We start from the raw sequence: 55,965 nt of genomic DNA, 5'->3' as shown, positions 1-55,965 counted from the left end.
AGAAAGCGGCAAAGATGGGCGGCAATATATCCAAGGTGATCCGGGATGCCCAGGCGGCCGGAGCTAACCCCATCGAGGCAGCTATTGCCGAGATCAGCCGCATCACCAAGGGTGGCGATCAGGAGCTGATAACCAAGCTGTTCGGCGACATGCAGGTGCAAAACTTTATCCGCCCCATGCTGCAGAACCTCGAAGAGTACCAAAAGATCAAGCAGAAGGTGCTTGCCTCCCAAGGCGTGGTGGAGCGTGACTGGGCAACCGTCATGGCCAGCAGCAAGGAAAAGACCGAGGGGCTATCAAACTCCGTGTGGGGTCTGACCAAGGCGATCGGCGGGGCGCTGGATCCGACCGTGGGCAAGCTGGTGGATAAATTGACGCCAGTCGTGCAAGCAACAAGGGATTTTGTTACAGCAAACCCCAAGCTGGTGGGCGGTGTAATTATGGCTGCCGGTGCCTTCACAACAATGAGACTGGCTGTTCTTGCCACCAAGTTCGCGTTCACCTTCCTGAAAGGTGGGATGCTGTCGATCGTTGGCCTGTTTTACAAGACATCAGCAGCGGCAACCGTGGCCGGTGTTGGAAGCACAGCCGCCGCTGGTGGGCTAACCGTACTTGGCAAGGCGTTCAGGTTCGTTGGTAGGGCCATCATATGGATGGGGCGCGCACTGTTGATGAACCCGATCGGGTTGGCGATCACCGCCATTGCTGGTCTTGCATACGTCGTATATGAAAACTGGGATACCTTGAAGCCATTCTTTACCGCGCTGTGGGATGACATCGTTGGCAAGTTTGATTATGCGGTTGGAAAAATCAAAGGCCTGATCGATGACATTAAAAAGCGCTGGGAGGGGCTGAAAACGCTTGTTTCTGGTGGGGTTGGTAGTGCGTGGAATTCAACTGTAAACACAGTAACAAGTGCTGGAAATAAAATTGGTGACGCATGGGAAAAGACCAAGAGCTGGGCTGGCTTCAGCTCAGGTAGCGAGCCTGGTGCAAACACCGCAGCTCCTCTTCCAAATCCATCACTTCCCCCGCTTCCTAAAATAGCCGGAAGCAAGAGATCAACAACCATCACAAATCATAACCAGTACGACCTGACTATAAACGCTCCGCCGGGGGCCGATCCAAAAGAGATAGCCAGAGAGGCGGTAAAGGAACTTAAGCGGCAGCAGGGTATTAGCGCTCGCAGCATGATGCCAGATGGCTATGTTTTTCAGGGGTAACAAGAAATGATCGGCCTTTCCCTTGGCCCCAGCGGGATGCTGCGGCCAGGGGCCTTCCAGTTCAGCACCACCGCAGCGAATACCGCTGGGCATCACCGGATCGCTTCGGCAAGCAGCCCAACCTGCAATACACCGGCCCTGCCAGAGAGGCGATCTCGCTGGTGGCCGTCATCTATCCGGATAACCCGACCAGGTGACCCCGTGGTTACCTGGTGATCGCATTATTGGGGGCTCCTTGTTTTCACATAGAATACTTGTATGAAGGAACTCGGTGTTTCATACAAGGAGCTCTGCGAGCTTTGCCGCCATCAATGACACCTGACAATCAAAAAGCATGTTTTTCGCCTCTAAATACCGAGGTCTTTCATACAAGATAGGTGGAACTCCTCAGCGCATTTGCGGATACCCCACGTGATGTGTGACATATGCCCCACCTACGCTGTTGCTTGCCGGTAGTCACCTTCTCGGTGTGGAAACTCGGCGCCAAACTCGTCAAGCCTACCCGCGAACCCTTATCTGTAGCAGGGTATAAACCTGCGCTTAATCCGCAAGGTCTACCACCCAGCCCCACAAGAACTGAAACTTCCACCAACCCTCCACAATAACCTGAGCGCCTGCCGTTATTAAGCATTTCAGGTAAAGAAGTGCCCACCCAGAAGAAAGCTGATGACGATGCTTCAATTGCGCTGATGTCCAAGCGCTTCAAAAAGGTGGCGGAAGTTATTGGTACTGAGAAGGCCGTCGCTGTGCTCAACGCCCGTTCCGCATCACGCCAGGATCCCCGTTTCGGGGAAGCAATCTTCCCTGTTTGGGGGAATGTCTCCCCGTTTTGGGGAATGTGTCTTACCGAGACTTTGCTGGTGGGCTGTCTCTCCACCCACCCCACACTGTCTTCCGCCGGAGCAGTGGGGGTAGGTTTAGTCAGTGAACGAGCCTACAACGCGCAGCAAGCTGGGCGGGTGAATTTATGGCCTACCCCATGATTTTCGGCTGGGTCCTTCCTCGGGGGGGCACCCCTGCGGGGGCATTGACCGCGCGATCTTTGATATCTGCGTGTGCGCTGGAAGTGGAATTTATGTTTATATCTGCCACTCGAGATCGAGGCCCTATCAGGGATTGAGACGGACTGAGTTATAAAGTATTGCCATGGCCATCATGATCTGTGGTGGCTCCAAGACGGGTTATGTTTTTGGTATGGGGGTTATATGGCAAAAAATGTTCAGGTGCCTGCGTTGATCCGCCGTTGCGACATTGAGCAACTGCTCGGTGGGATCGGCAGAACCACCTTTTATCGCCGCCGGCAGGAATGGGCGGCACAGGGAACCCCGTTCCCAGAGTCTCTCAACTGGATGGCAAAAGGTGGGGCTCTTTGGCGCCGGCATGAGGTGATCGCTTTTCTCGTTGAGAGAGGGCTCATGCTGCCGGAACCGAATAACGAGGAATGAAAAAGGAGGCTGCGCTTCAAAGCCATCAGCCCGCGGTGAAGCGTGGGTGTTGAGACATCGAAAATCCCCTACCAGCCCTCCAAGCAAGGGGGTACTTTCGCAAATAGTAACACCCACGGTAACACCACCGTAGAAGCAGACACCATCAAACCCATTAAAAACAATTGCTTACAGACACAATTCAGAGACCCCAGGGCACCAAATTAGAAAAGGCCGCTCATCATGAGCGGCCTTTTTGCATCTGCTGATCGGGCAATGTCCCGTGATAAGCTCGAGGAGGTCATAGAAAAGACCCGCCATGGGCGGGTCTGGGCAGGGTCCGGATCAGGCGCCTCACTCAGAGACAAGGAGCCTAATGCTGAGCCTCAGGTTTGCTCGTTGCTGCCGCTCTGGATGGACGAGCGACGCCCGATGGCAGGCAGCATCCGGGTAACCAGATTGCTGCGCTGGCGCCAGGAGGTAAAGACAATGGCCAGCAGGTGCAGACCAATCAGCCCCTGCAGCGCCACCACGCACCACTCATGCCACTCGTCAGCTCCCAGTTCAAATCCCGTCTCGGTATTTTGAAACCAGCCGCTGCCAGCGGTGGCCAGCACAACCAGCCAGAGCGCCCACACGGCCAGCTTGCCGCTACCGTGATGACCCGGTGCCGGAGGCTGCCGCTCACGCATCTCGCGCGCTTGCTGGCGAAAATCCTCACCGCTAGGGATGAGGGCACCAAGGCGAGCGTAGCCACGGGCAAAAGTGAGCCCCCAGAGCAGACGCAAGGAGACCAGCCCAATGGCGCCGTAACCCAGCCACTCGTGCCACTCCTCCCCCGCTTCGTTAACCCAGAGGTTGCCGATGCAGACTGCCGCCAAACCCCAGTGGGTCAGGCGAACCAGCGGATCCCAGCGAAAGGGCTCACCCTTTTTGCTTGGCATATTTGTGGTACTCCTTCTTCAGGTCGTTGACCTTGGCCAGATGTTCGCGCGCCTTGGCCTCATCACCCGCCTTGAGTGCGGCCAGGCTGGCGTCCAGCTCGGTCTGTACCTCATTCATCCCTTCAAGGAATTTCTCTTTCTTGGCGGCCGGCATGTTCTTCTGCTTGGCCACATCAAGCTGGGCCTTCATCTCGTTGATGTGCTTCTCCATGGTGGCTGCATCATCAGCCTTGACGGCCTGCTTGTAGTTGAAGCCAATCTTCTTCATCGGCTGTTCCAGATCACCCGCCACGGCAGGCAGGGTCATCAGGCCAAACATCAGGGGCAGCAGCAGGGGGCGGACGGTTTTCAACATGGGATTTCCTTATATAACGACATGCTCGAATTGTTAGGGGTACTTATGAATCCAAACAAGAATTCATCACCAGCATGATGCCATGACTCATGGTGAAACGTTTGTGAAAAATGCTGTTTTTTGTGGCAAATAGTGACAGATATGCCGCGCTTGTTTGCGCTTGGTAACTGACTGAACGCCGGTGACACGCACCATGAGGATGGTGGAAAGCGGTAAACAGGGACAAAAAACCCCGCCGTAGCGGGGTCTGAATCAACTAGCCATTTGCTGGCGTCAGTTACTCCTGTTCGCGAGCAATGGCGCGCCAGCCGATATCCTTGCGGTAGAAGACGCCATCCCACTTGATGCGGCCAGCGAGCTGATAGGCACGCTGCTGGGCTTCTGCCACAGTGTGGCCGAGGGCGGTGGCGCACAGTACACGACCGCCAGCGGTCAGGCTGGTATCGCCCTCCAGGCGGGTACCGGCATGGAACACCTTCTCGCCCGCCACTTCATCCACCGGCAAGCCGCTGATGGGGTGGTTGGTGCTGTAATCGCCGGGATAGCCTCCCGCCGCCAACACCACGCCGATGGCGGCGCGGGGATCATAGATGGCCTCTTTCTGATCCAGCTTGCCTGCGCAAGCCGCCAGACAGAGCTCTACCAGATCGGACTGCATCCGCAGCATGATGGGCTGGGTCTCGGGATCGCCAAAGCGGCAGTTGAACTCGATCACCTTGGGATTGCCTGCGCCGTCGATCATCAGACCGGCGTAGAGGAAACCGGTGTAGACGTTGCCTTCGGCCGCCATGCCGCGCACGGTCGGCATGATCACCTGCTCCATCACCTTCTGATGTACCTCGGCGGTCACTACCGGCGCCGGGGAGTAAGCCCCCATGCCGCCGGTGTTGAGGCCGGTATCACCGTCGCCAACCCGCTTGTGATCCTGACTGGTGGCCATCGGCAGCACGTGCTCGCCATCGACCATGACGATGAAGCTCGCCTCTTCACCCTCCAGAAACTCCTCAATCACCACCCGGGAGCCCGCTTCGCCAAAGGCATTGCCGGAGAGCATGTCGCGCACCGCGTCTTCCGCCTCCTGCAAGGTCATGGCGACAATCACCCCCTTGCCCGCCGCCAGACCATCGGCCTTGATGACGATGGGGGCGCCCTTCTCGCGCAAGTAGGCGAGTGCTGGCTCCACTTCGGTGAAGTTCTGGTACTCGGCGGTCGGGATGGCGTGACGGGCCAGGAAATCCTTGGTGAAAGCCTTGGAGCCTTCCAGCTGGGCAGCGGCAGCGGTCGGGCCAAAGATGGGCTGACCGGCAGCGCGGAAGGCATCCACCACCCCTTTCACCAGCGGCGCTTCCGGCCCGACGATGGTGAGGCCGACCTGCTTCTCTTTGGCAAAGGCCAGCAGCCCTTCGATATCGGTCGCCTCGATGGCGACGTTCTCGACACCCGGCTCAAGCTGGGTGCCCGCATTGCCCGGCGCCACAAAAACGTGACGTACCAGTGGGGAGTGTTTGGCCTTCCAGGCCAGAGCGTGTTCGCGGCCGCCGTTGCCAATGATCAGTACTTTCATCGTATCGCTCGCTTCTATTTGTGGTCACTGGACGGCCACTCGGGCCGTCAGTCAGTGGAAATAGTCAGTTGAAAAGAGACAACAAAAGGGCCGCCATCGGCAGCCCCTGACCCATCAATGACGGAAATGGCGCATGTTGGTGAAGACCATACACATACCGTGTTCGTCGGCGGCATCGATCACCTCCTGATCGCGCATCGAGCCACCCGGCTGGATCACGCAGGAGATACCGGCCTGCGCGGCAGCATCGATACCGTCGCGGAACGGGAAGAAGGCATCGGAAGCCATCACGGAGCCCGCCACGGTCAGCCCTTCGTCCGCCGCCTTGATACCGGCGATTTTGGCCGAATAAACGCGGCTCATCTGGCCTGCGCCGACGCCGATGGTCTGGCCATCTTTGGCGTAGACGATGGCGTTGGATTTGACGAACTTGGCCACTTTCCAGCAGAACAGCAGATCCTGCAGCTCGGCCTCGGTCGGCTGGCGCTTGCTGACCACGGTCAGGTCACCCAGCGTCACCATGCCGAGATCCCGCTCCTGTACCAGCAGGCCGCCGTTGACGCGCTTGAGGTCAAAACCTTGCGCCGGAGCCGTCCACTGCCCGCATTCGAGCAGACGCACGTTCTGCTTGGCGGCGACCGCATCGCGAGCCTCCTGGCTGACGCTCGGGGCGATGATCACCTCAACAAACTGGCGGGCCACGATGGCTGCCGCAGTGGCGCCATCCAGCTCACGGTTGAAGGCGATGATGCCGCCGAAGGCAGAGGTGGGGTCGGTCTGGTAAGCGCGATCGTAGGCACTCAGCAGGTCGCTACCGATGGCCACACCGCAGGGGTTGGCATGCTTGACGATGACGCAGGCCGGCTCGTCGAACTCCTTCACACACTCCAGCGCCGCATCGGTATCGGCGATGTTGTTATAGGAGAGCGCCTTGCCCTGCAGCTGGATAGCGCTGGAGACAGAACCCGGAGCGGCATGCTCTTCGGCGTAGAAGGCAGCTGCCTGATGGCTGTTCTCGCCGTAGCGCATGTCCTGCTTCTTGATGAACTGGCTGTTGAAGGTGCGCGGGAAGCGGGACTCCTCATCACCCTCCTTGTTGTCACCGTAGGAAGGAACCATGGTGCCGAAGTAGTTGGCGATCATGCCATCGTAGGCGGCGGTGTGCTCGAAGGCGGCGATGGCCAGATCGAAACGGGTCGCCAGTTTCAGGCTGTTGCCGTTGGCATCCATCTCGCGAATAACCCGATCATAGTCGGCAGCTTTGACGACGATAGCGACATCTTTATGGTTTTTGGCGGCAGAACGCACCATGGTCGGGCCGCCGATGTCGATGTTCTCGACCGCATCGGCCAGGGTGCAGCCCGCTTTGGCTACGGTGGCAGCAAAGGGGTAGAGGTTGACGACAACCATATCGATGGGGGAGATAGCGTGCTGGGCCATGATGGCATCATCCTGATCCCGACGGCCGAGGATGCCGCCATGAACCTTGGGATGCAGGGTCTTGACCCGGCCATCCATCATTTCAGGGAAACCCGTGTAGTCGGAGACCTCGGTCACCGGCAGACCCGCCTCGCCAAGCAGCTTGGCGGTACCGCCCGTGGAGAGCAGGGCAACACCACGCTCGTTGAGTGCCTTGGCAAATTCCAGAATGCCAGTTTTGTCAGACACACTCAGCAGTGCACGGCGAATGGGTCGAGCTTGTTCCATCACACTATCGTCCTCAACATAACGGGGACCGTTCCATGGGAGGCGAGGCTCAACACAGAGAGTCCCCAAATAAATGGAAGTGGGGGATTTCGCAAACCACTCTCGCCCCGACATCCGGCAAAAGCGTTTTAGGAAATGCCCGCTTGGTGCGGCGCTCTGTTATGGGCGCGTATTCTACACAAAAAATGTGACCTGTGGTGGATTTTTTGAAACAGCAAAGCCTTATTTGGCGCGGCGTCAAACGTTTTCCACCTGATTTTCTCGAAACGTTTGCACTTTCAGTGTTTTATGGGAAAAAGGGTCGCCAGGAGATGTTTATCTGCCCCTTTTATGCCCTTGGCTGGCAATCCATGGGCAAAGGGGTGATAGTGGATTCCGGTTTTTATTGCGGCATACATTCAAGGGGAGAGAGAGCATGTATCGGATCGGTGAACTGGCCAAGGCGTGCGGGGTCAAGGCAGATACCCTGCGTTTTTACGAGAAGAACGGGCTTATCTCACCGGGGATCCGCAACGAATCCGGCTACCGTCTCTACAGCGAACAGGACAAGCGGCGGCTGGAGTTTATTATCCGCGCCAAGTCGGTCGGATTCTCGCTGGCCGATATTGGCGAGCTGCTCGACCTCGATACCAACAAGGCCAAAGTCACCTGTCAGGAGGTAAAAGCGGTAGCCGACACCAAGCTGGCCCAGGTGGAGCAGAAGATCATCGAACTGACCCGCTTTCGCGACAACCTGCGCGAGCTCTCCAATATCTGCTGCGGCGGGCCGCGCTCGGCGGAGCACTGCGCCATCCTCGAGACGCTGGAATCTGGCGCCCCGGCCCATCACGAGCACCACAGCCACGACCAGCATGACCCGGTTCACGGCTGACATGGTATGCCTGACTGAGCGTGCCTGGCTCAGTGTGACTGACTCGGCGCGCCCGACGCATTGCTCCGGCGGCGATTTGGTGACAAAATCGCCGCGTTTTTAACCGGTGCCAGTGCATCCGGTTGCCGGGCGCTAGCCTGCACAGGCGCTCGCAGTGAAAACCGCCATCCAGACACAAGAATCAACACAGCAAGAGAAAAGAAGAGGAGCCATTATGGCCAAAATTCGGGTCGACCAACCCGCCCTCCCCCGTGAGGAAAATGCGCAAGGGGGCAACTATGCCCATCAGCGCGGCGAGATAAAGGATAACCATCTGCATGCCCTGCTCTCCGATCCGCTGTTTCGCAGCCGGGTCGAGCGCAACAAGAAGGGCAAGGGGAGTTACCAGCGCAAGGCCAAATTTGGCAAGCGGTGGGAGCCCGGCCAACAGCAGATGATCCGCGTCTGCTGCTGAGCGGGTTTCTACCGACCATAAACAATCAGGGCGCCATTGGCGCCCTGATTGTTATCTCGAAACACGGTTCGCCAAAACTGCCTCACGACCTGTTGCGAGAAGCTGTCAGCGAGGTGAAGAGCAGCGCAGGAACCGGAGCGTATAGATATACGTGAGGCTTCCGAGCAGCGCATGAACCTTGATCACGGCTTCGCAGCCAGATCGTGAGCCAGTTTTCACTCATCCATAAACAGTTCGAGCAATACGTTGAGATAGCGATGGCCGAGAGAAGTGAGCTGCCAGCTGTCGCCCAGATCGTCGATCAGCTCCTTGCTCTGGGCAATGGTCAGCACCGTCTCCACCCGCTCCAGTGGCAAGCCGGTATAGGCCTCGAACTCCGCCTTGGGGGCCGGTTCAAACAGGCGGAAGCGGTTCATAAAGTATTCGAGCGGCAGATCGTCTGCCGTCACCTGCCACTGCTCGTCCAGATAGGAGCGGCTCTTGTCCAGATACCCTTTCGGATGCTTCACCTTGGCAGTGCGCAGGATCTGCTGATCCGCGAGATCAGTCACTTTGCCGTGGGCACCGCAACCAATCCCCAGGTAGTCGCCAAAGCGCCAGTAGTTGAGGTTGTGACTGCACTGATAGCCCTCTTTGGCGTAAGCCGAGATCTCGTACTGGCGATAACCACTGGCGGTGAGCATGGCGTGGCCCTGTTCGTAGATGTCCCACAGGGTGTCATCTTCCGGCAGTTTGGGAGGTTTGGAGGCAAACGCCGTGTTTGGCTCTATGGTGAGCTGATACCAGGAGAGGTGCGGCGGGGCGCAGTCGATAGCCTGCTGCAGATCATAAAGAGCGTCATCCAGACTCTGATCCGGCAGACCGTGCATCAGGTCCAGATTGAAGGTGGGCAACTTGATGGCATGGGCCAGTGCGGCGGCCTTGCGCGCCTCTTCCGGGCCGTGAATGCGGCCGAGGCGGGTCAGCTTCTCCTGCTGAAAGCTCTGCACCCCGATGGAGATACGGTTGATGCCGGCGCGCTGGAAACCGGCGAACTTGTCCGCCTCCACCGTGCCCGGGTTGGCCTCCATGGTGATCTCGCAATCGGCGGAGAGCGGAATGCGGGCCCGCACCCCGTCCAGCAAGGTTTGCATCGCCTCCACCGTCAGCAGGCTGGGGGTGCCGCCGCCGATAAAGATCGAGGAGAGCGGCCGCCCTTGTGCCCACTTCAGATCCTGATCCAGATCCTCCAGCAGGGCAGCGACATATTCGAGGTGAGGCAACTCCCCCTTCTGGGCATGGGAGTTGAAGTCACAGTAAGGGCACTTCTGGACGCACCAGGGCACATGAATATAGAGAGAGAGCGGCGGCAGTTGCAGCATGGGGCTTCCAATAAAACGGGGGCTCAAGGCCCCCATTGTAGATGACTATGTGTAATTGACCGTGTGTAACCAACAAGGTGGCGAAGTGACTCAGTGCGCCGCAGCCAGCGCCGCTTTGAGCTTGGCCAGCGCCTGACCGCGATGGCTCAGCTGGTTTTTCAGTTCGGCTGGCATCTGGGCGGCAGTGCAGTCGTGATCCGGCACGAAGAAGACGGGGTCATAGCCGAAACCGTGCTGACCGCGCGGCTCGTCGATGATCATCCCTTCCCAGCTCGCCTGACAGATGATGGGTGTGGGATCGTCAGCGTGGCGCATATAGACCAGCACACACCAGAAGCGGGCGCTCTTCAGGTACTCGGGGGCACCTTGCAGCTCGCCGAGCAGCTTCTCGATGTTGGCCTTGTCACCGGCACCCACACCGGCAAAGCGGGCGGAGTAAACGCCGGGGCGCCCTTGCAGCAGATCGACTTCCAGACCGGAGTCATCGGCCACGGCGGGCAGACCGGTAATACGGGCGGCGTGGCGGGCCTTGATGATGGCATTCTCGACGAAGGTGGTGCCGGTCTCATCGGCATCGGAGACCGCAAACTCGCTCTGTGGGATCACCTGGATCTTCATATCGGCCAGCATGGCGGCCAATTCCTTCACCTTTTTCTGGTTACCTGTTGCCAGGACAAGCTTGTTCATCGAGCACCTCCGCAAAAATAATCTGCGCATTCTATGCGGCGCAAGCGTTTAGTAAAAGCGTCAATTACACCCGCTGTGATGGGGTTACGGGGGATTTGCCGCCATCGAATAACCAGCTTTTTAATACATGTTTCCATAATGGAATAACCAAAGTGATTAAATACCATTTCTATTCATTACTGTGAGTCAGTAGACTCGCGCCCCAATTCATTAACCTGGCTGACTAAAGAGGTGACAGATGCCATTGATACTTTTACTCGTACTACTGGTGCTGTTCAGTCCGCTGGCTATCGACATCTACCTGCCCGCCATTCCGCAGATGGCCGAGCAGCTGGGCGCCGAAGTAACCCTGATGCAGGGCACCATCACCTGGTTCCTGTTCAGCATGGGGCTGGGGCAACTGCTTGTTGGCCCGCTGGCCGATCGCTACGGTCGCAAGCCTATCGCGCTGGGCGGCGTGCTGCTCTATGGCCTGAGCGCGCTGGGGGCCGGTTTTGCCGCCAGCCTCGGCGAATTGATGCTGGCCCGGGTGCTGCAGGGCTTCGGCGCCTGCGCTACTTCGGTCGCCGCCTTCTCGGTGGTGCGTGACAGCTATGGCCCGAAAAAGAGCGGTCAGATGATCTCCTACCTCAATGGCGCCATCTGCTTTATTCCGGCGCTGGCCCCCCTGCTCGGTGGCTGGCTCACCGCCAAGGCAGGCTGGTCTGCCAACTTCTGGTTTATGGCCGGTTATGCGCTCATCGTCGGCAGCTGGCTGATGTGGCGGATGCCGGAGACCCGCCCGGAGGAGACCCGCAGCGAAGGGGCCCTCATCAGCTGGTCCCGCTACAGCCCGGTGCTGCGCTCCCCCAGCTTCCTGTTCAACGCGGCGCTGTGCATGCTGGCGATGGCGGTGATCCTCGCTTATGTCACCGCCGCACCGGTGCAGCTGATGGTGAAACTGGGGCTCGATATGAGCGGCTTTAGCTACTGGTTTACCGCCAACGCCGCGCTCAACATTCTGGCCTGCTTTATGGCACCGCGCTTTATCGCAAAGGTGGGGCCAAGACGCACCCTGCGCATCGGCCTGCTGGTGTTGATGCTCTCGGCCATCGCTCTGACCCTGGCGATGCACATCGAACATCCGCTGGCGATGATGGGACCGGTATTCCTCTCCAGCATCGGCTTTGCCATGATTCTGGGCGCTGCCGCCGGGATGGCGCTGGCACAGTTCGGCCACTGCGCTGGCACCGCCGCAGCCCTGCTCGGCCTGTTCCAGATGAGCGGCTCCGGCGCCTTGGTTGGCCTGACCGGCGCCCTGATGCACGACCCGCTCAGCCAGCTGGCGCTGCATATGTGGCTGCTGCTGCCACCCTTGGTGATGCTGATGACGCGCCGCGGCCGCAGCTTGTGTTTGCAATAAATCCTGTGCTCTGATGGGCACACTCAGGGGGCCATCGGCCCCCTTCTCGTTTGTATCGCCTTTACAGCACATGGCCATCCGGCAGATTGCCTGCGATGGCAACCCCACTCACTCGATGTCAGCGGAGAACTCCCGATGAGCCACACTCTCAACGCAGCCCTGGTGGGCTATGGCTTTGCAGGCAAGACCTTCCACGCCCCCTTCCTCTCCACCACCCCGGGCTTGTCCCTCAGTTGGGTGGTGAGCCGCGATGCCGCCAAGGTGCAGGCCGATCTGCCCGGCTGCCGAGTCGGTTCACTGGAGGAGGTGCTAAGCGATGAGACCGTCGATCTGGTGGTGATCGCCACCCCCAACGACACCCATGCTCCCCTCGCCCGCCAAGCGCTGCTGGCAGGCAAACATGTGGTGATCGACAAGCCCTTCGCACTGGATCTGGCCGAGGCGCAAGCGCTGGTCGAGCTGGCCGAAAAGCAGCAGCGGCTGCTCAGCATCTTCCACAACCGTCGTTGGGACGGGGATTTCCTTACCGTGCGCCGTTTGATTGCCGAAGGGACGCTGGGGCAGATCGCCCAGTTCGAATCCCACTTCGATCGCTATCGCCCCGAAGTGCGCCAGCGCTGGCGCGAAGCGGGTGGCCTGGGTTCCGGCCTCTGGTTCGATCTCGGCCCCCATGTGCTGGATCAGGCATTGCAGCTGTTCGGCCAACCTGACTGGTTGCAGGCCGATCTGGCCGAGCAGCGCCCCGGCGCACTGGCGGACGACTACTTCCATGTGGTGCTGGGTTACGGTGCTCTGCGGGTTATTCTGCATGGCAGCTGTCTGGTTTCAGCCACCATGCCGCGCTTTGTCATTCACGGCAGCCAGGGTTCGTTCGTGAAATTCGGTATGGATGTGCAGGAAGATCAGCTCAAGCAGGGCTTGCGGCCCCCGGCGGCGGATTGGGGCATGGATAGTGAACCCGGTCAGCTCAGCCGCATTGTCGATGGTCAGTTGCAGCAGCAGAGCGTGGTGGGTGAGGCGGGGGATTATGGCACCTACTATCGCGGTGTCTGCGCCGCCATCAAGGGCGAAGGGAGCAACCCGGTGCCAGCAAGTGAAGCGCTGGCGGTGATGGCACTGCTGGATCTGGCCCGTCAGAGCCACCTTGAGGGAAAACGGCTGCCCTGTCAGAAGCTGTCTGACTAAGGTGCGAGTCATCGGCCGCTATTGTTCAACCTTGACCTTGTTAAACCGCCATAAGATGGCAGCAAAGTGGTGTTTTATTGTGCAATTAGCACCATTTGACGGCATCTTGTATTGATATCAGTCGTTGCAGTGGAGCTTTTTATCCACGGCACGAAAAAATGTCATTGTGATATCCGTTTTCATCGGTAACTAATGGGGCTATATTGCGCCCGCCTGCTGCCTCCCGGCTTCTTGTTTCAATACCGGGCAACGGTGGGCGCTGTGATGGTTGCACAGACCATCTCTCCATCTTTTTTTGAGGGAATGCACATGAACAAAGTACTGGTAGCCGGTATCCTGGGTCTGATGTTGACTGCTTGCGGTCAGAAAGAAGAAAAAGCTGCCGCTCCTGCTGCTGCTCCGGCCGCCGAAGTTGCTGCTACTGTAGAAAAAGCCGCTAGCGAAGCCACCTCTACCGTAGAGAAGGCCACCTCCGAAGCGACTGCAACCGTAGAAAAAGCTGCTACCGAAGCCGCTACCAAAGTTGAAGCTGCAGTGAGCGATGCCAAGGCCAACTAAGCCTGCACCTCATTCGAAGACGGGTCCGAAGGCAACTTCGGGCCCGTTTTTTTATCTGACAATCAGGGAGCCGGATTAATCAGCGAGGTGAGGATGTGATCCTCCCAGCGGCCATTGATCATCAGATACGCCCGCGCGAATCCCTCCAGCTCGAAGCCGAGCCGCTCCAGCAAGGCGCCACTGCGCTGATTGGCAGGCATATAGCAAGCCATGATGCGATGCAGATCGTGCTCCCGAAACAGGTAGTCGATGGCGGCTGACAGCACCTCTCCCATCACCCCCTGCCCCTGATGCTGCTGGTCGATGGCATAGCCCAGATGACACGCCTTGAAGACCCCCATCAGGATATTGCTGAAGTTGCAGGTGGCGAGCACCCGCTCGCCAGCCGGATCGAGGGCCACCAGATTGACGCCGGTGCCGTTGAAGAACTGGCTGTAGCTGTCCTGCAGCCGGGCATGCCAGTAAGAGAGAGTGTAAAACTGCTCGTCCCGAAGCGGCTCCCAGGGGGCGAGATGGGCGCGGTTGCGCCGGTAGAAGTCGAGCATCATGGGGGCCCGATCCGGCGACAGTATGGTCAGGTGGGTGCGGGCCGTCTTGATATGTGGCAGCGCCATCAGGACTCCCTCTGTCTTAGCCACTCGTCACGCAGCAGGCTGTAGTGGACATGGTCCACAATCCGGTTGCCCAGCCGCTCTGCGCGCCGGGTCACCCCCTCCTGCTGCATCCCGAGCCGCTCACAGACGGCTCTGCTGGGCTCGTTATCGGTGGCGGCGCTGATCTCCACCTTCTCCATCCCCATCTCCTCGAAGGCGTGGTGGATCAGGGCCTGACAGGCCCGGGTGATGATACCGTTGCCCTGCCAGCGCTCCGCCAGCCAGTAACCGATGACCACCTTGCCAAGGTCGTGATCGATACTGTTGTAACCTATGACCCCCACCACCTCCCCCTGATACTCGATGGCAGTGGTGAGCCCCTCACCGCGGGCGAACTTCTCGATGGCACTGCGAATGAAGAGGGCGCTGTCGACGGGGCGCTGGATCAGTGGCGGCCAGGGTAGCCACTGGGAGAGGAACTCCCGGTTGTCATTGCAGAGGGCAAACAGTTCGCTCGCCATATCGGGCTGCAAGAAGAGCAGCGCAAGCTCGTCGTCCAACTGCCATGAAAACATGGGATTCTCCTTTCAAATCAGTGATCAAATAGCGAATCAGCACCCAATGTAGCCAATCGCCACTGGCCGCGCCAGCCACTTTTAAGGCCCTCCTCCGGCAGGCTTCTCAGAGGGTGACTGCGCGCGTACTCTCCTCCCTCAAAAGAGGAGGGTGGGTGTCTGAAACCGGATAATGCTCTCCACATGACGCCGATAGATGCCCCCAAACGGCACTTTGGCAGATCCTGCTACTCCTTTGTGCTGCGCTGTCACTTTTGACAGGGGGCACTTTCCCCCACCGGCACTAGCTTCAAAACGCCCGACCTTCGGTCGGTTTATCAACCTCATCGATTTAAGGAAAGAAGAGATGAATAAAATTTATCTGGCCGTTGCGCTGGCCTGCTGGGGAAGCGCCGCACTGGCGGCGCAAGAGGTAGAGATCAACGTAACGGCAAACGGCATCCGGGCCATGACAGGCCTCAGTGCCGCGAGTGGTACCTTGCAGCTGGAAGATGGCGAGTTTCGTCAGGTGCGGGTGGTCAAGCTGCCCAACGGCCAGCAGCGGATCCGCTACGAGCAGGTCTGGAACGACACCCCGGTAATGGGTCAGGTGGTGGTGGTTGACAAGAGCCTGAACGGCCAGCTGCAACAGGCCAGTGGACGCATGCTGCGCCAGATCGATCAGGATGTGGCAAGCCCGGCCGCCACCCTATCTCCACAGGATGCCGCCAGCAAGGCCAAGGCGGGCAGCAAGGGGAGCAACGAGCAGGTCAAACTCTACGTGATGCAGGATGAGAACGGGCTGGCCCGGCTGGTTTATCAGGTCTCCTTCATCGCCGAAGGTGACAAGCCAAGCCGCCCCTTCGTCATTCTTGATGCCCAGAGCGGTGAGGAGCTCAAACGCTGGGAGGGGATCAACCACAAGGATGCCACTGGCCCCGGGGGCAACATCAAGACCGGCAAATACGTCTACGGCACCGACTTTGGCCCACTCATCGTGGATGACAACTGCCGGATGACCAGCCCCAACGTCGATACCATCAACCTCAACCACGCCACCTCCGGCGGCGCCATCCACCAGTTCACTTGCCCGGAGAACCGGGTCAAGGAGATCAACGGCGCCTACTCGCCCCTCAACGATGCCCACTACTTCGGCAACGTGGTGTTCGACATGTACCGCAACTGGTACAACACAGCGCCCCTCACCTTCAAACTGAAGATGCGGGTTCACTACAGCAAGAATTACGAAAATGCCTTCTGGGATGGCAGCCAGATGACCTTCGGTGACGGCGCCACCACCTTCCACCCGCTGGTAAGCCTCGATGTGGCGGCCCACGAGGTGAGCCACGGCTTTACCGAGCAGAACTCCGGGCTGGTCTATTCAGGACAATCCGGCGGCATCAACGAGGCCTTCTCCGATATGGCGGGGGAAGCGGCCGAGTTCTACATGAAGGGGAGCAACGACTGGCTGGTCGGCGCCCAGATCTTCAAGGGCAACGGCTCCCTGCGCTACTTCGAGGATCCGACCCGGGATGGCAGATCCATCGGCCATGCGGCGGATTATCAGGAGGGGATGGATGTACACCACAGCTCAGGGGTCTACAACCGCGCCTTCTATCTGCTCGCCACCAGCAGCGGCTGGAACACCCGCAAGGCATTTGAAGTGTTCTTGCTGGCCAACCGCCTCTACTGGGGCGCCAACACCAACTACCAGCAAGGGGCCTGCGGCGTCAGCCGAGCGACCGCCGATCTGGGTTACAGTCAGGCGGATGTGGCACGGGCCTTCCAGACCGTCGGGGTTGATGCCAGCTGCGGCAGCACGCCGCCACCGAGCGACAATGTGCTGCAAAACGGCGTGCCGGTGAGCAACCTCGCCGCCAGCAAGGGGGGCAAGCTCAACTACACCCTGAACGTACCGGCTGGCACCAGGTCGCTGCAAATCAGCAGCAGTGGCGGTACCGGTGATGCCGACCTCTACGTCCGCTTTGGCAGCGCCCCCACCAGCAGCAGTTACGACTGCCGTCCCTACAAGGGGGGCAATAACGAAAGCTGCTCGTTCACCAATCCCAAGGCGGGCACCTGGCATGTGCAGCTGTCAGGGTTTTCCGCGTTCAGTGGCGTAACCCTCAAGGCCAGCTACTGATCCACCCGATGCGGGCCTTGTCCCGCATCGCTTTACTCATTGCGCCACCGTTTCGCCAGCGTGCGGGCGGTGGCCAACACGGTTTCCCGGGCCGGATTGGGCCGCTTGCCACCGCGCCACGCCATCATCACATCCCAATGCTCCTGCGGCAGATTGCGCACATCGAGCCTGACCAGCCGCCCCACCTCCAGATCCCGCTTGATAGCCAGCTCCGGCATCAGGGTGATAAACCCGTGTTCCAGCGCCAGATCCCGCGCCGCACTGGCGGGCTGCACCGCATGCAGGGGGCTGGCGTCCCGCCGCAGCCGCCGCAACTGCTGGATAAAGACGTCACACCCCGGCCCCCATACCTGAGGCGCCAGCCGCTGGTCGGCAATATCCTCCAGCGTGAGGCCGTGACAACCGGCCAGCGGATGCAATGGCGAGGCGATAGCGATGATAGGGGAGCAGCAGAGCAGCTCCATCTGCAGGCCAGCAACCGGCGGGCGCTTGAGCACAAAGCCGATATCGGCCTCCCCGGTCAGCAGCGACTGCATGATCTCGCCGGAGTGATCCGTGGTGCAGCGGATTTCGAACGGCTCATCCACCAGCTCCATCAATAGCGAGCCAAACACCACCGAAGTGAGGGATGGCAGGCTGGAGAGACGGATACAAGGCAGCGCTGGCGCCCCCTGTAGTGCCAGCCGCCCTTCGCTCAGAGTGGCCAGCGCCGAGCGGGCGGCAGGGAGAAACTCCTCGCAGGCACGGGTCGGCGTCACCCCGCGTCGATGACGCTGAAACAGCGGCGCCCCGAGGCTCTCCTCCAGCTGGGCAATCCGCTGGCTCACCAGCGGCTGTGACCAGCCACGAATGGCCGCCGCCTGACTGAAGCTGCCCAGCTCGGCCACATCCAGCAGCAGTTGCAGATCGTCCAGATCCATAGACATAAATAATCCTGATATGAAATATAGGTAGTTGTCGTCTACCACTATATCTAAACCCTCTCCAGAATGAAGGTATCTGTGAATGAGAGGGCGTTATGGTCGATAGGGCGAGGTTTTGGGGACGCTGGTTTCTGGCGCTGGATACCACACTGGTGATCCTGGGTTTCTTTGTGGTGATGCCGATGATCAGCCTGCGCTTCGTCGATCACCTCGGCTGGGCGGCCGGTCTGGTGGGGCTGGCCCTCGGCCTGCGCCAGCTGACCCAGCAGGGGCTGGGGATCTTCGGCGGCTCGCTTGCCGACCGCTTCGGCGCCCGCCCGCTCATCGTCACCGGCATGTTGCTGCGCGCCGTCGGCTTTGCCACCCTGGCCTGGGCCGACAGCGGCGCCCTGCTGATCTTCTCCTGCTTCCTCTCCGGACTGGGCGGTTGCCTGTTCGACCCGCCACGGGCGGCACTGGTGATCAAGTTTACCCGTCCCCATGAACGGGGCCGCTTTATCTCCCTGCTGATGATGCTGGAGAGCGCGGGGGCCGTCACCGGCGCCCTGCTCGGCAGCTGGCTACTGCGTTTCGACTTCACCTACGTCTGCCTGCTGGGTGCCGGGCTCTTCACCCTGGCGGCTCTCTGCAACTGGACCCTGCTGCCCGCCTACCGCCTCTCGGTCAAACCGACCCCGATGCGGGAAGGGTTGGGACAGGTGCTGGCTGATCGCGCCTTCTGCCGACTGGTACTGATCCTGAGCGGCTACTACATGCTGTGGGTACAGGTGATGCTGATTTTCCCCATTCTGGTCAAGCAGCTCTCTGGCACCACCACGGCAGTGGGCTGGATGTACAGCCTGGAAACGGCGCTGTCACTGGCGCTGCTCTACCCTATCGCCCGTTTCAGCGAGCGGCGCTATCGGCTGGAGAGCCGGCTGATGGCGGGTATCCTGCTGATGACGGTGGGGATCGGGCTGGTCGCCTTCGTCAGCACCCTCTCCGGCATCTTCGTACTGCTGGCCTGCTTCTATCTGGGGATCATCATCTGCGAACCGGCCCGGGAGACCCTGATGACCAGGCTGGCCAACCCCACAGCCCGCGGCAGCTACATGGGCTTCAGCCGCCTCGGACTGGCGCTGGGGGGCATGACCGGCTATGTGGGCGGCGGCTCCCTCTATGACTTCTCGCTGCAACAGGGACAACCGGCCCTCCCCTGGCTGGTGCTGGGCACCATAGGCGTCGCCACCATATTGCTGCTCGCCCGCTGCTTCTCCCGCCGCCCGGAGCTGGCTATCAGAGCCGCCGCCTGACGACAGCCCCTCCTGCGGCAGCCCAATCAACGGGGCTGCCGCTCACCCCATATTCTGCAAGTCATCACAGCAAAAGGTTGCGAATTACAACTTTTACGCTATTTTAGTTGTCATGCACAACTAAATAGGAAGCCACGATATGGATCCCCGTCCCCTGCGCGCCCTGTCACGCGATCTGGTTCGCGAACTCGGCATGCTCTCCCAACAGTGCGGCAATCTGGCCCTCACCCCCATCGAGGCTCACCTGCTGATCGAGCTGGAAAACGCCCCGGCCACCAACCAGCAGCTGGCAGAAAAGCTGCACATCGACAAATCCAACGCCAGTCGTCCGCTGGCCCGCCTCGCCGAGCGGGAGCTCATCAGCTGGCACCCGCACCCCTCCGACGGCCGCAGCAAGGAGGCCCGCCTCACCGTCAACGGTCAGGGGATGCTGCTGGAGTTGCACCGGGAGATGGACGGGGCGATGGAAGAGATGCTGGCGCAGTTGAGCTTGCCCGAGCGGGAGCAGCTGTGGCAAGGGCTGCGGCTCTATCGCAGCGCCCTCTCCCGCGCCCGTCGCCAGCGGGGTTACCAGATCCGCCCCATCACGGCGGCAGACAATGCCCAGATCGCCTTGGTGATCCGCGCCGTCTCGGGCGAATATGGTCTCACCGCCGACAAGGGGTATGGGGTCTCGGATCCCAATCTCGACACCCTCTCCCAGAGCTATCAGGGGGAGAAGAGCCGTTACTGGGTCATCGAAGGGCCGGACGGTTCCATCCTCGGCGGTGGCGGTATCGCACCATTGGCGGGAGAAGAGGGAGTCTGCGAGCTGCAGAAGATGTACTTTATGCCCGCCCTGCGCGGACTGGGCCTTGGCAAGCGGCTGGTGTTGCAGGCACTGGATGCCGCTCGCGGTTTAGGCTATCGACGCTGTTATCTGGAGACCACAGAGGTACTGCGCGAGGCCACCAGCCTCTACGAATCACTGGGCTTTGAACACCTGCCCGGCCCCCTTGGCTGCACCGGCCACGGGGATTGCGAGATCTGCATGGTGCTGGACCTGGTGTAGAACTCCCTCATCCCCAGCCCTTCTCCCGCAAGGGGAAAAGGGGGCAAAAACACTTCCGCGATCTTTCAGGCTGACCTCTGATGGTTCCCTCTCCCTCTGGGAGAGGGCTAGGGTGAGGGCTGCTTGCGACTGGTATATGCTGAACCATTACCCCCCTGCATCCCTCCTTAAACAGGCAAAACGGCACAAAACAAGAGACCCCGCCGAAGCGGGGTCTCTTTTATCTTGTCTGCCGAGCAGGCAAGCACTTATCAGTGCTCGCGAGTCTGGCGGAACTCGACGTCCGGGTGACGCTCCTGGGCCAGGCGCAGGTTGACCATGGTCGGCGCGATATAGGTGAGGTTGTCACCGCCATCGAGGGCCAGGTTGACCTCGTTCTTGCGCTTGAACTCTTCGAACTTCTTGACGTCGGTCCCTTCCACCCAGCGGGCGGTGGAGACGTTGACCGCCTCGTAGATGGCCTCGACGTTGTACTCGCTCTTCAGACGAGAAACCACCACGTCAAACTGCAGCACACCGACCGCACCAACGATGAGATCGTTGCTGATCAGCGGACGGAACACCTGCACCGCACCCTCTTCAGAGAGCTGGACCAGCCCCTTGAGCAACTGCTTCTGCTTGAGCGGGTCGCGCAGGCGGATGCGGCGGAACAGTTCCGGTGCAAAGTTCGGGATACCGGTGAACTTGAGATCTTCACCCTGGGTGAAGGTGTCACCGATCTGGATGGTGCCGTGGTTGTGCAGACCGATGATGTCACCGGCGAAGGCGTCTTCCGCCTGCTCACGGTCACCGGCCATAAAGGTCACGGCGTCGGAGATGTTCACATCCTTGCCGATACGCACGTGGCGCATCTTCATGCCCTTGCTGTAGGTGCCTGATACGATACGCATAAAGGCGATACGGTCGCGGTGTTTCGGATCCATGTTTGCCTGGATCTTGAACACGAAACCGGAGAACTTCTCCTCGTTCGCCACCACTTCGCGGCTCTCGGCCTTGCGCGGCATGGGAGACGGCGCCCAGTCAGTCAGGCCATCCAGCATGTGGTCAACACCGAAGTTACCCAGTGCGGTACCGAAGAAGACCGGGGTCATCTCGCCAGCGATAAAGGCATCGTGATCGAACTCGGGAGAGGCGCCCTGCACCAGCTCCAGCTCGTCACGCAGTTGCCGGGCCAGATCTTCGCCGACGGCGGCATCCAGATCCGGGTTGTTCAGCCCCTTGACCACCCGCTTCTCCTGGATGGTGTGGCCCTGACCGCTCTGATAAAGATAGGTCTCATCCTTGTAGAGGTGATAGACACCCTTGAAGGATTTGCCGCAGCCGATAGGCCAGGTGATGGGGGCGCACATGATCTTCAGCTCGCGCTCCACCTCGTCCATCACTTCCATCGGATCGCGCACTTCGCGGTCCAGCTTGTTCATGAAGGTGAGGATGGGGGTATCACGCAGACGGGTCACTTCCATCAGCTTGCGGGTCCGGTCTTCAACACCCTTGGCGGCATCGATGACCATCAGGCAGCAGTCGACCGCCGTCAGGGTACGGTAGGTATCTTCGGAGAAGTCCTCGTGACCCGGGGTGTCGAGCAGGTTGACCAGACAGTCGGCATAGGGGAACTGCATCACCGAGGTAGTAATGGAGATACCACGCTGCTTCTCCATCTCCATCCAGTCGGATTTGGCGTGCTGGCCCGAGCCACGGCCCTTGACGGTACCGGCGCGCTGAATGGCCTGTCCGAACAGCAGGACTTTCTCGGTGATGGTGGTTTTACCCGCATCCGGGTGCGAAATGATCGCAAAAGTGCGTCTCTTGGAGACTTCACTCAGAAATTCAGCTGACATAATTCAACGTTCTTCTATTGAGCGGTGGCATCAGCCACCGTGGGAATAAATCCGGAATGCCGCTCACGGCACATGTATACGCAACGAAAGCCACGCCAGCTGGCGTGTTGCCAACCTGGTGGAGAGAGGGAGGAGGGTTGCGTTACATGGGTCTTCTCGCCTGAGTCAAAGCAAAATTGCGCGACATTATACCCGCGCGAGTGAAAAATACCCAGCCTGACAAGAGATGATAATTTGGCCGCCCAGCCATTCCACAGGTTCCAACTGAACAGAAAATCAAACACTCCGAATCGGATGGCAGCATCCGGACTACGTGGAGTTGGCCCCCTCCCCATGCCAGCAACAACCACTCTTGATAAATTTTCATACTTGGACTTTCCCTATCCAGCTACAAATATGTAAATCGTATCTACATAATGGAGAGGTCATTACATGAAACATTCCACCCTGCACAATCAACAGATCGTCATTATCGGCGGTTCCAGCCGTGAGCAGCTTGCCACTGCACTGGCTGAACTGGGCCCAAGTGCCAGTGGCCATCAACTGGATATTCTCGACGTCGACTCCGTCAATCACTTTTTCAACCAGCTGGATTCGCTGGATCATCTCGTCATCACCGCCGCCGTCATGCGACCAGGCAGCTTTCTCACCGCTGCCATCGAGGATTTGAAAATCAACATGGACAGCCGCTTCTGGGGAAGTGTTCATGCGATCCGCGCCGCAGCACCCAAACTGTCCGAACGCGGCTCCATCGTGCTCACGTCCGGGATGGTGACGCGCCGCCCACAACTGGGTAAGGCACTCCCTGCCGTTGCAGCTGGCGCGGTTGAAACGCTGGCTCACAGTCTGGTTAACGAGCTGACCCCCCGTCGGATCAACGTCATCAACCCGGGCCCCATGCGCACTCCCATGCTGCTTAAAGCACTGGGCAATGACCCACAAAAAGTGGCTGCCGTGGCGCAAAGCCTGCCATTGAAACGCTTGGGAGAGGGAGAGGATTATGCGCAGGCCGCGCTGTTCCTGATGAGCAATAACAACATGAATGGTGAGGTGCTTCACCTCAATGGCGGCAGCGCCTGGGCATAACGCCCTTCTGACGGTCTTCTGCGCTCGCGCTTGCCAATCTGTCATCGCAGGCAAGAACGAGCGCAGGGGGCGAGCATCATCGCCGTATCAGTGTGCTCCCGAATAGCGATGACACCCTGGTGAATGACAATACCCAGCCCGTCAGTTATCTGTTTCCACCCGGTTGCGCCCCGCCTCTTTCGCACGATACAGCGCATTGTCAGCACGCTGGATCAAGGCCGCCAGATCCTGATCATCGTCTCGCAGAGAGGCACACCCGATACTGATGGTTACCGGGTATGACATACCGGGCAACGCCCGGTTGGCCACCGTGTGACGGATCCGCTCAGCCACCCTGCACGCCTCTTCAAGGCTGGTATCCGGCAGCAGGATCAAGAACTCCTCTCCGCCGGTACGTCCCAACTGATCCTGGTGCCGCAGCTGACGATCTGCCGCCCGAGAGACCCATTGCAGCACCCTGTCTCCTTGATGATGGCCCAGGGTATCGTTGATCCGCTTGAAGTGATCGATATCGAACACCAGCAGACAAAATGGCGTGCCCTGCCTGCGAGCCAGCGCCAGCATATCGCTGCCCTGCCGCAGCACCCGACGGCGGTTGTTGATGCCGGTCAGCTCATCGGTAAAGGCCAGACGACGCATCCGACGGTTGCGATCAAGCAGCCACCCCATCGTCAGCAGCGCCAGTACCCCGCAGAGCACCATCACCACCAGCAGCCAGAAACGACGCTCCTTGACCTGCTCCAGCTCCTGCTGCTGCAACTGCTGCTCGACTCGCAGTCGCTCGTTCTCACCCTCCTGACGGGCCAGCTCGAACTCGCCGCGAACCCAGGCCGTGCTCTGTTCCCGTAACAGCTGATCGAGCCGCTGCTCCTGCACCAGATGCTCCCGCAATGCAGCCAGCGCCGCCGGATAATCGCCTTGCAACTCAAGCGCCCGACTGCGTACCCAGTAGAGCTCGAGCAAAAAGCGCACGTGCCCTTCCACCTTCAAAATCGGCTCAATCTTCTCAAGCGCACGCAAGGCTGGCGCCGGTTCCTGCTCTTCGACTCTCAACCTCGCCCGCACCAGCTCGAGATGCGCATGGAGGATGGGGGCAACGTCGGGAGAGAGCACCTTCGCCGCTTGTGCCAGCAAGCGTCCGGCATCAGCGGGGCGATTCAGCCCGAGCAGAGCCTCGGCCTGCATTACCATGCGTTCGGCATGCTCAATCAGATATTGAGGCTGATTATAAAAGGCCGCACTGCGTTCAAGCTCGCCCAATGCATCCTGATAACGCCCGGTCTGCAGATAGACCATCGCCAGTTGATCACTTAGCCTTGCCGAGCCAAACCCGTCGTGACTTCTGGCAAAATGCTCGCTCAACCGGTTGAGGGTGGCGAGCGCTTCGGCGTAGAGGCCCATACGACGAAATGTGGCTGCAATCTCGAGCTGCGCCTGGTGATACCAGGTGGGCAACCCCAGCTGCTCATAGATATTGTGCGCCTTGGTGAGATCCATCAGCCCCTGGCCTGAGACCCCCTGAAAAGACAGCATGGCCCCCCGGCGGGCCAGCGCCAGCGCCTCCAGCTTTGGCAAGGCGGCCTCTCTTGCCAGCCGCAGCCCCTCATCGTAATCGTGACGAGCCTTCGCTACCTCGCCGAGCAGCTGATTGAACCAGCCGCGGCAAATCGTCAGCTCCGCCACGGCGGCGTCATCACCCTGCTCGCGCGCAATGGCCAGCATTCGCTCCGCATTGGCGATGGCAGTACGGGACTCCTGCATGTCATCGGCCGATTGGGCCCAGCAAGCCAGACGACTGATCCGCATCTGCTGCGACGGCGGATAAGCGTTGCCGTCCCGCTGCAAACGGGCAACACGCTCGCGCAGCAACTCGATCGGCTGATAGACCCGCTCCATCCCTCCCAGTTCATTTTCCAACTGCTCGGGGGACAAGGGTTTGGCTGCCAGCCCGAACACCGCCAGCAACAGCAGCAAGGCAAGTCGGCTCATACACACTCCGGATCAATGGGAAAGATCATCGGGCAAGCCGATGCCGGAAAATCATCATCTTTTCCCCTGTAACAATGGTTGTAAAGGCTATCACCCGGACAGAGAGCCCGAATAGCAGGCTAGTCACATTTTACTGCGATATCATCGAGTTGGAATGAAAGTGGGGACGCACAGCGAAAAAGAGGGGCGGGATAACAACTCAAGAGGGGTTGCCCCCTCCGGTCACTAGTGATGCTGCCAGCGCCGCAGCAGCCGACCGCGCAGGCCGCAATCGAGTAGCCAGCTGTTGTCAAATACCCGCAACAGCGCCTGCTTGGCGTGGCGGGACATGGCGACGGCGTGAAAACGGGTCTGGCGCTGGCGATAGCGGTTCATCTGATCGAGCAGGGGATGAGGCAGGCTCTGGGCGATAAAGTCGGAGATGACCAGCACATCCGCCTTGGCAAAGGCCGGATCATCGAGCTTGGCCAGCGTTTTTTCCAGGCAGGGCACCAGATCGGTACCGCCGTGAAAACTCATGGAGAGGAAACGCTCCGCCTTGTCCAGCCCGGTATCTGCGGTGATCTCGAGGGTCGCCACCTCGGTGGAGAAGAGCATCAGGTAGCAGCCGCGCTTCTCATCCATCGCCACCTTGAGCAGCGCCAGAAACAGCGCCTTGGCACACTCCTCGGGATAACCACCCATAGAGCCCGAAGTATCGACACAGACGATAAAGGGACCTCGCTGCTGCAACTGCTGCCCCCCCTGCTCCGGAGTGCGCAGCATGATGCGCTGGCGCGGCAAGGTGCCACGTGACTGGTAGCTGAGCAGACGCCGCTCCAGATAGCGGCGATAGAACTCCAGCTCCAGCTCCGGCAGCCCCAGCATCACAGCTTCGCTTGGCAGTAGCCGCATCAGATCGCTGGCCTGATGAATGCCTACCAAGTCGTCCGGCACATCATCGCTGGGAGCGGGCTCCAGCTCCAGCACCTGAACCGGCGGCACAGGTTGCTCCTGCGCCCGCCGATCCCGCTCGCTGCGCCCGAGCAGACCGGCAATCTCCGCCAGCAAGGGTTCGCGCTGCAACATGCGGGCGTATTGCTTGACCAGCACCAGACTGCGCTTGTGCCAGTGCCCCTGCGCCAGATCCCAAAGACCACCGGCTGAGATCTGGTTGGGGTCGAGGGCATCGGCCAGGGTGCGGCTCGCCAGCAGCTGATCTTCAATCTCTTGACGTTGCTTCTCTCGCTCCGCTTCGGCGATCTGCTGCTGCAGTTGCAGCAGGCTCCCCACCAGACTGGCGCGCCACTTGTCGATAAAGAGCTGGCGCAGCCCCTCGGTGGGGTGAGCCATCAGCTGGCGAACCAGCGAACGGGCCTCACCGGCAAAGGGGCTGTAGTGATCCAGCGACTCCAGCAGGGCGGGCAAACGGCCTATCAGTTCGGTCATCGGCAACTGCCGGTGCGCCTGATAGAGCAGGTACTCCTGCTCCAGCGCCACCGGCACCGGCTTGTGACGGATCTCCTCGCCAAGCTGCTCACCCCAGCTCTGCAGGCGCTTTTTCAGCAGCTTGCCCTGCAGCGGGGAGCGCTTGATGAACTCGGAGATCTTGGGCGACGCAGCAAGCAAAAGAGCCACCTCCCCTGCCAGCTCCCCTTCACCGATCAGGAGCCCCAGATCCAGCATGCCAATCTCAAGCATGAGCGCTCCTTACTCGTCCAGCCTTGGCAACCGCTCGCGCCACTGTGTCAGCTCGCCGCGCAGCAGTTCAAGATCCCGGCTCAGCACGAAGAAGCTGTCTTCCACCTGTTGCAGCCAGCGCTGGGCAATAAAGAGGTGCTGCCGATGACGATCGAACAGAGTGCGCTGCTGTTTAAGCTCCTGCACCACCTTGCCAACCTGGGCAAGCAGCTCATCGAGCGCTTGCAGCCAGGGCTCCAGCACCACCTCAGGGATGGCGTTGCGCTCCATCAATACCAGCGGGATCTGCTGGCGCTGGATATCGAGCACCTGCAGGCGCAGCTCATCGTCAAGTACCAGCTCGTAGTGTCCCTCTTTCGGGTTGCCATATTGATAACCCACCAGCGCCTCACCGGTCGGATGCCAATGGGAAAGCAGGGTACGATCGAACACCAGGGTGCTGGTGAGACGCTCGGGATCGCTGCCATCCAGCGGGGCCGGGGTGAGCAGATGGAAGTGCACCTGCTTGCCAAAGGGTCTGGCGTTGGCGAGCGGGATCTCGATCCCCCTCGCCCGTCTGCCAAACCACTGCTTGCGCTTGCGCGCCTTGCAGCAGAGACGCTGGGCCACGCCCTGTTTGAGCTGTTTGAATTGATCCCGCAGGGCAAGCAGCTGGCGGGTCAAGGCCAGTTGCTGATAACCGTAGAGACGGGAGAACTCGGTCATCATCTCCAGCAGGGCGGTGCGGGACTCCTCGTCGTGCCAGAGACAATCCTTGAACAGCAGCAGATCTACCGGTGCGACCTCATCGCGGCCATTGAAGAAGGCACTCGCCTTGATGAGCCGTACCGCCTTCTTCCAGCGGCGATCCGACACATAGCAGCGATGGGCCAGCTGACTGTCGAGCTGCTGGCGCAGCTGATAGATAAGTTCGAAACAGGCATCCGGCAGGCGCACCTGCTCAATCTGGCTCTGCCACTGCTCGTACTCATCCCCCCGGATCTGCAGGGATTCCGGCAGATTCTGGTGGGCGTGACCGTCGCTGGCCAGCATGGATTGAAAGTTGGCTTTCTCCTGCACCCGGTCCATCCAGATCCGCACCAGCATCCGGTCGTAGAGCGCTTCCAGCCCGCTGTCCGGCGCCGGCAGCTCGTTGGAGGCGGTCACCAGCAGCCGCATGGGGATGGGATGCTGGCTATCACCATTGCGGAACTGCCGTTCGTTGATGGCGGTGAGCAGGGTGTTGAGAATGGCGGGACCCGCCTTCCAGATCTCGTCGAGGAACACCACCTCAGCCTCCGGCAGATAGCCGGCAGTGAGGCGCAGGTATTTGCCATCCTCTTTCAGCGCCTGAATGGAGAGGGGGCCAAATACCTCCTCCGGTGTGCTGAAACGGGTCATCAGATATTCAAAGTGGCGGGCGTCGTGAAAGGCCAGCTTGAGGCGACGGGCAATCAGACTCTTGGCGATACCGGGTGGCCCCAGCAAGAAGACACTCTCACCGCTGAGGGCTGCCAGCAGACCGAGGCGCAGGGCATCCTGCCGTTCATAAAGCCCCTCACCAAGGGCTGCCAGCAGCCGGGGCAGGCGCTCCTGGATGGGAATAAGACGCGCAGGGTTCTGGGCTTGAGCTAAAGACGACATAGAGAGTGTTCCGAAGCTGGGATGATGTTAGCCCCAAGGCGTGATATCCATTTGCTCGACCTTGGGTTTTGTCTTGTTATGATGTTTATTCTGGTATCTCTTGCCGCACAATACCCGCCTCTGGCAGGAAAAAACGCAAAGGCAGTGCGATACCGTATCGGCAGCGTGCTGCGCCCATGCATAGCCAGTGTCGTGATGGCACCATGCCCGCATGCGCCAGATGATGCGTTGCAAAGGGTGCAGCAAAAGCGGTTCGAGTGTACCCTGCGCAACACAATTTTCCCCAACGCAGATCAAGAGTGAGTCGCCCCAGATGCAAGATCCCGTTCGTCAGAGCATGTTGGCCCGCATGGGCATTCAAAGCTGGCAACTGCGTCGTCCGGCATTGCTGGGCGCAGCACCCGCTCCCGAGCTTGAGCAAAACGCCACACAGCCGGGCCAGACGGCACCGGCCACCCGCTCTCCGCTGCCCAGCGGCAAACTCTGGTTGCTGGCGCCTCAGCTGCCTGCCACCACGCTGCTGGCGGATATCTGCCAGTTGCTCGGCATGACCCCCGACGAGGTCTCACTGCTCAGCGAGCTGCCGCCTGCCGATCTACAATCGGCGGGCGCCTCCCCTCTGCTCTGGCTGACGGAAGCCAACTCCGAGCGGCCAAATGCGCTGATCTGCCCGCTCACCCCCAGCGCCGCGCAAAAGCGCGCCCTGTGGCAACAGCTGCGCCAGCACCTTGCGGCCAACGCGGCGTGATCCTGCATCATGCCGCCAAGACCCACTGTGATGCTGCTCTTTTTACCTGATTTTACAAATGCCGCCTCTGCCAACCCCAGTGCCCAACATCTTGCCATCCGGAGCCCCCATGCCTGAGTTTCGTCCCCTGCTCGAGAGCGATTTCGACCTTGTCTACCCCATCGAGCAAGCCGCTCACAAGGAGCCGTGGAGTGAGGCCAACCTGCTCTCCTGCTTCGGCCCTCGCTATCTCAACGGCTTGATGCTGGTCGATGGTTCCCCGGCGGGCTTCTATATCTCGGATCTGGTGGCCGGTGACAGCTCGCTGATGAACATCTGCGTGCATCCGGCGTTTCAGGGCAAGGGGTTGGGACGAGCGCTGTTGCAGGCCTATCTGGCGCGCAGCAAGCAAGCCGGGGCAGAGGCCTGGTTTCTCGAGGTACGGGCCGGTAACCAGACCGCCATCAACCTCTACGAGAGCGCCGGTTTTGCCGAATATTGCCGCCGCGCTGACTACTACGGCACCGGCAACGACAGGGAAGATGCGGTGCTGATGTCGCGACTATTCGATTTCGGCTGATCCAGCCTGTTCGTCGCGCCCAAGCCTTTTGTCCCCCCTCAATCGAGGGGGGCGTTGTCCAGCGCGGGATCCTGCAAGGCCAGAGTGGTATGTACCACCGCCTCGAATCCGGCACCGGAGAGCGGCATATAGAAGCCACGCTGCCAGGTTTTCCCCGGCATCCAGATCTGGTCGATATCCACCACTATTTTGATGGGCCTGAGAGGCTGGCCAGGCTGCTGAATATAGATGCCAGGCGGCGTGGCGACTTTGGGAAAGCGGCGCAGGATCTGCTCGCTGCCATCCCCCTTGCCCGGGTTGAGCCGCACCTTCACCAGCCGGGCAAGCGGGCCAGCCATCTCCTTGCTCTGCCAGAATTTCTTCTCCAGATCGCCGCAGCGGCGGCACTTGGGGGTCTCCAGCACATAGAGCAGCGGATAGCCCAACGCCAGCGCCTGTTGCTGCGCCTGCTGATACCCTTCGGCCCCCTGATACCAGGGATTGGCGGGCCCCTGTGATGACGTTCCGGCAAAGAACCAAAACGCAGCGCCCCCCACCACCATCAGCCCGACCGCGGCCAACGCCCCTTTCACCCACAGATTCATATCGTTAACCCTCTCTCTGCCTCCTAGCAGTATCGGCCAGACTGCGCAAAGGGAGAGCTATTTGCGCTCTTTGTGATCCAAGACAAACAGCGAACACTTGTAAGCTGTAATGTTGGAGTTTAAACTCTAGCCCGATTTTTAGTGCCCTCGCGGGCGTACAACTGTAATTAAAGGATGTTTAACTGATGCCGAAGCTTCATCTGGTTCGACTGATGCGTGAACGTATTGCCCAGCTTGGCAACAAGGCTGCCCTGCGGGTTCAGCAAGATGGCCAGTGGCGCGCCATCGGCTGGCGTACTCTGGGCCAGGCCATGGACTACTGCGCACAGGCGCTGATCCGGGCCGGCCACCAGCCAACCGAAATGGTCGGCATCTATGCCCGCAACATGCCGGAGTGGACCCAGGCCGATCTCGGCATCCTTGCCGCCCGCGGTGTCAGCGTCCCTATCTACCCCACCAGTACGCTCGATCAGCTGCGCTACATCGTCAAAGATGCCGGCATCAAGGTGCTGTTCGTTGGCGAACAACCCCAGTTCGATCAGGCGCTGCAACTGATTGAAAGCGGCGAGATCCGCCAGCTCATCGCCCTCGACGGCAACGTCAATCTGCGCGGCTGCGAGCAGGCGAGCCACTTCCAGACATTTCTGGTCTCCGGCAACCATCAGCCCAGCGAGCAGGAACTGCGAGTACGGGAAACCCAGTACCGGATGGATGATCTGCTGACCCTGATCTACACCTCCGGCACCACAGGCGAGCCCAAGGGGGTCATGCTCGACTTCAGCAACATCGCTGCCTGTTTCGAGATGCACAACAGTCGTCTCGACCTCAACGAACAGGATGTGTCGCTCTGCATGCTGCCGCTCAGCCACGTGTTTGAGCGGGCCTGGAGCTACTACGTGCTCTACTGCGGTGCCGAGAACGTCTATATCCGCGATCCGCAGAAGGTGATGGATGTGATTGGCGAGGTGCAGCCGACCGTGATGTGCGCCGTGCCGCGCCTCTACGAGAAGGCCTACGCCATGATCCAGGCCAAGGTGGCTCAGGCTCCGGCTCTGCGCCGTGCCCTGTTTGGCTGGGCGACCCGGGTCGGCAAGCAGATGGTTGCCACCCGTCAGGCTGGCAAGTCCGCTTCCCCGCTGCTCTACGGCCAGCTCTGGCTCGCCGAGCGACTGGTGTTTCGCAAGCTGCGCGCCCGCTTTGGCGGCCGCACCCGCTTCCTGCCGGTGGCGGGCGCCCGTCTGGCCGACGATGTGAACCTCTTCTTCCAGGCGATGGGGCTCAACCTCAAGTACGGCTACGGCATGACCGAGACCACCGCCACCGTCTGTTGCTACGAAGACAGCCAGTTCAAGCTCGGCTCCATCGGCACGGCACTGAACGGCATCGAAGTAAAGCTGGGTGAGAACAACGAGCTGCTGGTGCGCTCCCCGACCGTGATGCGCGGCTACTACAACAAGCCGGACGCCACCGCCGAAGTGATGACCGAGGATGGCTTCCTGCGTACCGGCGATGCCGGTGAGCTCGACAGCCAGGGCAATATCTACTTCACCGAGCGCCTCAAGGAGCTGATGAAGACCTCCAACGGCAAGTACGTGGCCCCGCAGCTGGTGGAAGGGACCATCGGCAAGGATCGCTTTATCGAGCAGATCGCCATCGTCGCCGATGCTCGCCACTTCGTCTCGGCGCTGATCGTGCCCTGCTTCGAGTCGCTGGAGGAGTACGCTCGCTCCATCAACCTGCAGTACCAGTGCAAGACCGAGCTGCTGCGCCACTCCCGGGTAATGGAGTTCTTCGAAGCCCGCATCGCCGACTTGCAAAAAGAGCTGGCCAAGTTCGAGCAGGTGAAGAAGTTCACCCTGCTGCCGAGCGCCTTCTCCATGGAGCTGGGTGAGCTGACCCCCACCATGAAGCTGCGCCGCAAGATCATCGAGGCCAAGTACCAGAGCGAAATCGAGGCCATGTACAACCACGTCTGATATCGCTCAGGTTCAGAGAAATAAAAAAGCCGCTCACTCGAGCGGCTTTTTGTTGGCACTTTGGTCGGTACGAACCCGCCTTCAGGCCGTAGTGGTACTGGTTCCGAAGTAGTCGGCCAGGAAGTCATCGAACGACAGGCTGTCGCTGCGCTCACGTTCGCGCTGCTTGGCCAGCGAATCCTTCGCCTCACCGGCAAAGTAGGCCTCATCCCAGTACTGCAGCTCCCCTGCCAGCAGCTCCCCGCGATAGCGGGTCGCCAGCTTGTCACCGTAGCAGCCGTTGTCCTTGCCACTCTCCAGCAGCTCCTTGAGCATGCGGGCAGAGTAGGTGAGCTCGGGGTTGAGCAGCTTCTCGCGATGCATCGCCAGCGTCTCACGATAGCGGTTGCGGCCACAGCAGCGATCCAGCAGATCGGCCACCTGAGCCAGCTCGTCGAACAGTTTGAGTCCGTACTCTTTGAGGCCAATGGCATTGCCCTGCTCATCTTCAAGCGTCAGGCCGGGACGACGCCCTTCCAGCACCACCTTGTTCTGGTTGCGGCGGTTGCGGGCAATCTCCTCGTCACTCAGCACCGGAGAGGGGCGCAGCAGGCACCAGACCAGGAACAGGTCGAAGAAGCGGATCTGATCCGCATCGATGCCGAGCGGGGTGAAGGGGTTGACGTCCACGGTGCGCAGCTCGATGTATTCGATGCCGCGCTGATCCAGCGCATCCGAGGGCTTCTCGCCGCTGCGCGGGGTGCGCTTGGGGCGGATCGGGGCGTATAGCTCGTTCTCCAGCTGCAACACGTTGTCGTTGAGCTGACGATACTCCCCATCCACCTTGACCCCGATCTTGGCAAAGTCGGGATTGTGGGTGTTGATGGCGCGGCGCAGGCTGCTGACATAGGCCGGCAGATTGTCGTGGCTGATCTTGAGCCCAGCTTGGGCGCTGTTGGTGTAACCGAGATCGGAGAGACGCAGCGCAGTGGCGTAAGGCAGATAGAGGGTGCCCTTGCCGGTCTTCTCGAACGGCAGGTTGCTCTTGCGCCCTTTGAGGAAGGATTCGCAGATGGCCGGGGAGGCACCAAACAGATAGGGTACCAGCCAGCCGAAGCGGTAGACGTTGCGAATAAGCCCCATGTACTTGTCGGAGATAAAGCGCTGGCTGCAGCATCCTTCGCACACCAGATCCTGCCACTCGCTCCAGAAGCTGTCGGGCATGGAGAAGTTGAAGTGCACCCCGGCGATCACCTGCATCAGGCTGCCGTAGCGGTTCTTCAAGCCCTGACGGTAGAGGGTTTTCATCTTGCCGATATTGGAGCTGCCGTACTGGGCCAGCCGAATGCTCTCTTCCCCACCGACGAAGCAGGGCATGGAGAGCGGCCAAATCCGCTCGTCACCCAGATGCTGAATCACATGGTGATGGATGTCGCCGAGCTGCTCCATCAGGCTGTCGATGGAGTCGGTGGCCGGGGTGATGAACTCCAGCAGGCTCTCCGAGTAGTCGGTGGTGATATTGGGATGGGTCAGGGCCGAGCCCAGCGCCCGGGGATGGTCACTCTGGGCGAGTCGGCCATCCGGCGTGATGCGCAGGCATTCACGTTCGATCCCGCGCCGGATCCCCTTGAGCGCGGTGAGGCGCTCCGGTGATCCCAACGCATTCAGCAACTCGGTGAGCGACAAGCTTGTTGTAGTCATATTCACGGCTCATGTGAGGCCGCCCCATCCGGGGCGGCTCTTGATTTTTATAAAGCGTCAGTTACGGCAACTGCAGCGGATAGATGGGAAGATGAAGCTCCTTCAGGGGTTTTTCAAGCTTTTGCTTGTCTCCCACCACCACGATCACCATGTCGGCCGGATTGAGCCAACGGGCCGCACTGGCCTTCAGCGCCTCGGGCGACACCGTCTTGATCAGGTTGTTCTGGGCCTGCACATAGTCCGGCTTCAGGTCATACATCACCATCTGCAGCAGGAAGCCCGCCTTCTGGCCCAAGGTCTCGTAAGAGAGGGCATCCTGCTGGGAGACCGCGCTGCGCATATAGGCCAGCTCGACCGGGGTCGGGCCGCTCTTGCGGTAGTTGTCCATCTCCTTGAGGAACTGGCGGATGGCATCCACGGTCGCATCGGCCCGCACATTGGCGCCGGTGGCGAAGGAGCCCACCTCGCGGTTGGCAGAGAAACCCGAGCTGGCGCCGTAGGTGTAGCCCTTGTCTTCCCGCAGGTTGAGGTTGATGCGGCTGTTGAAGTTGCCACCCAGGTTGAAGTTCATCAGCCCGGCGGTGAAGTAATCCCCCGTGGTATCGAACGGCATGGCGCGACGACCGATGCGGATCACCGACTGGGGTGCCCCCGGCTTGTCGACCAGATAGATGCCAGGCTTGGCCTGCTCACCCTTGAGCTTGAGATCCCCCAGGGTCGGCGTGGCCCCCTTCCACTCGGTCAGGAAGCCGAGTTGCTCCTCGATCTGCTTCTGGCCCACATCACCGACCACCACCACTTTGGCATTGGTGGGGTTGTAGTAGGCCTGATAGAAGTGTTTCACGTCCGCCAGGGTCAGCTTGGCCACATCGGCCGCTACCCCGTCGGTAGGTTGACCGAGGCGGTTTTGCTTGCCGTAGACCAGCTCGCGGAACGCCTGCCCGGCCAGCCACTCGGGCTGTTGCTGGGCCTGTTGCATCCCTTGCAGCAGCTGCGCCTTGACCCGCTCGAAGTCCGCCTCCCGCATGCCCGGACGCTCCAGCACCTCGCGCACCAGCGCCAGGGTCTGGGGCAACTTGTCCGCCAGCGAGCTGACGGTGATGAGGTTGTTGTACTGGGCGCTGGAGACATCAATGCTTGATCCCAGCTTTTGCAGCTCGTCGCTCAGCTGAGCCTCGGTCAGGCGCACCGTGCCCTGCCCCATCATGGCGGCGGTCAGATTGGCTAGCCCCAGTTGCCCCTTATCTTCGGCACGAATGCCGCCCGGCAGGGCGATCATGATGGAGATGGCGGGGATCTCGTCACTTTTGGTGCCAATAATCTCGATGTTCTTGTCGAGCTTGCCGTGCCAGATGGCGGGCACCTTGACGCTCACCGCCTCGCTAGCCTTGGGCTGCACGCTGCGATCGAAATTGTCTTTTACCGGTCGTTCGGCCAGCGCCTCGTCATGCTTGCTGTAATCCGGCAGCTCGCGCTTGGCGGGGGTAAAGTTCGGGGTGGCAACCTGCCACTCGGTCTTGCCCTTGGGCACCACGCTCAGCACCACTGCAGGCTTGTCGGCGATGAACTTGTCGTAGGCGGCCTTCACCTGCTCCGGTGTCACCTTGCCGATGGCATCCAGCGTCTTGAACACATAGTTGGGATCCTGGGCAAACACCTGACCCATTGCGAGCTGGCTCACCTTGCCGGATACGCTGTCCAGACCCCAGATGGCGGAGGCACGGTACTTGGCGATCGCCTTCTCCAGATCTTCCGGCTTGAGGCCGCGCTGGGCAAACTCGCCGATCACCTTGTCCACCTCCCCCTTGAGGGTCTTGAGGCTGCCATCCTGCGACGGATTGGGATAGGCGTAGACCGTCAGGGTACAGGCCAACTCTTCGCAGTAGTGAGACGCGCCCACATCGATCGCCTTGCCGGTTTTCACCAGCGACTGGTAGAGCATGGAGCTGGCGGAACCGCCCAGCACGTCGGCAAACATGTCGAGCGCAGGCTCCTGCGGATCGCCAAGGGAGACGGTGGGGTAGCTGATATAGAGCAGCGGCAGGTGTACCTTGTCCTGCAGCGTCACGTAACGGGTCTCGGGCAGGGTCACCGGCTTTGGCGTCGGCTCGGCCACGTCCGGGCCGCGCGGGATGGAGCCGAAGTACTTCTCGATCCATTCGAGGGCCTGCTTGCTGTCAAAGTCGCCGCCCAGAGTCAGGGTGGCATTGTTGGGGCCATACCAGCGCAGGAAGAACTGCTTGAGGTCGTTCACATCGACCCGGTCGAGATCTTCCACGTAACCGATAGGCTGCCAGGAGTAGGGGTGAGTACGCGGATAGAGCGCCTCCCCCACCTTCTCGCTCACCAGCCCGTACGGCTGGTTATCGACCCGCTGGGCCCGCTCGTTCTTGACGGTGGCGCGCTGGATCTCGAACTTCTTCTGGCTCACCGCATCGAGCAGGAAGCCCATCCGATCTGCCTCCAGCCAGAGCACTTTTTCCAGCTGGTTGGCCGGCACTGTCTCGTAGTAGTTGGTGCGATCCTTGTTGGTGGTGCCGTTCATGTCACCACCGGCCTCGTTGATGATCCGCATGTGCTCCTGATCACCGACGTGTTTCGAGCCCTGGAACATCATGTGCTCGAAAAAGTGGGCGAAACCGGACTTGCCGAGCGTCTCGCGGGATGAACCGACGTGATAGGTCACATCGAGGTGCACCAGCGGATCGGAGCGGTCGGGGGCCAGGATCACAGTCAGGCCGTTGTCCAGCTTGTACATCTGGTAGGGGATGGCGAGCTTGCTCTCCTCCTTGCCCTGTTCGGCAATCAGGGTCGGTGCCGCCAGCACCGGCAGGGTGAAGCCCAGCAGAATCGTTAAAGGTATGACTTTGTTCACGGTAACCTCGTGAGTGACAAAAACAGGCTAGAAAATGTGACTGGCCAGCAGAAAAACCAGGGCATAACGGAACAATTTGCCGAGCCCGATCAGAATGAGAGAGCGCCAGAAGGAGAGGCGCAGCCAACCGGCCAACAGACAGAGACCATCACCGACCACCGGCGTCCAGGCAAGCAGCAGACACCAGTGACCATGTTGTTTGAGCCAGCCTAAGGCTTTTTGTTCCCCACGGCCTTGAAAATCTTCCGGTTTTTTCTTGAAGGTGGCGAGCCAGCCGAGCCACCAGGTGGTCATGGATCCGAGGATATTGCCCAGCGTCGCCCACAGCAGCAGGCTCGCCATGCTCCACTCCCCCTTGGCCGCCATGGCCCCCAGCAGCACTTCGGAGCTGCCGGGCAGCAGGGTGGCGGAGGTAAAGGCGCTTAAAAAGAGCCACCCCAGCCCCATCTCCATCATCTCGCTCATCCGGGATAGCCGTCGGCCGCAGGCATCCGCAGCAGCAGCTTGCCGCGCACATGGCCCCCTTCGATAGCCTGATGGGCCAGCGCCCCCTCAGCCAGAGCGAACTCACCGGCGAGGGTGACCTTCACCTCCCCCTGACGCAGCAGCATCAGCATCTGACCCAGCTGCTTCTGGTCAGGGTGAACCAGCATGCCGACCACCTCGATACCCGCCGCAGCACCCGCATCCTTGATCTGCTGGGCGGTAATGGTAGGCACAGTCACCAGGCGGCCACCCGGTTTGACACAGGCCAGCGCCGCCTTGCCGCTTTCGCCGCCCACCAGATCCAGCACCAGATCGACCTGACCGGCCTCTGCCACCACCTGTGCTGGCCAGTTCGCATCATGGTAATCCACCATCCAGCGCGCCCCCAGTGCGTGCAGGAAGCCATGGTTGTCGGGGCTGGCGGTAGCCACCACCTCGGCGCCATAGGCGCTGGCAAACTGCACCGCAAGATGGCCGACACCACCGGCACCGGCGAGGATCAATACCCGCTGACCGCTCTGGAGGGCGCCGTGCTCAAGCAGCCCCTGCCAAGCGGTGAGACCGGCCAGTGGCAGCGCCGCACCCTGCTGCAGGCTCACTCCGTCGAGCTTGACCAGCTCGCCTTCGCTTGCCACCACAGACTCCCCGTAGCCACCGGCAGCGAGGGGAAAGCCGACCATGCCGCACACCAAATCCCCCTCGACCAGCGAGGTCACACCGGGGCCAACCTTCTCCACCACGCCGGAGATGTCATAACCCGGCGTCCAGGGCAGCTTGTCCTTGTTCTGGGCCGCCGCCCAGCCAAGACCGGCGCGGGTTTTGGCATCGATGGGATTGACCCCCGCAAAGCTGATGCGCACCCGCACTTCGCCATCGGCTGGCACCTTATCGAGGGAAGGGTTGAGCCTGAGTACCGAGGGGTCACCGAATGCGGTAATCTGTAGTTGCGTCATAGCACAATCCATCCTGTTGATTGATCAAGGGTCAACAGAATAACAGCGAGGACACCATGGCTCGAATGTTTCTTATTCCTCTGTTGCTGGCACTGGGGTGGTGGGCATTTCTGCTCTACTTCCGCATCCCGCTCAAACAGGGGGCCAAGGGGTTTTACTGGATCATCGGCATCGGTGGCGGACTGGCCGCCTTCCTCAGCCTGATGATGGTGCTGACTCACTGAGTGCCAAGCCACTCGATAACGAAAAAGGCCACCGAGTTCCGGTGGCCTTCTCACTATCCGGGTTGCTGCTCCAGCGCCGGATTGAGGTAGTAGTGGCGATTGCTCCCCTGCCCCAGCACCCCTTGCGACAGCAGATGATGGAACACCCGATCCACCTCCTCCAGCGAGAGTGACAACGCCTGTGCCACCGAGCGCTTGCTGCACTTGAGCTCACCGCTCACCAGCGCACCGCGCACCTGTGCCAGCACTTCGGGGGCGGGCTCGGGGGGCATGATGGGCTCTGGCTGGGCTGCCATCGCTAACGCCTCCTGCGCCTCTCTGCGAGCTTGATCCTGCTGCCAGCGCCACATCCGGCGAAAGCGGTTCTCCTCGCCGATCAGGCTAACGAAGAAGGCGCCGAACACGTCGAGCAGCACCGAGAGGAAGCAGACCAGCAGGAACTGCACCTGACTGATGCTCATCCCCACCCCGTCCGCCAGACTGCTCATCAGCCCCAACATGGAGGATTGTTCGTTGACCGGCTTGGCATCGCGCTGCTGACGCAGCTCATCCTGCTGCAAGCGCAGCTTGGTGTTGGCGTGCTGCAACGAGGAGACGCCACTGGAGATGCGCTCCAGCTCGATATATTTGCGGGCCGCCTCCTCGTTGAGCTGGATCTGCCGCTCGATGCTGGCGATCTGCTCGTCGAAACGGGCCAGTTCCCGTTCGTGGCGCGCCTGCTGGCTCAGTACCGTGTTGGTGGCGCTGTTGATGCCACCAATACTGCCGCCGATGGAGATGGCCGCCAGCACGCTGTAAAACAGCAGCGACCAGAAAGCACCACTCAAATCCCGCCGCGCCTTGCGCTCGCCGTACTCGTACCAGACGTAAAACTTGCCCAGTTCGAAAATGATGGCCAGCCCGCCAAACAGCCACTTCATCAGCGGGTTGTCATCGATGGAGAGGAACAGCAGCAGGGAGAAGATAATGGAAGCCAGAATGGCCAACCCGGTGAAACTGTATACCGTCGTCAGAGCAAACCACCCCTTGGGGTAGCGCAATGTAGAGGAGTCCTGTGTGGTCATGATGAAGGGGTGTGCTGTGCAGGAAAAGTTGGCTGCCGATTATAGTCGCCAGACTCGCCCAGAGAAGGGCAAATGACTGAATTCCTTCAGATTGGCAACCAGCTGCCCAGAGTGCGACCAAAACGGACAAATTGGCAGCAGAAAAGCGCTACAATCCCCCTCCTGACTTCATCGTGTGGCGAGATGATATGCGATTCCGCCCGGGTTCAGCCCGCAGACGTATACTCATCCGCCGTTGCAATTATCCGAGGCCATCATGAACAGTAAGACCACTTTGCTACTCTCCCTTCTTCTGGTTACCGGCAGCGCCGCAGCGACCCAGCAATATCAAGAGAGCAGTGGCTCCGAATTCTCCGTCGATGAGCTTAAATTCAATCTGGACTGGGATGACAAGCAGTTCGGCTGGACCCAGAACGACTGCCTCGACTTGGGGGTCGGCGAAACCGCCCCGGCCGACTGCAGGGCAGTCAAATTCAATCTGGAAGATGAAGAGAACCGCAACCAGCCGCCGCAAACCAACCAGCTCCCTGCCAACGCGCAGAGTGGCCAATAACGACAGGAGTACCCTGGCGATGACCCAAGCCAAACACAACCCCGTTATCCAGCGTGGCGCCCTGCTGCTCTCCCTGCTCATGGCGCACGGCATCGCGGTTGCGGCACCGCCAAGCAAAAATAGCGATGGCATCAAGATCTCCGGTGATGACATCAAGATCAATCTCGACTGGGATGACAAAGAGTACGACTGGTGGCAGGACAACTGCCTGGATCTTGGCATTGGCGACAGCCGGATCAAACTCAACTGCGACAAGATGGATGGCAAGTACCGGGATCACTACAACCGCAGTATCCACAGCGGCAATAACCCCGGGCAAGGTCACGACAAACAGAAGGATAAAAACAAGGGCAACGGCAAGAAGAACTGAACGCCCTCTCCTGATGCAACAGGGGCTTGGCGCCCCTGTACTGATTGTTTTACCAATAATTCTCCGCACTGATATTGCCCGGCGCCCGGCGCAGATTCTTGGCCAACCCCAGTGCCAGCAAGGTCTGCTGGGTCTCTTTCACCATCTCCGGATTGCCGCAGATCAGCACTTGACTCAGCTCGGGTGAGAACTCCAACCCCACTCTAGCCTGCAGCTGACCATTGGCAATCGCCGCCGGGATCCGCCCTGCCATTGCATCGGGCCAAGGCTCGCGGCTGACAAAGGGGACATAGCGGAAGCGCGCGCCATATTGCTCGGCAAAGCTGGCAATCAAACCCTGATAGCTCAGCTCTTCGCCTTTGCGCACCCCGTGCACCAACACCAAATTCTCGAAACGGTTGAAGGCCTCACCCTCGGCCAACATGGAGAGGAAGGGGCCGATGGCAGTGCCGGTCGAGAGCAGCCAGAGATCGCGCCCGGCAGCCACCTCATCCAGCGTCAGAAAGCCGGTGGCCTGGGATTGCACCAGCAGGATATCGCCTGCTTGCAGCGAGCCGAGCGAGGGAGTCAGCTCACCGCTCGGGATCTCGACCAGATAGAACTCGTGGTATGGCGCAGAGGGGGGATTGACGAAGGAGTAGGCGCGCTGAATGCGGCGATCGCCCTGCTCGAGGGCCAGCTTGGTGAATTGGCCTGCCTTGTAGGGAGCCAGCTCGGCCGCTACCCGCAGGGAGAACAGAGTGGGTGTCCATTCGATGCGTTCGATGACGCGACCTTCTACCCAAGCCATAAAGATCTCCTCCAGTGGAACAGACCTTCACTCTACCCCCGGGCCGGAAAATAAAAAACCCGCGCAAAAGCGCGGGTTTTCTCTGCAAAAGCGAATCGCTATTACAGGGCAACAACCTGGATCTGTACGGTTGCTTTAACGTCAGCGTGCAGCTGAACAGCAACTTCGTAGTCACCGGTGTTACGCAGAACGTTGCCCATGCGGACTTCGCTCTTGGCAACGGCTACGCCGGCAGCAGTGATGGCTTCAGCCACGTCACGGGTACCGATGGAACCGAACAGCTTACCTTCGTCGCCAGACTTGGAAGCGATAACCACGGTAGCCAGTTCGGCCAGCTTGGCAGCACGCTCTTCAGCAGCAGCTTTGTTGGCAGCCAGTTTGGCTTCCAGCTCAGCGCGACGAGCACCGAAAGCTTCGATGTTGGCCTTGGTGGCCATAACAGCTTTGCCTTGCGGGATCAGGTAGTTACGGGCATAACCAGATTTCACGGAAACTTGGTCACCCAGACCGCCCAGTTTGGCGATTTTGTCGAGCAGGATAACTTGCATTACCTTTCCTCTATAAATTTCGTTGAGTTAGGCTTAAGTGCCGGGCCGATTCTTACTTGTTGTGCAGATCGGTGTACGGCAGCAGAGCCAGGTAACGAGCACGCTTGATGGCGCGTGCCAGCTGACGCTGATACTTGGCGCGGGTACCGGTGATACGGCTCGGTACGATCTTGCCAGATTCAGTGATGTAGTTTTTCAGAGTAACGATATCTTTGTAGTCGATCTCGGTAACGTTCTCGGCGGTGAAGCGGCAGAACTTACGACGACGGAAATAACGTGCCATGGCCTTTATCCTCTAGTCAGTGATCCAGAATTACTCTTCGGAAGCAGCTTCAGTAGCTTCTTCGCGGCGCTCGTCGTCACGACGGGTGAAGCGCTCTTCTTTGGCCTTGGCCATCGGAGAAACTTCAGTCACGGCGTGCTTGGTGCGCATGATCATGTTGCGGATAACGGCATCGTTGAAGCGGAAGTTGGTTTCCAGCTCATCGATAACGGCTTGCTCTGCTTCTACGTTCATCAGAACGTAGTGGGCTTTGTGCAGTTTGTCGATCGGGTAAGCCAGCTGACGGCGGCCCCAATCTTCCAGGCGATGAATGGTACCACCGGAGGTGGTGATGGCGCCGGTGTAACGCTCGATCATGCCGGGAACTTGCTCGCTCTGGTCCGGATGAACCATGAAGACGATTTCGTAATGACGCATTTTAGCTCCTTACGGATTAATTCAGCCTCCGCCCAGGTGCAGCCAGACCTCGGAGGCAAGGAACATAAAGGTGTTTAGTCGCTGCTTTTCTAGGGCGGCGTATTGTACGAAATCACATCCCTCACTGCAACTGACTGCCTTAAATGTTTTTCCCGATGGAAATCATCAGAAACAACAATTGATAACAATTATCATTTAGATCTATTCTCTCTCCATATCCTTATGGAGGGTGATGCCATGCAACCCGCACTGACGACTACGATTCCAGCCCGCAAATTCAAACTGACCCTGCTCGGGCCTGCCTTTATCGCCGCCATCGGCTATATCGACCCGGGCAACTTCGCCACCAATATTCAGGCGGGCTCTACCTTTGGTTACCAGTTGCTCTGGGTAGTGGTATGGGCCAACCTGATGGCCATGGTGGTGCAAACCCTCTCGGCCAAACTCGGTATCGTCACCGGCAAGAATCTGGCGGAGCACATCCGCGACCGACTGCCAAAACCCGCGGTCTGGGCCTACTGGGTACAGGCAGAGATCATCGCCATGGCCACCGATCTCGCCGAATTTATCGGCGCCGCAGTCGGCTTCAAGCTGCTGCTTGGCGTGACCTTGCTTCAAGGGGCCTGCATCACCGCCGTGGTAACCTGGGGGATCCTGATGCTGCAATCCCGCGGCCAGAAACCGCTGGAGTTCGTGGTCGGTGGCCTGCTGCTGTTTGTCGCGGCGGCCTACATCGTCGAGCTGATCTTCTCCCGCCCCCATCTGCCCAGCCTGCTGGAGGGCGCCCTCTTCCCCGGTCTGCCCAACAGCGATGCCGTCTATCTGGCCGCCGGTGTACTCGGTGCCACCGTGATGCCCCACGTTATCTACCTGCACTCGGCACTGACCCAGCACACGCAGGATCAGGGTTCAGTCAGCCAGCGGCTGCACACCACTCGGGTCGATGTGGCGATTGCCATGACCATCGCCGGCTTCGTCAATCTGGCGATGATGGCGATGGCGGCCGCTGCGTTCCACAGCTCGGGCCACCAGCAGGTAGCGGAGCTGGAATCCGCCTACCAGACCCTCACTCCGCTGCTGGGTCAGGCAGCAGCCACCCTGTTTGGCCTCTCGCTGGTCGCATCTGGCATCAGCTCTACCGTGGTAGGGACCCTGGCCGGGCAAGTGGTGATGCAGGGCTTTGTCCGCTTTACCATCCCGGTCTGGCTGCGTCGCGCCATCACCATGGCTCCCGCCTTCGTGGTAATCGCTATGGGGCTCAACACCACCGAAATTCTGGTGTTGAGTCAGGTGATCCTGAGCTTTGGCATCGCGCTGGCCCTGATCCCGCTGTTGATGCTGACCGGCGATCGGGAGCTGATGGGGCAACATCGCAACCATCCCGTCACACAAGCCGTCGGCCGCCTTATCGTTGCGCTGGTGATCGGGCTCAATGCCTATCTGTTGGTCGCCATGATCTAGCGAACCGTAAAACCGAGAAGAGAGGCTCATTAACTCTGGTTAATGAGCCTCTTCGCACTTTGGCGTATGCTGCCGCTTTCTCTTCTCATTTATCGTTGCGGGAGCCTTGCCATGGAACACACCCGAGCCAGCTTCGTACTGGGCCATCATCAGGAGCAGGCCTGCGTGGTCTGCTGCCAGCCCGGTGACACCACGCTGCTGGTCACCGACCTCACCCCCTTTCATCCCCAAAGCCATCTCTGGCCCGATCAGCCGGGGGATGTGGGCCATGCACGCTGGGAAGGTGGCGACGCTGCCATCGGCCCTTGCCGGATGGGGGCCATCAGCCCGGATGGCGAGCTGTTCGTCGACACCGATATTCCGGTAAAACGAGGGGCTGAGGGGTGGAGGTTCGTGGTGGTACACCCCTTGGCGGGCGAGCACAGCTTGCCTGTCGGTAGTCTGGTCGAGTTACAGGTCGATAGCGCGGCACGCCACGCCCTGAGTCTGGGCCACAGCGGCTGCCATCTGGCAGCGCTCGCCCTCAACCGGACTCTCACCCCTTACTGGCGTAAAGAGGCGAGCGAGCTCGATGTACTGGGTCAACCCGATTTTGACCGTCTCGCCATTCAGAGTTCAAGAGTCGAGCCTTGCGGTTCGCGGGAGCAGTACCGCATCGGCAAGAGCCTGCGCAAGAAGGGGGTCAACAGCGAGGCGCTGCTGGCAGACTTGGCGGTGATTGAAGAGAAGGTCAACCGGCAGCTGGCCGACTGGATTGCAGCTGGGGGCGAGATCCGCCGCAGCCGCGCTGGCGAGGCGATCATCGATTCCCGTTACTGGCACTGCATGCTGGAAGGCCAGGAGGTCACCATCCCCTGTGGCGGCACCCATGTTGCCTCGCTCGCCGAGTTGGGAGAAGTCAAGATAGAGCTTACTCAAGTGGAAGAGGGCTTTGCCATGCTGACCCGGGTCATCCCAACCGGCGCCTGAGTCGCAGACTTGACTACTCAGGGCTAACGCCCAAATTGGCAATAGAGAAGTATCGCAAATGAGGGGGCATAATCATGCCCCTCAACGTCAGTCATGACGGGCCGATGCTTCTCTTTTAACCATACCCTGATTAGAATGCGCCTCCCACAGGAGGCACATCACCCATGAGTAGTACCCAACTACGCACCACCCCGGATCGACTTCGTTATCTGGTTCTCTACGAAGGCATCGGGCTGTCACTGGTAGCACCGCTGATCAGCCTGCTGTTCGGTCAGGGCGTCGCCGAGGTCGGTTCGCTGGCCATCTTCTTCTCCATCGTCGCCACTGCCTGGACCTACGGCTGGAATCTGTTGTTCGACAAGGGGTTGCTCAAACTGTGCGGGCGTACCAACAAGCGACCACTGGACCGCTTCCTGCACGCATTTGGCTATGAGGCGAGCTTCATGATGCTCTCCCTCCCCTGCGTCATGTTCTGGCTCGATCTGGGAGTGTGGGACGCCCTGATGCTGGATCTCGGCTTCGTTGCCTTCTACCTCGCCTACATCATGGTCTTTACCTGGGCCTATGAGCGGATCTGGCCGCTGCCATCCAACCCGCAGACGGCATAAGGCCTCAGCCGCAACGAGGCCGACAGAAGGAAAAGTCAGGAAGGACTAATAGGAAGGATGGGAGAATTCCATAAAAACAATGCCAGTCAGCGAGCTGACTGGCATTGGACAAAACAGACTTTCGGACTTACTTGACGGCGTCTTTCAGAGCCTTGCCAGCCACGAATGAAGGCACGTTGGCAGCAGCAATCTGGATCTCTTTACCAGTTTGCGGGTTACGACCGGTGCGGCCTGCGCGGTGGGTGACCTTGAAGGTGCCAAAACCGACCAGTTGCACAGCATCGCCTTCTTTCAAGCTCTGGGTAATACCATTGATGATCTCTTCCAGAGCCACTTTGGCCTGAGCTTTGCTCAGATCTGCTTTGGCGGCAATCGCATCGACAAGTTGAGCTTTGTTCATAACATTTCCTTTATGATCGGGCATTTAGCGCTGGGTCACTCTATGCAAAAAAAAACTCACAGGCAAAGCCTTTATCGAGCCGAACGCGTCAAACGCTGGGGTTTTCATCAAGATCTGCGGAAATAGTCACATTCCACACGCGAAAAACCGTGAGCAGGCCTGAAACCTGCTAGCACGCAGACACGATCTGCTGACTATTTCTTCGCCACTTAACATTATCCCCCCATGGCTATTGACGCTTGCCCAGATTTTCCCTAGTTATAGGTTGTGTCACTGCTCAAACGGCTCGGAATACCGAACAATCGGCCAGCCTTTGCCCCACGGAGGGATAGGGATTATGTTGACGAAACTGGAACAGACCAAGCAGGCGCTGGCAGGCAAGCATAAGGCTATCGACGACTGGCTGGATGCAAGGCAAGCGTTGCTGGTTGGATACATGCAGCTGGCAGGCCTCACTCCGGCGCGGACCAAGCAACGCAGCCTGCCCAAAACAGAAGAGCTGCATCAGTTTTGCGACCGCCTGGTCGACTATGTCAGTGCAGGCCATTTCGAGATCTACCACCACGTCGTCACCGCCTTCGAGCAAGCCAGCGGCGAAACTCTGGAGCTGGCCAAGCGCATCTATCCCCATATTCGTAACAGCACTGAATTCGCCCTCGAGTTCAACGACAAATACAGTGATGCCGACGAGGCCCAATTGCTGCTACTGGATGATGATCTCAACGAGTTGGGCCCGGTTCTGGAAGAGCGGTTCAAACAGGAGGACCGCCTGGTCAAGGCGCTTCATGTGGTGGAATCCTTGAGTACCCAGCAAGCCTGAATGCCATTTTCGGAGCAAGTTCAAGATACTGGCAACCAAGGTGGATTACACTCAGAGCAATGACCCTAGCGTCCACACTTATTGCATACAGGAGATGAGCATGTCTGAGCGCCGCCGTTTTGCACGGATCCTCTACTTGACCATGGCAGAACTCACCCAGGGGGAACAGAAGTGGCAGACCCAGCTTGTCGACGTCTCCTTGCAGGGAGCCCTGCTGATCCGCCCCGACGACTGGGAGAGCCGTGACAACAAGGAGTACCAGCTCAGCTTTATCCTGAGCGGTAGCGATATCGAGATCAAAATGCAGGTCGAGCTGACCCACGAAGCCAGCAAGAAATTGGGTTTCTACTGCCACCACATCGATATCGACAGTGCCACCCACCTCAAGCGGATGATCGAGCTCAACGTCGGCGACGAAGAGCTGCTCCACCGCGAGCTGGAACAACTGCTGAGCGAACATCTGGAACATAGCCAGCCCTGATGGCAGGTTCCAGCCCATAAAAAAGAGCGCCGAGGCGCTCTTTTTCCGTTGTGCTGTTGTATCGATTGCAATGCTGAGGGATTACAGCGCCTCGAGTGCCTCAGACAGCTTCTTGACCGGCACCACTTCCATCCCTTCGATGGGATGCTTGGGGGCATTGGCGTGCGGCACGATGGCACGACGAAAACCGTGTTTGGCCGCCTCCTGCAACCGCTCCTGGCCGGACGGCACAGGGCGAATTTCACCGGAAAGGCCCACTTCGCCGAACACCACCAGATCCTTGGGCAGCGCCTGGTCCCGGAAGCTGGAGACCATCGCCAGCAGCAGCGCCAAGTCCGCACTGGTCTCCTCGACCTTGACCCCGCCGACCACGTTGATGAAGACATCCTGATCCGCCATCTGCAACCCACCGTGACGGTGCAGCACCGCCAGCAACATAGCGAGCCGGTTGTGATCCATCCCCACCGCCACCCTGCGCGGGTTGGAGAGCTGGGAGTAGTCCACCAGCGCCTGCAACTCCACCAGCAGCGGTCGGGTACCCTCCCAGATAACCATGACGATGGAACCGGGCGCCTGCTCCTGCCCCCGGCTGAGGAAGATGGCGGAGGGGTTGCTCACCTCGCGCATCCCCTGTTCGGTCATGGCAAAGACCCCCAGCTCGTTGACCGCACCGAAGCGGTTCTTGTGGGAACGCAGAGTCCGAAAACGGGAGTCATGGCCACCATCAAGCAGCACAGAGCAGTCGATGCAGTGCTCCAGCACCTTGGGGCCCGCCAGACTGCCATCCTTGGTCACATGACCCACCATGAAGATGGCCACATGATTCTGTTTGGCGTAGCGGGTCAGCAGCGCCGCAGCTTCACGCACCTGAGAGACAGAACCTGGGGACGATTGCACATCCGCCACATGCATCACCTGAATGGAGTCAATCACCATGATCTGCGGCTGCTCCTGCTGAGCAATCAGGCAGATCTGCTCGACGCTGGTCTCGGAGAGCATCCGCAGCTTGTCGGTGGGCAGCCCAAGGCGGTTGGCCCGCATCGCCACCTGCTGCAGCGACTCCTCGCCGGTGACATAGAGTGTTTTCATCCGCTCTGCGAGACCACACATGGTCTGCAGCAGCAAGGTCGACTTGCCCGCCCCCGGGTTGCCGCCAATCAGAATGGCCGAGCCTGGCACCACACCGCCACCAAGCACCCGATCCAGCTCCTTGAAACCTGAGGTAAAACGGGGAATTTCGGTGGTGGCGATCTCTGCCAGTGTCTGTACCTGACTGCCGACCGCGCCGGCATAACCGGTGTAACGGGCACTCTTGCCAGCGGGGCTCACCGAACCGAGGCGCACCTCGGTGATGGTATTCCACTCCTTGCACTCGCTGCATTGACCTTGCCAGCGTGTGAAGTCGGCACCACATTCGGAACAAACATAAGCAGTTTTATTTTTGGCCATTGATAACTCGGGGACAGGATGAATTCCTGCTTGATATACTTGTTTGCGACCGACAGATCAAACCCAGAATCGGAAAAGTGACTTTCCGTGGCAGGAACAAATGGATTCAGAACACCAGCAACATCTGATTGAACAACTCGTCCCCTTGCTGCGGGAGAAAGATTTCGAGGAGATCTTCAACCGCATGACCCAGGAGGAAAACAGCAACAGCCGTTTTCTGATCAAGATGGAGCTCAAGCGCAAGTGCTCCCCCTGCCGCAGGGTCATCGACATGCGCGATGAGCTGGAGGATGAGTGCCTGGTGCATGAGTTCGACGGCATCACTCACTTCATGCCCGCCGATGCGATAGCCCTTTTCCAGTCCCAGTGCTATCTCTACCGCGATATCTATACCCTCGGTGTCTACGAGGCGCTGCAACAGTGGCAAAAACAGCACCACAACGCCCGCGTGGATGGTCAGCTGTCGCCGCCGGCCAGCCCCTTCCGGCAATATGATGTCAACACCATTGCCTTTGCCAGTTACTACGGCCGCCGTCAGGAGCGGATGCACTTCAGCTCGCCGGTGCTGATCAAGTTTCAGGATGGTGAGAAGCTGTTCGCCAAGAGTTCCGATCTCTCGCTGGGTGGCATGCGGGTCTCGGTTCCCTATCTGCCGAATTATCACACCGGCGCCCAAGTGGAGGTCTTCTTTACCGGACTGGAGCGGGACACCCCCAATCCGGTGCTGCACCAGCCGGTCGGCTATCAGATCCTTGGCGAAGAGAGCAAAGAGGGGAAATACTGGCTGCGGCTGGTGCGCTCCGGCGAACAGCCAGCCTTTGATGCCTTCCTCAGCGACTTTATCGATGCCAACAAGATCCGCTATCGGGTCAGTGTCGACTATCTGCTCTCCGCCGCCATCATCAAGGGGTATGAGCAGTTCTATCTGCCACGGATGACCGGCATGCCGCTCTTCTTCGGCACCGGCGACAGCCCCAATCTCGAGATAGCCCTGCGTACGGAAAACAACCAGCACCTGCTGGAGTATTGGCGCGATGAGAAAAACCGCGATGCCCTCGCGGGACTTTTCAGCGCAGAACGGATGAAACGGCTCTGCCCGGCCCCCGGCACCACCACCGAGACCATCATCTACTGCTTTACCCACACGGTGCGCAGCCACATCTACTTCTTCTCCGCCACCGCCGAGGAGCTGCGTCAGAGTGGCCTCACCGCCCTCTTCTTCCAGGTAGGCTCCCGCCGCCCCAGCTGGCGAGTCTACAAGTTCACGCTGGAGGCGTGCGATCTGATCGAGGCGGATGTGGGGCAACTGCAGGGGCAGGACAACCCGCAGTTACAAGACATCCTGCTGCTCGAGCGGCTCAAGCAGATCGGCTATTGCGGCCTGCTGCAGGAGATCGGCCTGGAGTCCCAGCGGGAAGAGTTCCATCAGGAGGGGGTCAGCAACAACGCCAACGAGCTGCAACGCTTTGGTCACGAACAGGGAGTTGCCCCCTTCGAGATCGAGACCCTGCACTATGTTCAGCTGCGCAAGGAGTCGCGCTACATCCACAAGACCGCGGTCGCCATCCATCACAACGGCAAATCCTGGATCGGCTGGACCCGCGACATCTCGACTCACGGCCTGCAAATCGAGCTGGAAGATGCCTTTATCGGCGAGAAGAACGATGTGGTGACCATCGCCCTGCCCCGCTTGCAGGAGCTTTCCAAGAGCATGGATCTGCAGCGCCTCTCCTACCGGCTGGTCAGCCTCAACATGACCCGCACCGTGCTGCACCTCTGCATCGAAGGGGATTCGGATCGCCATACCGGCCGCCAGTTCTTCAGCCTGCTGATCGAGAGCAACCAGAACAAGCTCAAGGCGGCGCAGGAGCAGCGTCGCTATCGTGGGCTGGCGCGGGCACTGCGCAACATCTATACCCACCACCTGTTCAACTCACCGGTCTACGTCAACAAGCTGAAAGGCGCCCCCAAACCGGCCTCCATCGGCAAATCCCTGCAACCGCGCAGTCTGCAGCGGTTGCTGCAAGCCTGTGCCGAGCTGCCGGAGCAGGAGAACCTCTATCCGCTGTTCCAGGGGGAGCTGCTCAAGGAGCTGCTGATGAACCCGCTGCGCGCCATCGAGCGGGAGGACAAACCGAGAGAGGACGAGGTCTATATCGCCAGCATCCAGACCAAGGCCGGCCTGCCCATCTTCAGCAGCCGACTGGCCAGCAGCTTTGCCAACGTCAAAGAGAAGCGTCAGTTCATCGAGCTAGCACAGCAACAGGGGGAGTTCTACTCGGTGCTGGTCGGCATCTCCCGTACCGGACGGCCCGACACCAACTTCATCGCCAACGAGTTGGACTACATCGCCAAGTTCGCCATCCACAAGGCGCGCAAGCTGGAAGAGGAGCTGTGGAGCGTGGTGGGGGTAGGAGAACTGACCGATACCACCCAGGCCACCCTGTTCCGCTTTGGCATCACGCCGCCGCTGAACTGATGATCCGGAAACAGACAGAATTGAAACAGGGCGCTCGAGGCGCCCTGTTTTTTGTCATGCCGCCTGCGGGTTGAGCAGCCAGTCGAGGATCTGGGGAAAGTGATCCTCCTGCGCCTGCGGAGCGGTCAGCATATTGATGTGGTCATAATCGAGGCGGTTGCCGTTGTCCCGCCCCAATCGGGTGTGACGTGTGGCCGAACCCATCTCGTCGCTGAAGCGGCGCACATCGGTCGGGTGACCCAGCACCTTGTCCGCTTTGGCCGAAATCATCCAGAGCGGTGGCCAGTTGACCCGTGCCGCCGCCTCGTCATAGGCAAAACCGTCGTGAGGATCCTGCCAGGGGCCGCACTTGACCCAGGGGATAGTCTCCTGCAGATAGCGCAGCGGCTCGTCGTCAGCACCGATCTTCAGAGTGCGAGCCGCCAGAAAACCACGGCGGCGGGCCAGCCAGGGGGCCAGCCGATTCCAGATCAGATCCACCTTCAGCCAACGCTCGGGATTGTGCACCGACACGCCGCGCTTGGTGCCAAAAAACAGCAGACTAGCCACCTGCTCCGCCAGCTCGGGGAAGCGCACCAGGGTCGAGGCCATGATGACCCCCCCCCAGGAGTGAGCCACCCAGTGCACCTTGAAGCCATGATGGCGCTCGGCAATCCAGCGCTGCAGGGCGGGCAGATCCTCGGTGATCAGCTCATGCTGACCGTGCTCCGCCTGCTCGGCGATGGCAGGAGTGCTGAGCCCCCGCCCCCGCAAATCAGCCACATAGACCTGATAGCCGTGGCGGGCCAGAAAGCAGGCCAACCCCTTGCCCGATTCGGTGTAGAAGATCCGGCCGTTCTCGATGGCGCCGTGCACCATCAGGATCGGCTCGCCATGCACGGCGACCCGGGGTTTGATATGGCGAACATGCAATTGATGGCCACCACAGGGGATAAACAGAGACTGCTGCAACAATTCCATTTTTATTGGTTTCCTCCTTGAAACACTGTTAGCGCTTGTCCCAGCGTTGCTCGCTGCAGGCCCGCGCCGCCAGCAGGCAGATCACCCCCTCCAGATCGTGATGATTGAGGGTGGCCGCCGCCTGCGCCCGCACCAGCGGTTTGGCGTGAATGGCGATGCCAAGACCCGCCACCCCCATCATCTTGAGATCGTTGGCTCCATCGCCGATGGCCACGGTCTGGTCGGCAGCAATGCCGTACTCCTGAGCAAGCTGCTGCAACACCTCGGCCTTGACGCTGGCATCAACAATGCGCCCGCTCACCTTGCCGCTCAGTTGCTCCCCTTCCACCGCCAGCTCGTTGGCGAAGATGGCGTCGAGCCCCAGATCGCGCTGCAACTGGCCAGCAAAACGGGTAAAACCGCCGGAGGCGATGGCAACACGCCACCCCGCCTGTTTGAGGGTATCGACCATCAGTTGCAAGCCGGGCATCCACGGCATGTTGGCGGCCACCTCGTCGAGAATGGTGACCGGCGCCCCTGCCAGCAGGGCCACCCGATTACGCAGGCTGTCGGAAAACTCCAGCTTGCCCTGCATCGCCGCGGCCGTCACTGCCGCCACCTGATCGCCAACCCCGGCAAGGCGGGCAATCTCGTCTATACACTCGATGCGGATCGCGGTGGAGTCCATGTCCATCACCAGCAGGCCGGGCTCGTTCAGGGTCGGTAGCGCGGGCAGATGGCAGAGATCGATCTCCCACTCACCGCTCTTGAGCTCGGCCACCAACTCGGAAGAGAAGCGATCGCAGCCAAGCAGCAGCAACGGCACGCCTGCCACCTCGGTGGGAGGATAGAGGGTGGCCGCCAACTCCTGCGCAGCCAACAGTGGCGACAGACGCGCCAGATGGGAGGCGCCCAGCCCCTTGCCAAACAGCACCAACCAGCCGCCAGCCTGCGGAGTCTCTGTCGGTTGCAACGCATCTGCGTGGAGCTGCCAACAGGGTGAGCCGGACAACAACGCGGGCCAATCGGATAACAGAGGGGGGAGCCGGGACAACAACATAAGGGATACGCCTTCCTTGGTGATCAGGGGGGTTAACAATGCTGGCCCAGAGTAGCGTATTGCTTTTTGTACAGGCAAGCGCCAAGATCCCGCCACTCCTTGTTACCATGAGGTCTCGCGCTTGCAGCGTCATCTTCCCATCAAACGTGTTCTCAGCCTGGGTGCCGGTATCCTGCTCGGATGCTGGGTGCTCGGTGTGCTTATCCATATGCAAGGTGAAAGCCAAGCCTCGCTGCACAGCGAAGCGCGCAACCGGGCGCAGGCGCTGGTCGCCTATGCCGCCCGAGACATGAAACGCTGGATCAAGGAGGAGAATAGCAGCGAGCTGGAGCGGCTGGCGCGGGATCTGGCGGCGGAGCCGGAGATCCTCGATGCCACCCTCTACGACGGACGCGGCATTCCCCTCGCCCAGTCTGAGCAGGCGGTGCCGCTGGAGAGCCTGCTGCCCATCGGCAGCGATAACAAGTCACTGCCGGAGCAGGGAAAGGGGCGGATCCAGTTCGTACAGGAGATCCGAGATGGCGAGCAGACCATCGGCTTCCTGCGCATCACCCTGGAAGAACAGCAGATGCTGGCAGACAAGGACACCCGGCTCAAAGTGGTGCAGGAGAAACAGCGCCTGATGCTGCTGGTCGCCCTGCTGGCCGGGGTGCTCATCTCCTACGGCGTACGCCGCAACTACATGCGGGTGCGCAAGCACAAGAAAAAGAGTACGCCCCCCGCGCCACCTCCGGAAAATTGATGGCGCAACCAGAGAGCAGATACAAAAACGGCGGCCAGAAGGCCGCCGTTTCTTATTCGCAAGGGAATTACTTGTCGCCCAGCAGGATGGAATCCAGTGCGATTTCGATCATGTCGTTGAAGGTCAGCTGACGCTCTTCAGAGGTGGTCTGCTCACCGGTACGGATATGGTCGGAGACGGTGCAGATGGTCAGCGCCTTGGCACCGTACTCTGCGGCCACGCCGTAGATACCGGCGGCTTCCATCTCGACACCCAGGATGCCGTATTTTTCCATGACGTCGAACATGGAGGGGTCCGGGGTGTAGAACAGGTCGGCGGAGAAGATGTTACCCACACGCACGGCAACGCCCTTGTTCTTGGCGGCCTGTACAGCGTTGGCAACCAGGTCGAAGTCGGCGATGGCAGCGAAGTCGTGATCCTTGAAGCGCAGACGGTTTACTTTGGAGTCGGTGCAGGCACCCATACCGATCACCACGTCACGCAGTTTCACGTCTTCACGCACGGCGCCACAGGAGCCCACACGGATCAGGGTCTTCACACCGTAATCGGTGATCAGCTCTTTTGCGTAGATGGAGCAGGACGGGATACCCATGCCGTGACCCATGACGGAGATACGACGGCCCTTGTAGGTACCGGTAAAGCCGAACATGTTGCGCACGTCGCAGATCTGCTCGACGTTCTCCAGGAAAGTTTCAGCGATGTACTTGGCGCGCAGGGGGTCGCCCGGCATCAGCACGGTATCAGCAAAGGCGCCATCTTTCGCATTGATATGAGGAGTTGCCATTCTCTTGATTCCTTCACACTAGGTTGAGTTTTATTGTTTTATAAATTGCCCGCCGCCGAAGTGGCGGGCGGGTAAATTACAGGAAGCTGGTACCGTACGCCAGTTTCGGCAGGCCGTGGTAAGCCGCGATGCTCTGGCCGATATCGGCAAAGGTCTCGCGACGACCAACGGAGCCGGCCTTGACCGGCTTGCCGAAGAACAGCACCGGAATGTATTCGCGGGTGTGGTCGGTACCACCCCAGGTCGGGTCGCAGCCGTGGTCGGCAGTCAGCACCACCACGTCGCCATCTTGCAGCAGCTCAAACAGCTCCGGCAGGCGGGAATCGAAATACTCCAGCGCACCGGCATAACCGGCAACGTCACGGCGGTGGCCGTAGGAGGAGTCGAAGTCGACGAAGTTGGTGAAGACGATGGTGTTGTCACCGGCCGCTTTCACCTCTTCCAGCGTGCGATCCCACAACTCGGTCAGACCGGTCCCTTTCACCTGCTTGGTGATGCCCTGCTGGGCATAGATGTCGGCAATCTTGCCGATGGAGACCACCTGACCGCCCGCATCTTTCATGTAATCCAGCACGGTCGGCGCCGGCGGCAGCACTGAGTAGTCGTGACGGTTGCCGGTGCGCTTGAAGTTGCCCTTGCCAGTACCTACGAACGGACGCGCAATCACGCGGCCGATGTTGTAGGGCTCCAGCAGCTCGCGCACGATGTGGCACAGCTCATAGAGCTTCTCGAGGCCGTAGGTCTCTTCGTGGCAGGCAATCTGGAATACGGAGTCGGCAGAGGTGTAGAGGATCGGCTTGCCGGTCTTCATGTGCTCTTCGCCCAGATCGTCCAGCACCTGGGTACCGGAAGCGTGGCAGTTGCCCAGATAGCCCGGCAGACCGGCCTTCTCGACGATGGCGTCCAGCAGCTCCTGCGGGAAGCTGTTGTGGTGATCCTTGAAGTAGCCCCACTCGAACAGCACGGGCACACCGGCGATCTCCCAGTGACCGGACGGGGTGTCCTTGCCGGAGGAGAGCTCCTGAGCAAAGCCGTAGGCACCGACCACCTCGATATCTTTCTTCAGCCCTTCCGGGAAGTAGCCGGAGGCCTGCTCGCAGGCGTGGCCCAGACCCAGCATGTTGAGGTTGGGCAGATTGAGGGCACCACGGCCTTC

54 protein-coding genes and 1 pseudogene (2 of these 55 cut by a window edge) are annotated in these 55,965 nt (G+C 59.9%); 26 read left to right on the top strand and 29 right to left on the bottom strand.

Features of this window, described 5'->3' with window-relative positions; all coding sequences use genetic code 11:
• The 4 genes and pseudogenes from ACTG1K_RS06265 to ACTG1K_RS06250 form a co-directional block, all read left to right on the top strand.
• Positions 1-1,223, top strand: partial view of a phage tail tape measure protein gene (locus ACTG1K_RS06265; RefSeq protein WP_440004962.1) — the 3' portion only. It extends 919 nt beyond the left edge of the window; 1,223 of the gene's 2,142 nt are visible here — the last part of the coding sequence; its start codon lies off the left edge, out of view; the stop codon is at positions 1,221-1,223.
• 80 nt (positions 1,224-1,303) lie between these two features.
• A pseudogene (locus ACTG1K_RS06260) lies at positions 1,304-1,420 on the top strand (hypothetical protein); the annotation flags it as partial.
• A 447-nt stretch (positions 1,421-1,867) separates the two neighbouring features.
• Positions 1,868-2,206, top strand: coding sequence for a hypothetical protein (locus ACTG1K_RS06255; RefSeq protein ID WP_440004961.1), 339 nt, complete (start codon positions 1,868-1,870; stop codon positions 2,204-2,206).
• A gap of 222 nt (positions 2,207-2,428) precedes the next feature.
• Positions 2,429-2,668 (top strand): hypothetical protein, encoded by a 240-nt coding sequence (locus ACTG1K_RS06250; protein WP_033138236.1) that lies wholly within the window; start codon positions 2,429-2,431, stop codon positions 2,666-2,668.
• Between the two features lie 365 nt (positions 2,669-3,033).
• On the opposite strand, the gene ACTG1K_RS06245 is transcribed toward ACTG1K_RS06250, so the two are convergent.
• The 4 genes from ACTG1K_RS06245 to purH all read right to left on the bottom strand — a co-directional run bounded on the left by ACTG1K_RS06245 (position 3,034) and on the right by purH (position 7,217).
• Complete coding sequence (locus ACTG1K_RS06245) at positions 3,034-3,591, bottom strand: cytochrome b/b6 domain-containing protein (protein WP_043825875.1); 558 nt, start codon at positions 3,589-3,591, stop codon at positions 3,034-3,036.
• Positions 3,572-3,946 carry a cytochrome b562 gene (locus ACTG1K_RS06240; protein ID WP_005349056.1) on the bottom strand — a complete coding sequence of 125 codons (375 nt, stop codon included), beginning with the start codon at positions 3,944-3,946 and terminating at the stop codon, positions 3,572-3,574. Before ACTG1K_RS06240 ends, ACTG1K_RS06245 begins: the two co-directional genes overlap by 20 nt.
• A gap of 277 nt (positions 3,947-4,223) precedes the next feature.
• Positions 4,224-5,510 (bottom strand): phosphoribosylamine--glycine ligase, encoded by a 1,287-nt coding sequence (gene purD, locus ACTG1K_RS06235; protein ID WP_058056774.1) that lies wholly within the window; start codon positions 5,508-5,510, stop codon positions 4,224-4,226.
• Positions 5,511-5,624: 114 nt separating this feature from the next.
• The gene (gene purH, locus ACTG1K_RS06230; RefSeq protein ID WP_201976323.1) at positions 5,625-7,217 is read right to left on the bottom strand and encodes a bifunctional phosphoribosylaminoimidazolecarboxamide formyltransferase/IMP cyclohydrolase; all 1,593 of its coding nucleotides are present in this window, start codon (positions 7,215-7,217) and stop codon (positions 5,625-5,627) included.
• Between the two features lie 415 nt (positions 7,218-7,632).
• On the opposite strand from purH, the gene zntR reads away from it, so the two are divergent.
• A complete protein-coding gene (zntR, locus tag ACTG1K_RS06225) occupies positions 7,633-8,088 on the top strand; it encodes a Zn(2+)-responsive transcriptional regulator (protein WP_005341244.1) in 456 nt (151 codons plus the stop codon).
• A 214-nt stretch (positions 8,089-8,302) separates the two neighbouring features.
• Complete coding sequence (locus ACTG1K_RS06220; RefSeq protein WP_005340543.1) at positions 8,303-8,542, top strand: alternative ribosome-rescue factor A; 240 nt, start codon at positions 8,303-8,305, stop codon at positions 8,540-8,542.
• A gap of 215 nt (positions 8,543-8,757) precedes the next feature.
• Here the strand turns inward: ACTG1K_RS06220 and hemW are convergent, their stop codons facing one another.
• Positions 8,758-9,903: a radical SAM family heme chaperone HemW gene (gene hemW, locus ACTG1K_RS06215; protein ID WP_425857593.1), complete on the bottom strand. Its 1,146-nt coding sequence runs from the start codon at positions 9,901-9,903 to the stop codon at positions 8,758-8,760.
• Between the two features lie 90 nt (positions 9,904-9,993).
• Positions 9,994-10,590, bottom strand: coding sequence for an RdgB/HAM1 family non-canonical purine NTP pyrophosphatase (rdgB, locus tag ACTG1K_RS06210; protein ID WP_005340539.1), 597 nt, complete (start codon positions 10,588-10,590; stop codon positions 9,994-9,996).
• 238 nt (positions 10,591-10,828) lie between these two features.
• Here rdgB and ACTG1K_RS06205 point away from each other — a divergent pair, with 238 nt between their 5' ends.
• The 3 genes from ACTG1K_RS06205 to ACTG1K_RS06195 all read left to right on the top strand — a co-directional run bounded on the left by ACTG1K_RS06205 (position 10,829) and on the right by ACTG1K_RS06195 (position 13,735).
• Complete coding sequence (locus ACTG1K_RS06205) at positions 10,829-11,992, top strand: multidrug effflux MFS transporter (RefSeq protein WP_440004960.1); 1,164 nt, start codon at positions 10,829-10,831, stop codon at positions 11,990-11,992.
• Positions 11,993-12,127: 135 nt separating this feature from the next.
• Complete coding sequence (locus ACTG1K_RS06200) at positions 12,128-13,177, top strand: oxidoreductase (RefSeq protein WP_440004959.1); 1,050 nt, start codon at positions 12,128-12,130, stop codon at positions 13,175-13,177.
• Between the two features lie 309 nt (positions 13,178-13,486).
• The gene (locus ACTG1K_RS06195) at positions 13,487-13,735 is read left to right on the top strand and encodes a hypothetical protein (RefSeq protein WP_005340533.1); all 249 of its coding nucleotides are present in this window, start codon (positions 13,487-13,489) and stop codon (positions 13,733-13,735) included.
• 62 nt (positions 13,736-13,797) lie between these two features.
• Here the strand turns inward: ACTG1K_RS06195 and rimJ are convergent, their stop codons facing one another.
• Positions 13,798-14,349, bottom strand: a complete 552-nt coding sequence (gene rimJ, locus ACTG1K_RS06190) for a ribosomal protein S5-alanine N-acetyltransferase (RefSeq protein ID WP_440004958.1) — start codon at positions 14,347-14,349, stop codon at positions 13,798-13,800.
• On the bottom strand, positions 14,349-14,903 hold the full coding sequence (locus ACTG1K_RS06185) for a GNAT family N-acetyltransferase (RefSeq protein ID WP_440004957.1): 555 nt from the start codon (positions 14,901-14,903) through the stop codon (positions 14,349-14,351). Before ACTG1K_RS06185 ends, rimJ begins: the two co-directional genes overlap by 1 nt.
• A 346-nt stretch (positions 14,904-15,249) precedes the next feature.
• Here ACTG1K_RS06185 and ACTG1K_RS06180 point away from each other — a divergent pair, with 346 nt between their 5' ends.
• Positions 15,250-17,025 carry a M4 family metallopeptidase gene (locus ACTG1K_RS06180; RefSeq protein WP_440004956.1) on the top strand — a complete coding sequence of 592 codons (1,776 nt, stop codon included), beginning with the start codon at positions 15,250-15,252 and terminating at the stop codon, positions 17,023-17,025.
• 32 nt (positions 17,026-17,057) lie between these two features.
• On the opposite strand, the gene ACTG1K_RS06175 is transcribed toward ACTG1K_RS06180, so the two are convergent.
• Positions 17,058-17,951 carry a LysR family transcriptional regulator gene (locus tag ACTG1K_RS06175; protein ID WP_159158194.1) on the bottom strand — a complete coding sequence of 298 codons (894 nt, stop codon included), beginning with the start codon at positions 17,949-17,951 and terminating at the stop codon, positions 17,058-17,060.
• Between the two features lie 92 nt (positions 17,952-18,043).
• Here ACTG1K_RS06175 and mdtH point away from each other — a divergent pair, with 92 nt between their 5' ends.
• Both mdtH and ACTG1K_RS06165 read left to right on the top strand, forming a co-directional pair.
• On the top strand, positions 18,044-19,240 hold the full coding sequence (gene mdtH / locus ACTG1K_RS06170) for a multidrug efflux MFS transporter MdtH (RefSeq protein ID WP_440004955.1): 1,197 nt from the start codon (positions 18,044-18,046) through the stop codon (positions 19,238-19,240).
• A gap of 139 nt (positions 19,241-19,379) precedes the next feature.
• Positions 19,380-20,291, top strand: a complete 912-nt coding sequence (locus tag ACTG1K_RS06165; RefSeq protein WP_425855497.1) for a bifunctional helix-turn-helix transcriptional regulator/GNAT family N-acetyltransferase — start codon at positions 19,380-19,382, stop codon at positions 20,289-20,291.
• 251 nt (positions 20,292-20,542) lie between these two features.
• On the opposite strand, the gene prfC is transcribed toward ACTG1K_RS06165, so the two are convergent.
• Positions 20,543-22,132 (bottom strand): peptide chain release factor 3, encoded by a 1,590-nt coding sequence (prfC, locus tag ACTG1K_RS06160; RefSeq protein WP_425855509.1) that lies wholly within the window; start codon positions 22,130-22,132, stop codon positions 20,543-20,545.
• A 429-nt stretch (positions 22,133-22,561) separates the two neighbouring features.
• Here prfC and ACTG1K_RS06155 point away from each other — a divergent pair, with 429 nt between their 5' ends.
• Complete coding sequence (locus ACTG1K_RS06155; RefSeq protein ID WP_440004954.1) at positions 22,562-23,215, top strand: SDR family oxidoreductase; 654 nt, start codon at positions 22,562-22,564, stop codon at positions 23,213-23,215.
• A gap of 141 nt (positions 23,216-23,356) precedes the next feature.
• Here the strand turns inward: ACTG1K_RS06155 and ACTG1K_RS06150 are convergent, their stop codons facing one another.
• The 3 genes from ACTG1K_RS06150 to ACTG1K_RS06140 form a co-directional block, all read right to left on the bottom strand.
• Positions 23,357-25,204, bottom strand: coding sequence for a tetratricopeptide repeat-containing diguanylate cyclase (locus ACTG1K_RS06150; protein ID WP_440004953.1), 1,848 nt, complete (start codon positions 25,202-25,204; stop codon positions 23,357-23,359).
• A 225-nt stretch (positions 25,205-25,429) separates the two neighbouring features.
• Positions 25,430-26,884: an ATPase RavA stimulator ViaA gene (gene viaA / locus ACTG1K_RS06145; protein WP_440004952.1), complete on the bottom strand. Its 1,455-nt coding sequence runs from the start codon at positions 26,882-26,884 to the stop codon at positions 25,430-25,432.
• A gap of 9 nt (positions 26,885-26,893) precedes the next feature.
• Positions 26,894-28,507, bottom strand: coding sequence for an ATPase RavA domain-containing protein (locus ACTG1K_RS06140; protein WP_216952885.1), 1,614 nt, complete (start codon positions 28,505-28,507; stop codon positions 26,894-26,896).
• 313 nt (positions 28,508-28,820) lie between these two features.
• Between ACTG1K_RS06140 and ACTG1K_RS06135 the strand changes: the two genes are divergently transcribed.
• Positions 28,821-29,255 (top strand): DNA polymerase III subunit psi, encoded by a 435-nt coding sequence (locus ACTG1K_RS06135; RefSeq protein WP_111901002.1) that lies wholly within the window; start codon positions 28,821-28,823, stop codon positions 29,253-29,255.
• A 109-nt stretch (positions 29,256-29,364) separates the two neighbouring features.
• On the top strand, positions 29,365-29,814 hold the full coding sequence (gene rimI / locus ACTG1K_RS06130) for a ribosomal protein S18-alanine N-acetyltransferase (RefSeq protein ID WP_005349003.1): 450 nt from the start codon (positions 29,365-29,367) through the stop codon (positions 29,812-29,814).
• A 38-nt stretch (positions 29,815-29,852) separates the two neighbouring features.
• On the opposite strand, the gene ACTG1K_RS06125 is transcribed toward rimI, so the two are convergent.
• Complete coding sequence (locus tag ACTG1K_RS06125) at positions 29,853-30,356, bottom strand: hypothetical protein (protein WP_371155262.1); 504 nt, start codon at positions 30,354-30,356, stop codon at positions 29,853-29,855.
• A gap of 227 nt (positions 30,357-30,583) precedes the next feature.
• On the opposite strand from ACTG1K_RS06125, the gene ACTG1K_RS06120 reads away from it, so the two are divergent.
• Positions 30,584-32,374, top strand: coding sequence for an AMP-dependent synthetase/ligase (locus tag ACTG1K_RS06120; protein WP_042084418.1), 1,791 nt, complete (start codon positions 30,584-30,586; stop codon positions 32,372-32,374).
• A gap of 81 nt (positions 32,375-32,455) precedes the next feature.
• Here the strand turns inward: ACTG1K_RS06120 and gshA are convergent, their stop codons facing one another.
• The 4 genes from gshA to ACTG1K_RS06100 form a co-directional block, all read right to left on the bottom strand.
• Complete coding sequence (gene gshA / locus ACTG1K_RS06115) at positions 32,456-34,054, bottom strand: glutamate--cysteine ligase (protein ID WP_374842105.1); 1,599 nt, start codon at positions 34,052-34,054, stop codon at positions 32,456-32,458.
• 61 nt (positions 34,055-34,115) lie between these two features.
• The gene (locus ACTG1K_RS06110) at positions 34,116-36,929 is read right to left on the bottom strand and encodes a M16 family metallopeptidase (RefSeq protein WP_440004951.1); all 2,814 of its coding nucleotides are present in this window, start codon (positions 36,927-36,929) and stop codon (positions 34,116-34,118) included.
• Positions 36,930-36,956: 27 nt separating this feature from the next.
• Positions 36,957-37,394 carry a YqaA family protein gene (locus ACTG1K_RS06105; RefSeq protein WP_440004950.1) on the bottom strand — a complete coding sequence of 146 codons (438 nt, stop codon included), beginning with the start codon at positions 37,392-37,394 and terminating at the stop codon, positions 36,957-36,959.
• A complete protein-coding gene (locus tag ACTG1K_RS06100) occupies positions 37,391-38,368 on the bottom strand; it encodes an NADP-dependent oxidoreductase (protein WP_362786321.1) in 978 nt (325 codons plus the stop codon). The genes ACTG1K_RS06105 and ACTG1K_RS06100 overlap by 4 nt, the downstream gene beginning before the upstream one ends.
• A 56-nt stretch (positions 38,369-38,424) precedes the next feature.
• On the opposite strand from ACTG1K_RS06100, the gene ACTG1K_RS06095 reads away from it, so the two are divergent.
• Complete coding sequence (locus ACTG1K_RS06095) at positions 38,425-38,592, top strand: hypothetical protein (RefSeq protein ID WP_005308905.1); 168 nt, start codon at positions 38,425-38,427, stop codon at positions 38,590-38,592.
• Between the two features lie 53 nt (positions 38,593-38,645).
• Here the strand turns inward: ACTG1K_RS06095 and ACTG1K_RS06090 are convergent, their stop codons facing one another.
• Positions 38,646-39,656, bottom strand: a complete 1,011-nt coding sequence (locus ACTG1K_RS06090; RefSeq protein ID WP_110304074.1) for a Preprotein translocase subunit SecY — start codon at positions 39,654-39,656, stop codon at positions 38,646-38,648.
• Between the two features lie 256 nt (positions 39,657-39,912).
• Here ACTG1K_RS06090 and ACTG1K_RS06085 point away from each other — a divergent pair, with 256 nt between their 5' ends.
• Positions 39,913-40,209, top strand: a complete 297-nt coding sequence (locus tag ACTG1K_RS06085) for a hypothetical protein (protein WP_110304073.1) — start codon at positions 39,913-39,915, stop codon at positions 40,207-40,209.
• Between the two features lie 19 nt (positions 40,210-40,228).
• On the top strand, positions 40,229-40,579 hold the full coding sequence (locus ACTG1K_RS06080) for a hypothetical protein (protein WP_162507950.1): 351 nt from the start codon (positions 40,229-40,231) through the stop codon (positions 40,577-40,579).
• A gap of 49 nt (positions 40,580-40,628) precedes the next feature.
• Here ACTG1K_RS06080 and ACTG1K_RS06075 read toward each other — a convergent pair whose 3' ends face one another.
• The 4 genes from ACTG1K_RS06075 to rpsF form a co-directional block, all read right to left on the bottom strand.
• Positions 40,629-41,369, bottom strand: coding sequence for a ferredoxin--NADP reductase (locus ACTG1K_RS06075; protein ID WP_110304072.1), 741 nt, complete (start codon positions 41,367-41,369; stop codon positions 40,629-40,631).
• 101 nt (positions 41,370-41,470) lie between these two features.
• Positions 41,471-41,917 carry a 50S ribosomal protein L9 gene (rplI, locus tag ACTG1K_RS06070; protein ID WP_005340490.1) on the bottom strand — a complete coding sequence of 149 codons (447 nt, stop codon included), beginning with the start codon at positions 41,915-41,917 and terminating at the stop codon, positions 41,471-41,473.
• A 52-nt stretch (positions 41,918-41,969) separates the two neighbouring features.
• Positions 41,970-42,200 (bottom strand): 30S ribosomal protein S18, encoded by a 231-nt coding sequence (gene rpsR, locus ACTG1K_RS06065; protein ID WP_005308890.1) that lies wholly within the window; start codon positions 42,198-42,200, stop codon positions 41,970-41,972.
• A gap of 30 nt (positions 42,201-42,230) precedes the next feature.
• On the bottom strand, positions 42,231-42,617 hold the full coding sequence (gene rpsF, locus ACTG1K_RS06060) for a 30S ribosomal protein S6 (protein ID WP_005308887.1): 387 nt from the start codon (positions 42,615-42,617) through the stop codon (positions 42,231-42,233).
• 237 nt (positions 42,618-42,854) lie between these two features.
• Here rpsF and ACTG1K_RS06055 point away from each other — a divergent pair, with 237 nt between their 5' ends.
• The 3 genes from ACTG1K_RS06055 to ACTG1K_RS06045 all read left to right on the top strand — a co-directional run bounded on the left by ACTG1K_RS06055 (position 42,855) and on the right by ACTG1K_RS06045 (position 45,655).
• Positions 42,855-44,078 (top strand): Nramp family divalent metal transporter, encoded by a 1,224-nt coding sequence (locus ACTG1K_RS06055; protein ID WP_440004949.1) that lies wholly within the window; start codon positions 42,855-42,857, stop codon positions 44,076-44,078.
• Positions 44,079-44,189: 111 nt separating this feature from the next.
• Complete coding sequence (locus ACTG1K_RS06050; protein WP_440004948.1) at positions 44,190-45,047, top strand: hypothetical protein; 858 nt, start codon at positions 44,190-44,192, stop codon at positions 45,045-45,047.
• A gap of 164 nt (positions 45,048-45,211) precedes the next feature.
• Positions 45,212-45,655, top strand: a complete 444-nt coding sequence (locus ACTG1K_RS06045; RefSeq protein WP_440004947.1) for a PACE efflux transporter — start codon at positions 45,212-45,214, stop codon at positions 45,653-45,655.
• A 127-nt stretch (positions 45,656-45,782) separates the two neighbouring features.
• Here ACTG1K_RS06045 and hupA read toward each other — a convergent pair whose 3' ends face one another.
• Complete coding sequence (gene hupA, locus ACTG1K_RS06040) at positions 45,783-46,055, bottom strand: nucleoid-associated protein HU-alpha (RefSeq protein WP_005340484.1); 273 nt, start codon at positions 46,053-46,055, stop codon at positions 45,783-45,785.
• Positions 46,056-46,392: 337 nt separating this feature from the next.
• On the opposite strand from hupA, the gene ACTG1K_RS06035 reads away from it, so the two are divergent.
• Together ACTG1K_RS06035 and ACTG1K_RS06030 are read left to right on the top strand one after the other, a co-directional pair.
• The gene (locus ACTG1K_RS06035) at positions 46,393-46,875 is read left to right on the top strand and encodes an Rsd/AlgQ family anti-sigma factor (RefSeq protein ID WP_005348975.1); all 483 of its coding nucleotides are present in this window, start codon (positions 46,393-46,395) and stop codon (positions 46,873-46,875) included.
• A 100-nt stretch (positions 46,876-46,975) separates the two neighbouring features.
• Entirely contained in the window at positions 46,976-47,356 is a 381-nt protein-coding gene (locus ACTG1K_RS06030) for a PilZ domain-containing protein (protein ID WP_005340482.1), read from the top strand.
• Positions 47,357-47,437: 81 nt separating this feature from the next.
• Here ACTG1K_RS06030 and radA read toward each other — a convergent pair whose 3' ends face one another.
• Positions 47,438-48,805, bottom strand: coding sequence for a DNA repair protein RadA (gene radA / locus ACTG1K_RS06025; protein ID WP_005340481.1), 1,368 nt, complete (start codon positions 48,803-48,805; stop codon positions 47,438-47,440).
• 100 nt (positions 48,806-48,905) lie between these two features.
• On the opposite strand from radA, the gene ACTG1K_RS06020 reads away from it, so the two are divergent.
• Entirely contained in the window at positions 48,906-51,284 is a 2,379-nt protein-coding gene (locus ACTG1K_RS06020) for a PilZ domain-containing protein (RefSeq protein WP_058056750.1), read from the top strand.
• Between the two features lie 54 nt (positions 51,285-51,338).
• Here the strand turns inward: ACTG1K_RS06020 and ACTG1K_RS06015 are convergent, their stop codons facing one another.
• Positions 51,339-52,244, bottom strand: coding sequence for an alpha/beta hydrolase family protein (locus ACTG1K_RS06015; protein WP_110304068.1), 906 nt, complete (start codon positions 52,242-52,244; stop codon positions 51,339-51,341).
• 28 nt (positions 52,245-52,272) lie between these two features.
• Entirely contained in the window at positions 52,273-53,283 is a 1,011-nt protein-coding gene (serB, locus tag ACTG1K_RS06010; RefSeq protein ID WP_270656967.1) for a phosphoserine phosphatase SerB, read from the bottom strand.
• Between the two features lie 121 nt (positions 53,284-53,404).
• On the opposite strand from serB, the gene ACTG1K_RS06005 reads away from it, so the two are divergent.
• A complete protein-coding gene (locus tag ACTG1K_RS06005) occupies positions 53,405-54,025 on the top strand; it encodes a YtjB family periplasmic protein (RefSeq protein ID WP_440004946.1) in 621 nt (206 codons plus the stop codon).
• 67 nt (positions 54,026-54,092) lie between these two features.
• Here ACTG1K_RS06005 and deoD read toward each other — a convergent pair whose 3' ends face one another.
• Positions 54,093-54,809: a purine-nucleoside phosphorylase gene (gene deoD / locus ACTG1K_RS06000; protein ID WP_440004945.1), complete on the bottom strand. Its 717-nt coding sequence runs from the start codon at positions 54,807-54,809 to the stop codon at positions 54,093-54,095.
• Between the two features lie 76 nt (positions 54,810-54,885).
• Positions 54,886-55,965, bottom strand: partial view of a phosphopentomutase gene (locus tag ACTG1K_RS05995; RefSeq protein WP_440004944.1) — the 3' portion only. 129 nt of this gene lie beyond the right edge of the window; only the last 1,080 of its 1,209 coding nucleotides appear in the window; the start codon falls outside the window, past its right edge; it ends in the stop codon at positions 54,886-54,888.

This window comes from Aeromonas sp. 102P, from assembly GCF_051920345.1.
GTDB lineage: Bacteria > Pseudomonadota > Gammaproteobacteria > Enterobacterales > Aeromonadaceae > Aeromonas > Aeromonas veronii.
This window is presented reverse-complemented; position numbering and strand designations above follow the sequence as displayed.

Bases quoted from the DNA above. Each gene is read 5' to 3' on its own strand.
- ACTG1K_RS06250 (WP_033138236.1), top strand. From the start codon at position 2,429: ATGGCAAAAAATGTTCAGGTGCCTGCGTTGATCCGCCGTTGCGACATT.
- ACTG1K_RS06245 (WP_043825875.1), bottom strand. From the start codon at position 3,591: ATGCCAAGCAAAAAGGGTGAGCCCTTTCGCTGGGATCCGCTGGTTCGC.
- ACTG1K_RS06240 (WP_005349056.1), bottom strand. From the start codon at position 3,946: ATGTTGAAAACCGTCCGCCCCCTGCTGCTGCCCCTGATGTTTGGCCTG.
- purD (WP_058056774.1), bottom strand. From the start codon at position 5,510: ATGAAAGTACTGATCATTGGCAACGGCGGCCGCGAACACGCTCTGGCC.
- purH (WP_201976323.1), bottom strand. From the start codon at position 7,217: ATGGAACAAGCTCGACCCATTCGCCGTGCACTGCTGAGTGTGTCTGAC.
- zntR (WP_005341244.1), top strand. From the start codon at position 7,633: ATGTATCGGATCGGTGAACTGGCCAAGGCGTGCGGGGTCAAGGCAGAT.
- ACTG1K_RS06220 (WP_005340543.1), top strand. From the start codon at position 8,303: ATGGCCAAAATTCGGGTCGACCAACCCGCCCTCCCCCGTGAGGAAAAT.
- hemW (WP_425857593.1), bottom strand. From the start codon at position 9,903: ATGCTGCAACTGCCGCCGCTCTCTCTCTATATTCATGTGCCCTGGTGC.
- rdgB (WP_005340539.1), bottom strand. From the start codon at position 10,590: ATGAACAAGCTTGTCCTGGCAACAGGTAACCAGAAAAAGGTGAAGGAA.
- ACTG1K_RS06205 (WP_440004960.1), top strand. From the start codon at position 10,829: ATGCCATTGATACTTTTACTCGTACTACTGGTGCTGTTCAGTCCGCTG.
- ACTG1K_RS06200 (WP_440004959.1), top strand. From the start codon at position 12,128: ATGAGCCACACTCTCAACGCAGCCCTGGTGGGCTATGGCTTTGCAGGC.
- ACTG1K_RS06195 (WP_005340533.1), top strand. From the start codon at position 13,487: ATGAACAAAGTACTGGTAGCCGGTATCCTGGGTCTGATGTTGACTGCT.
- rimJ (WP_440004958.1), bottom strand. From the start codon at position 14,349: ATGGCGCTGCCACATATCAAGACGGCCCGCACCCACCTGACCATACTG.
- ACTG1K_RS06185 (WP_440004957.1), bottom strand. From the start codon at position 14,903: ATGTTTTCATGGCAGTTGGACGACGAGCTTGCGCTGCTCTTCTTGCAG.
- ACTG1K_RS06180 (WP_440004956.1), top strand. From the start codon at position 15,250: ATGAATAAAATTTATCTGGCCGTTGCGCTGGCCTGCTGGGGAAGCGCC.
- ACTG1K_RS06175 (WP_159158194.1), bottom strand. From the start codon at position 17,951: ATGTCTATGGATCTGGACGATCTGCAACTGCTGCTGGATGTGGCCGAG.
- mdtH (WP_440004955.1), top strand. From the start codon at position 18,044: ATGGTCGATAGGGCGAGGTTTTGGGGACGCTGGTTTCTGGCGCTGGAT.
- ACTG1K_RS06165 (WP_425855497.1), top strand. From the start codon at position 19,380: ATGGATCCCCGTCCCCTGCGCGCCCTGTCACGCGATCTGGTTCGCGAA.
- ACTG1K_RS06155 (WP_440004954.1), top strand. From the start codon at position 22,562: ATGAAACATTCCACCCTGCACAATCAACAGATCGTCATTATCGGCGGT.
- ACTG1K_RS06150 (WP_440004953.1), bottom strand. From the start codon at position 25,204: ATGAGCCGACTTGCCTTGCTGCTGTTGCTGGCGGTGTTCGGGCTGGCA.
- viaA (WP_440004952.1), bottom strand. From the start codon at position 26,884: ATGCTTGAGATTGGCATGCTGGATCTGGGGCTCCTGATCGGTGAAGGG.
- ACTG1K_RS06140 (WP_216952885.1), bottom strand. From the start codon at position 28,507: ATGTCGTCTTTAGCTCAAGCCCAGAACCCTGCGCGTCTTATTCCCATC.
- ACTG1K_RS06135 (WP_111901002.1), top strand. From the start codon at position 28,821: ATGCAAGATCCCGTTCGTCAGAGCATGTTGGCCCGCATGGGCATTCAA.
- rimI (WP_005349003.1), top strand. From the start codon at position 29,365: ATGCCTGAGTTTCGTCCCCTGCTCGAGAGCGATTTCGACCTTGTCTAC.
- ACTG1K_RS06125 (WP_371155262.1), bottom strand. From the start codon at position 30,356: ATGGTGGTGGGGGGCGCTGCGTTTTGGTTCTTTGCCGGAACGTCATCA.
- ACTG1K_RS06120 (WP_042084418.1), top strand. From the start codon at position 30,584: ATGCCGAAGCTTCATCTGGTTCGACTGATGCGTGAACGTATTGCCCAG.
- gshA (WP_374842105.1), bottom strand. From the start codon at position 34,054: ATGACTACAACAAGCTTGTCGCTCACCGAGTTGCTGAATGCGTTGGGA.
- ACTG1K_RS06105 (WP_440004950.1), bottom strand. From the start codon at position 37,394: ATGAGCGAGATGATGGAGATGGGGCTGGGGTGGCTCTTTTTAAGCGCC.
- ACTG1K_RS06100 (WP_362786321.1), bottom strand. From the start codon at position 38,368: ATGACGCAACTACAGATTACCGCATTCGGTGACCCCTCGGTACTCAGG.
- ACTG1K_RS06095 (WP_005308905.1), top strand. From the start codon at position 38,425: ATGGCTCGAATGTTTCTTATTCCTCTGTTGCTGGCACTGGGGTGGTGG.
- ACTG1K_RS06090 (WP_110304074.1), bottom strand. From the start codon at position 39,656: ATGACCACACAGGACTCCTCTACATTGCGCTACCCCAAGGGGTGGTTT.
- ACTG1K_RS06085 (WP_110304073.1), top strand. From the start codon at position 39,913: ATGAACAGTAAGACCACTTTGCTACTCTCCCTTCTTCTGGTTACCGGC.
- ACTG1K_RS06080 (WP_162507950.1), top strand. From the start codon at position 40,229: ATGACCCAAGCCAAACACAACCCCGTTATCCAGCGTGGCGCCCTGCTG.
- ACTG1K_RS06075 (WP_110304072.1), bottom strand. From the start codon at position 41,369: ATGGCTTGGGTAGAAGGTCGCGTCATCGAACGCATCGAATGGACACCC.
- rplI (WP_005340490.1), bottom strand. From the start codon at position 41,917: ATGCAAGTTATCCTGCTCGACAAAATCGCCAAACTGGGCGGTCTGGGT.
- rpsR (WP_005308890.1), bottom strand. From the start codon at position 42,200: ATGGCACGTTATTTCCGTCGTCGTAAGTTCTGCCGCTTCACCGCCGAG.
- rpsF (WP_005308887.1), bottom strand. From the start codon at position 42,617: ATGCGTCATTACGAAATCGTCTTCATGGTTCATCCGGACCAGAGCGAG.
- ACTG1K_RS06055 (WP_440004949.1), top strand. From the start codon at position 42,855: ATGCAACCCGCACTGACGACTACGATTCCAGCCCGCAAATTCAAACTG.
- ACTG1K_RS06050 (WP_440004948.1), top strand. From the start codon at position 44,190: ATGGAACACACCCGAGCCAGCTTCGTACTGGGCCATCATCAGGAGCAG.
- ACTG1K_RS06045 (WP_440004947.1), top strand. From the start codon at position 45,212: ATGAGTAGTACCCAACTACGCACCACCCCGGATCGACTTCGTTATCTG.
- hupA (WP_005340484.1), bottom strand. From the start codon at position 46,055: ATGAACAAAGCTCAACTTGTCGATGCGATTGCCGCCAAAGCAGATCTG.
- ACTG1K_RS06035 (WP_005348975.1), top strand. From the start codon at position 46,393: ATGTTGACGAAACTGGAACAGACCAAGCAGGCGCTGGCAGGCAAGCAT.
- ACTG1K_RS06030 (WP_005340482.1), top strand. From the start codon at position 46,976: ATGTCTGAGCGCCGCCGTTTTGCACGGATCCTCTACTTGACCATGGCA.
- radA (WP_005340481.1), bottom strand. From the start codon at position 48,805: ATGGCCAAAAATAAAACTGCTTATGTTTGTTCCGAATGTGGTGCCGAC.
- ACTG1K_RS06020 (WP_058056750.1), top strand. From the start codon at position 48,906: ATGGATTCAGAACACCAGCAACATCTGATTGAACAACTCGTCCCCTTG.
- ACTG1K_RS06015 (WP_110304068.1), bottom strand. From the start codon at position 52,244: ATGGAATTGTTGCAGCAGTCTCTGTTTATCCCCTGTGGTGGCCATCAA.
- serB (WP_270656967.1), bottom strand. From the start codon at position 53,283: ATGTTGTTGTCCCGGCTCCCCCCTCTGTTATCCGATTGGCCCGCGTTG.
- deoD (WP_440004945.1), bottom strand. From the start codon at position 54,809: ATGGCAACTCCTCATATCAATGCGAAAGATGGCGCCTTTGCTGATACC.